General features: G+C 39.3%; 55 protein-coding genes and 1 other RNA gene. 27 read left to right on the top strand and 29 right to left on the bottom strand.

Annotated features, from left to right (window positions below):
* From N7931_RS13345 to N7931_RS13360, 4 genes are all read right to left on the bottom strand, one after another.
* A partial coding sequence (locus N7931_RS13345; protein WP_262794741.1) for a hypothetical protein occupies nucleotides 1–519 on the bottom strand: 519 nt, incomplete at its 3' end.
* A gap of 159 nt (nucleotides 520–678) precedes the next feature.
* Entirely contained in the window at nucleotides 679–1,581 is a 903-nt protein-coding gene (locus N7931_RS13350; RefSeq protein WP_262794742.1) for an SMP-30/gluconolactonase/LRE family protein, read from the bottom strand.
* Between the two features lie 16 nt (nucleotides 1,582–1,597).
* Nucleotides 1,598–3,241 carry a diacylglycerol kinase family protein gene (locus N7931_RS13355; RefSeq protein WP_262794812.1) on the bottom strand — a complete coding sequence of 548 codons (1,644 nt, stop codon included), beginning with the start codon at nucleotides 3,239–3,241 and terminating at the stop codon, nucleotides 1,598–1,600.
* A 174-nt stretch (nucleotides 3,242–3,415) separates the two neighbouring features.
* Nucleotides 3,416–4,702 carry a glycerophosphodiester phosphodiesterase family protein gene (locus N7931_RS13360; RefSeq protein ID WP_262794743.1) on the bottom strand — a complete coding sequence of 429 codons (1,287 nt, stop codon included), beginning with the start codon at nucleotides 4,700–4,702 and terminating at the stop codon, nucleotides 3,416–3,418.
* A gap of 301 nt (nucleotides 4,703–5,003) precedes the next feature.
* Here N7931_RS13360 and N7931_RS13365 point away from each other — a divergent pair, with 301 nt between their 5' ends.
* The 6 genes from N7931_RS13365 (at nucleotide 5,004) to ahpF (ending at nucleotide 11,074) form a co-directional block, all read left to right on the top strand.
* Complete coding sequence (locus N7931_RS13365; RefSeq protein ID WP_410369356.1) at nucleotides 5,004–5,549, top strand: GbsR/MarR family transcriptional regulator; 546 nt, start codon at nucleotides 5,004–5,006, stop codon at nucleotides 5,547–5,549.
* A gap of 114 nt (nucleotides 5,550–5,663) precedes the next feature.
* Nucleotides 5,664–7,037 (top strand): cytochrome ubiquinol oxidase subunit I, encoded by a 1,374-nt coding sequence (locus N7931_RS13370; protein ID WP_262794745.1) that lies wholly within the window; start codon nucleotides 5,664–5,666, stop codon nucleotides 7,035–7,037.
* Nucleotides 7,030–8,028 carry a cytochrome d ubiquinol oxidase subunit II gene (locus N7931_RS13375; RefSeq protein ID WP_262794746.1) on the top strand — a complete coding sequence of 333 codons (999 nt, stop codon included), beginning with the start codon at nucleotides 7,030–7,032 and terminating at the stop codon, nucleotides 8,026–8,028. Before N7931_RS13370 ends, N7931_RS13375 begins: the two co-directional genes overlap by 8 nt.
* 18 nt (nucleotides 8,029–8,046) lie before the next feature.
* Nucleotides 8,047–8,565 (top strand): RNA 2',3'-cyclic phosphodiesterase, encoded by a 519-nt coding sequence (gene thpR, locus N7931_RS13380; RefSeq protein WP_262794748.1) that lies wholly within the window; start codon nucleotides 8,047–8,049, stop codon nucleotides 8,563–8,565.
* A gap of 245 nt (nucleotides 8,566–8,810) precedes the next feature.
* Nucleotides 8,811–9,380 (top strand): alkyl hydroperoxide reductase subunit C, encoded by a 570-nt coding sequence (ahpC, locus tag N7931_RS13385; RefSeq protein WP_262794749.1) that lies wholly within the window; start codon nucleotides 8,811–8,813, stop codon nucleotides 9,378–9,380.
* 110 nt (nucleotides 9,381–9,490) lie between these two features.
* Nucleotides 9,491–11,074, top strand: coding sequence for an alkyl hydroperoxide reductase subunit F (gene ahpF / locus N7931_RS13390; protein WP_262794751.1), 1,584 nt, complete (start codon nucleotides 9,491–9,493; stop codon nucleotides 11,072–11,074).
* A gap of 18 nt (nucleotides 11,075–11,092) precedes the next feature.
* Here ahpF and mutM read toward each other — a convergent pair whose 3' ends face one another.
* A complete protein-coding gene (gene mutM / locus N7931_RS13395; protein ID WP_262794753.1) occupies nucleotides 11,093–11,905 on the bottom strand; it encodes a bifunctional DNA-formamidopyrimidine glycosylase/DNA-(apurinic or apyrimidinic site) lyase in 813 nt (270 codons plus the stop codon).
* A gap of 329 nt (nucleotides 11,906–12,234) precedes the next feature.
* Between mutM and glnK the strand changes: the two genes are divergently transcribed.
* Nucleotides 12,235–12,573 carry a P-II family nitrogen regulator gene (gene glnK, locus N7931_RS13400; RefSeq protein ID WP_143870893.1) on the top strand — a complete coding sequence of 113 codons (339 nt, stop codon included), beginning with the start codon at nucleotides 12,235–12,237 and terminating at the stop codon, nucleotides 12,571–12,573.
* A gap of 38 nt (nucleotides 12,574–12,611) precedes the next feature.
* Nucleotides 12,612–13,877 (top strand): ammonium transporter, encoded by a 1,266-nt coding sequence (locus N7931_RS13405; RefSeq protein WP_262794754.1) that lies wholly within the window; start codon nucleotides 12,612–12,614, stop codon nucleotides 13,875–13,877.
* 97 nt (nucleotides 13,878–13,974) lie between these two features.
* On the opposite strand, the gene N7931_RS13410 is transcribed toward N7931_RS13405, so the two are convergent.
* Nucleotides 13,975–14,619 (bottom strand): TetR family transcriptional regulator, encoded by a 645-nt coding sequence (locus tag N7931_RS13410; protein WP_262794755.1) that lies wholly within the window; start codon nucleotides 14,617–14,619, stop codon nucleotides 13,975–13,977.
* A gap of 547 nt (nucleotides 14,620–15,166) precedes the next feature.
* Here N7931_RS13410 and N7931_RS13415 point away from each other — a divergent pair.
* From N7931_RS13415 to N7931_RS13460, 10 genes are all read left to right on the top strand, one after another.
* Nucleotides 15,167–16,306: an efflux RND transporter periplasmic adaptor subunit gene (locus N7931_RS13415; RefSeq protein WP_262794756.1), complete on the top strand. Its 1,140-nt coding sequence runs from the start codon at nucleotides 15,167–15,169 to the stop codon at nucleotides 16,304–16,306.
* 3 nt (nucleotides 16,307–16,309) lie between these two features.
* The gene (locus N7931_RS13420) at nucleotides 16,310–19,435 is read left to right on the top strand and encodes an efflux RND transporter permease subunit (protein WP_262794758.1); all 3,126 of its coding nucleotides are present in this window, start codon (nucleotides 16,310–16,312) and stop codon (nucleotides 19,433–19,435) included.
* Nucleotides 19,432–20,850, top strand: coding sequence for an efflux transporter outer membrane subunit (locus N7931_RS13425; RefSeq protein WP_262794760.1), 1,419 nt, complete (start codon nucleotides 19,432–19,434; stop codon nucleotides 20,848–20,850). The genes N7931_RS13420 and N7931_RS13425 overlap by 4 nt, the downstream gene beginning before the upstream one ends.
* A 101-nt stretch (nucleotides 20,851–20,951) precedes the next feature.
* Nucleotides 20,952–21,329: a hypothetical protein gene (locus N7931_RS13430; protein ID WP_262794762.1), complete on the top strand. Its 378-nt coding sequence runs from the start codon at nucleotides 20,952–20,954 to the stop codon at nucleotides 21,327–21,329.
* Between the two features lie 123 nt (nucleotides 21,330–21,452).
* Entirely contained in the window at nucleotides 21,453–21,950 is a 498-nt protein-coding gene (locus tag N7931_RS13435; protein ID WP_262794764.1) for a DUF3016 domain-containing protein, read from the top strand.
* A 232-nt stretch (nucleotides 21,951–22,182) separates the two neighbouring features.
* Nucleotides 22,183–22,506 (top strand): metalloregulator ArsR/SmtB family transcription factor, encoded by a 324-nt coding sequence (locus tag N7931_RS13440; protein WP_262794765.1) that lies wholly within the window; start codon nucleotides 22,183–22,185, stop codon nucleotides 22,504–22,506.
* A gap of 37 nt (nucleotides 22,507–22,543) precedes the next feature.
* Nucleotides 22,544–23,014 carry an arsenate reductase ArsC gene (locus tag N7931_RS13445; protein ID WP_262794767.1) on the top strand — a complete coding sequence of 157 codons (471 nt, stop codon included), beginning with the start codon at nucleotides 22,544–22,546 and terminating at the stop codon, nucleotides 23,012–23,014.
* Between the two features lie 31 nt (nucleotides 23,015–23,045).
* Nucleotides 23,046–23,765 (top strand): arsenical resistance protein ArsH, encoded by a 720-nt coding sequence (arsH, locus tag N7931_RS13450; protein ID WP_262794768.1) that lies wholly within the window; start codon nucleotides 23,046–23,048, stop codon nucleotides 23,763–23,765.
* Between the two features lie 9 nt (nucleotides 23,766–23,774).
* On the top strand, nucleotides 23,775–24,791 hold the full coding sequence (arsB, locus tag N7931_RS13455) for an ACR3 family arsenite efflux transporter (RefSeq protein ID WP_262794769.1): 1,017 nt from the start codon (nucleotides 23,775–23,777) through the stop codon (nucleotides 24,789–24,791).
* 123 nt (nucleotides 24,792–24,914) lie between these two features.
* Complete coding sequence (locus N7931_RS13460) at nucleotides 24,915–25,652, top strand: complement resistance protein TraT (protein ID WP_262794770.1); 738 nt, start codon at nucleotides 24,915–24,917, stop codon at nucleotides 25,650–25,652.
* Between the two features lie 22 nt (nucleotides 25,653–25,674).
* Here the strand turns inward: N7931_RS13460 and N7931_RS13465 are convergent, their stop codons facing one another.
* The gene (locus N7931_RS13465; protein ID WP_262794771.1) at nucleotides 25,675–26,244 is read right to left on the bottom strand and encodes a TetR/AcrR family transcriptional regulator; all 570 of its coding nucleotides are present in this window, start codon (nucleotides 26,242–26,244) and stop codon (nucleotides 25,675–25,677) included.
* 141 nt (nucleotides 26,245–26,385) lie between these two features.
* Here N7931_RS13465 and N7931_RS13470 point away from each other — a divergent pair, with 141 nt between their 5' ends.
* Nucleotides 26,386–26,994: a glutathione S-transferase family protein gene (locus N7931_RS13470; RefSeq protein WP_262794773.1), complete on the top strand. Its 609-nt coding sequence runs from the start codon at nucleotides 26,386–26,388 to the stop codon at nucleotides 26,992–26,994.
* Between the two features lie 11 nt (nucleotides 26,995–27,005).
* Here the strand turns inward: N7931_RS13470 and rnpB are convergent.
* An RNA gene (rnpB, locus tag N7931_RS13475) (RNase P RNA component class A) lies at nucleotides 27,006–27,380 on the bottom strand.
* Nucleotides 27,381–27,598: 218 nt separating this feature from the next.
* Between rnpB and N7931_RS13480 the strand changes: the two genes are divergently transcribed.
* Complete coding sequence (locus tag N7931_RS13480; protein ID WP_262794774.1) at nucleotides 27,599–28,036, top strand: excinuclease; 438 nt, start codon at nucleotides 27,599–27,601, stop codon at nucleotides 28,034–28,036.
* Nucleotides 28,037–28,187: 151 nt separating this feature from the next.
* Nucleotides 28,188–29,561, top strand: a complete 1,374-nt coding sequence (locus tag N7931_RS13485; RefSeq protein WP_262794775.1) for an alpha/beta fold hydrolase — start codon at nucleotides 28,188–28,190, stop codon at nucleotides 29,559–29,561.
* On the opposite strand, the gene N7931_RS13490 is transcribed toward N7931_RS13485, so the two are convergent.
* The 21 genes from N7931_RS13490 to rsmI form a co-directional block, all read right to left on the bottom strand.
* The gene (locus N7931_RS13490; RefSeq protein ID WP_262794776.1) at nucleotides 29,558–30,400 is read right to left on the bottom strand and encodes a MipA/OmpV family protein; all 843 of its coding nucleotides are present in this window, start codon (nucleotides 30,398–30,400) and stop codon (nucleotides 29,558–29,560) included. The genes N7931_RS13485 and N7931_RS13490 overlap by 4 nt on opposite strands.
* Nucleotides 30,401–31,630 carry a beta-ketoacyl-ACP synthase gene (locus N7931_RS13495; protein WP_262794777.1) on the bottom strand — a complete coding sequence of 410 codons (1,230 nt, stop codon included), beginning with the start codon at nucleotides 31,628–31,630 and terminating at the stop codon, nucleotides 30,401–30,403.
* Nucleotides 31,630–32,355, bottom strand: a complete 726-nt coding sequence (gene fabG / locus N7931_RS13500) for a 3-oxoacyl-ACP reductase FabG (RefSeq protein WP_262794778.1) — start codon at nucleotides 32,353–32,355, stop codon at nucleotides 31,630–31,632. Before fabG ends, N7931_RS13495 begins: the two co-directional genes overlap by 1 nt.
* Nucleotides 32,352–32,810 carry a 3-hydroxylacyl-ACP dehydratase gene (locus N7931_RS13505; protein ID WP_262794779.1) on the bottom strand — a complete coding sequence of 153 codons (459 nt, stop codon included), beginning with the start codon at nucleotides 32,808–32,810 and terminating at the stop codon, nucleotides 32,352–32,354. Before N7931_RS13505 ends, fabG begins: the two co-directional genes overlap by 4 nt.
* Nucleotides 32,803–34,005: a beta-ketoacyl-[acyl-carrier-protein] synthase family protein gene (locus N7931_RS13510; RefSeq protein WP_262794780.1), complete on the bottom strand. Its 1,203-nt coding sequence runs from the start codon at nucleotides 34,003–34,005 to the stop codon at nucleotides 32,803–32,805. The genes N7931_RS13505 and N7931_RS13510 overlap by 8 nt, the downstream gene beginning before the upstream one ends.
* 4 nt (nucleotides 34,006–34,009) lie before the next feature.
* Nucleotides 34,010–34,555, bottom strand: coding sequence for a DUF3261 domain-containing protein (locus tag N7931_RS13515; RefSeq protein WP_262794781.1), 546 nt, complete (start codon nucleotides 34,553–34,555; stop codon nucleotides 34,010–34,012).
* Nucleotides 34,552–35,796, bottom strand: a complete 1,245-nt coding sequence (locus tag N7931_RS13520) for an NAD(P)/FAD-dependent oxidoreductase (RefSeq protein ID WP_262794783.1) — start codon at nucleotides 35,794–35,796, stop codon at nucleotides 34,552–34,554. The genes N7931_RS13515 and N7931_RS13520 overlap by 4 nt, the downstream gene beginning before the upstream one ends.
* Before the next feature lie 8 nt (nucleotides 35,797–35,804).
* Complete coding sequence (locus N7931_RS13525; protein WP_262794784.1) at nucleotides 35,805–38,165, bottom strand: MMPL family transporter; 2,361 nt, start codon at nucleotides 38,163–38,165, stop codon at nucleotides 35,805–35,807.
* A 17-nt stretch (nucleotides 38,166–38,182) separates the two neighbouring features.
* Complete coding sequence (locus tag N7931_RS13530; protein ID WP_262794785.1) at nucleotides 38,183–38,740, bottom strand: hypothetical protein; 558 nt, start codon at nucleotides 38,738–38,740, stop codon at nucleotides 38,183–38,185.
* Nucleotide 38,741: 1 nt separating this feature from the next.
* A complete protein-coding gene (locus tag N7931_RS13535) occupies nucleotides 38,742–39,164 on the bottom strand; it encodes an acyl-CoA thioesterase (RefSeq protein WP_262794787.1) in 423 nt (140 codons plus the stop codon).
* Entirely contained in the window at nucleotides 39,154–40,704 is a 1,551-nt protein-coding gene (hutH, locus tag N7931_RS13540; protein WP_262794789.1) for a histidine ammonia-lyase, read from the bottom strand. Before hutH ends, N7931_RS13535 begins: the two co-directional genes overlap by 11 nt.
* Nucleotides 40,705–40,721: 17 nt before the next feature.
* Nucleotides 40,722–41,687 (bottom strand): family 2 glycosyl transferase, encoded by a 966-nt coding sequence (locus tag N7931_RS13545; RefSeq protein ID WP_262794790.1) that lies wholly within the window; start codon nucleotides 41,685–41,687, stop codon nucleotides 40,722–40,724.
* Nucleotides 41,688–41,691: 4 nt separating this feature from the next.
* Nucleotides 41,692–42,441, bottom strand: coding sequence for a glycosyltransferase family 2 protein (locus N7931_RS13550; protein WP_262794792.1), 750 nt, complete (start codon nucleotides 42,439–42,441; stop codon nucleotides 41,692–41,694).
* Nucleotides 42,438–42,788, bottom strand: a complete 351-nt coding sequence (locus tag N7931_RS13555; RefSeq protein ID WP_262794793.1) for an acyl-CoA synthetase — start codon at nucleotides 42,786–42,788, stop codon at nucleotides 42,438–42,440. Before N7931_RS13555 ends, N7931_RS13550 begins: the two co-directional genes overlap by 4 nt.
* A complete protein-coding gene (locus N7931_RS13560) occupies nucleotides 42,781–44,172 on the bottom strand; it encodes an AMP-binding protein (protein WP_262794794.1) in 1,392 nt (463 codons plus the stop codon). The genes N7931_RS13555 and N7931_RS13560 overlap by 8 nt, the downstream gene beginning before the upstream one ends.
* A complete protein-coding gene (locus tag N7931_RS13565; RefSeq protein ID WP_262794796.1) occupies nucleotides 44,169–44,720 on the bottom strand; it encodes a hypothetical protein in 552 nt (183 codons plus the stop codon). The genes N7931_RS13560 and N7931_RS13565 overlap by 4 nt, the downstream gene beginning before the upstream one ends.
* Nucleotides 44,721–44,722: 2 nt before the next feature.
* Nucleotides 44,723–44,968, bottom strand: coding sequence for an acyl carrier protein (locus N7931_RS13570; protein ID WP_262794797.1), 246 nt, complete (start codon nucleotides 44,966–44,968; stop codon nucleotides 44,723–44,725).
* Nucleotides 44,969–44,984: 16 nt separating this feature from the next.
* Nucleotides 44,985–45,242, bottom strand: coding sequence for a phosphopantetheine-binding protein (locus tag N7931_RS13575; RefSeq protein WP_262794798.1), 258 nt, complete (start codon nucleotides 45,240–45,242; stop codon nucleotides 44,985–44,987).
* On the bottom strand, nucleotides 45,235–46,011 hold the full coding sequence (locus N7931_RS13580; RefSeq protein WP_262794800.1) for a lysophospholipid acyltransferase family protein: 777 nt from the start codon (nucleotides 46,009–46,011) through the stop codon (nucleotides 45,235–45,237). Before N7931_RS13580 ends, N7931_RS13575 begins: the two co-directional genes overlap by 8 nt.
* Complete coding sequence (locus tag N7931_RS13585; RefSeq protein WP_262794801.1) at nucleotides 46,004–46,735, bottom strand: beta-ketoacyl synthase chain length factor; 732 nt, start codon at nucleotides 46,733–46,735, stop codon at nucleotides 46,004–46,006. The genes N7931_RS13580 and N7931_RS13585 overlap by 8 nt, the downstream gene beginning before the upstream one ends.
* Before the next feature lie 62 nt (nucleotides 46,736–46,797).
* The gene (gene rsmI / locus N7931_RS13590) at nucleotides 46,798–47,631 is read right to left on the bottom strand and encodes a 16S rRNA (cytidine(1402)-2'-O)-methyltransferase (RefSeq protein ID WP_262794802.1); all 834 of its coding nucleotides are present in this window, start codon (nucleotides 47,629–47,631) and stop codon (nucleotides 46,798–46,800) included.
* Nucleotides 47,632–47,732: 101 nt separating this feature from the next.
* On the opposite strand from rsmI, the gene N7931_RS13595 reads away from it, so the two are divergent.
* The 6 genes from N7931_RS13595 (at nucleotide 47,733) to nagB-II (ending at nucleotide 53,284) form a co-directional block, all read left to right on the top strand.
* Nucleotides 47,733–49,721: a penicillin-binding protein activator gene (locus N7931_RS13595; protein WP_262794803.1), complete on the top strand. Its 1,989-nt coding sequence runs from the start codon at nucleotides 47,733–47,735 to the stop codon at nucleotides 49,719–49,721.
* Nucleotides 49,678–50,064, top strand: a complete 387-nt coding sequence (locus tag N7931_RS13600; protein ID WP_262794804.1) for a YraN family protein — start codon at nucleotides 49,678–49,680, stop codon at nucleotides 50,062–50,064. Before N7931_RS13595 ends, N7931_RS13600 begins: the two co-directional genes overlap by 44 nt.
* A gap of 29 nt (nucleotides 50,065–50,093) precedes the next feature.
* Nucleotides 50,094–50,678: an SIS domain-containing protein gene (locus N7931_RS13605; protein WP_262794805.1), complete on the top strand. Its 585-nt coding sequence runs from the start codon at nucleotides 50,094–50,096 to the stop codon at nucleotides 50,676–50,678.
* A gap of 1 nt (nucleotide 50,679) precedes the next feature.
* On the top strand, nucleotides 50,680–51,273 hold the full coding sequence (locus tag N7931_RS13610) for a BON domain-containing protein (RefSeq protein ID WP_262794807.1): 594 nt from the start codon (nucleotides 50,680–50,682) through the stop codon (nucleotides 51,271–51,273).
* Nucleotides 51,239–52,159 (top strand): BadF/BadG/BcrA/BcrD ATPase family protein, encoded by a 921-nt coding sequence (locus N7931_RS13615; RefSeq protein ID WP_262794809.1) that lies wholly within the window; start codon nucleotides 51,239–51,241, stop codon nucleotides 52,157–52,159. Before N7931_RS13610 ends, N7931_RS13615 begins: the two co-directional genes overlap by 35 nt.
* Before the next feature lie 126 nt (nucleotides 52,160–52,285).
* Complete coding sequence (nagB-II, locus tag N7931_RS13620) at nucleotides 52,286–53,284, top strand: glucosamine-6-phosphate deaminase NagB-II (RefSeq protein WP_262794811.1); 999 nt, start codon at nucleotides 52,286–52,288, stop codon at nucleotides 53,282–53,284.
* Nucleotides 53,285–53,385 lie beyond the last annotated feature (101 nt).

A 53,385-nucleotide genomic window follows, 5' to 3' on the forward strand; every position in this document is an offset into this window, starting at 1 on the left:
ACAGTGGTACTGAGACTCTATAATATAAGAAATTTTATCGTCGGTATAAGCATAAGATTCGTAACAAATATACCTATTCCCTTTTATAATGTCTGTAAGTGTATGCCTACACTTTACTGATTCTGACTTATCAGTATACTTTGTTTCATCAATTATAACATCTGATACAGTGCTTGATAATTTCGACTGAAAACAAGATTTACTTCTTATACAATCAACATCCGTTTTATTCACATTATCGAATCCCAAAAAAAATTTTTCACTCCTGGTATATAACCTGTAATTAAAAGGAAGCTCTCTTTCCATAAATTGCTGGGATATAAAATTCAAATCATTTATAGGTGTTGGTATCTCCAAATATATGTCTTCTGTTACTTTTACTTTCAAAGGAGCAACTATCAGCATATTGGCCGATAGCTTAAAGCAGAGGCTAAAATAAACAATCCACAACATCATAAAAAAGTTAATATATTTCAAGCTATTATGATGTTTGGTTTTTGGTGTTCTGCAACGGTTCATTGGTTTTCATCCTGAGTTTTAAACAACAGCGTGATTTGTGTAAATGAAAACGTGACTAACGGCATTAACTATGGCTAGTTTCCCGTTTTTTGCAAACTAAAAAACAAAGCAAAACCATTTTGACTGGCTTTGCTTTTTAACTTTATTGAGTTTAATACCTTATCTAACCCCGGCTACTTTCATTTTTAATGTGTAAATAGAATCCATTGCGGTAATAAATAAAGTTTTTCTGTCTTTCCCGGCAAATGTGATATTGGCTGTCCAGTCTTCATTAACTGGAATGTGCGCTATTTTTTCGCCTTGGCTATTAAATACGGTTACCCCTTTACCGGTTAAATATAAATTACCTTGTAAATCGATTGTCATACCGTCTGAGCCTAGTTCGGCAAATAATTGTTTGTCAGATAAGTTGCCATCTTTATTTATTTGATAAACATAAGTTTTATTAGCGCCAATGTCTGCAACATATAACTTATTTTGGTAACCGACAATGCCGTTTGGTTTGGCAAAATCTGCATCTAATAAGGTGAGTGTGCCGTTTTTATCTAAGCGGTATAAACCTTGTTGATCTATATCTGGTTTAGTTCGGCTCCAATAATCACGCTGATAATATGGATCGGTAAAATAAATATCGCCAGAATCTGCAACCCAAACATCATTTGGACCGTTAAACACTTTACCATTAACATTATCCACTTTAATGGTTTTGATTTTATTTGGGGTAAGTTGCCAAAGCTGATTTACGCCATCGGCGCAGGCTAAAATGTTGCCTTTATCGTCAACAAATAAACCATTGGCGCGGCCAGCGTTGTCCATAAATAACTCAACTGAGTTATCGGTTTTCCATAAATAAATTTTATTATTTGGCTGATCCGTAAAATACACATTACCGGCTGCATCTACTGCTGGCCCTTCGGTAAATTTAAATTGCTCAGATACTAAAGTTAATTTGGCATTATCGGCAATAATATGACTTTGCTCGGCAATTGCACCAGAACTAAACGTGCTAAGCGGTGCTAATAACCCAATTAAGATCAGTTTTTTTAAATTGTTTTTATTCATTTTTATCTCTTAATCTCTACTCTTCGGTTGATATTTTTTCTGGCACTAATACATTGAGGGAAAGTGGATTGACTTTTACGACTAGTTTTTCAGTTTGGCTTTCTTCGCCATCAATCACATACTTTAATGACGAACCAGCATTGGCTAACCGGATTTCAACTTTGCTGGCATAAGTGTGTTTAATATCTTCATTAAATCGCTCGTTGGTTAAGCCGGATAACGCCAGTTCAAACAGGTTAATAATCGGCTCGCTGCTTGAGTTAGTATGCGGAATCCAAGTAATATCGAGTTTTCCGTCCTGAATATTGGGCGCGCCTTTGCCTTGCGCTAATAAAGTGGTAACTGGCGAAGCATTGGCGATGGTTATGCTGTTAATCACAATTTCCTGCTCTGGTTCATCGTCTATTTTTATATTTAAATGCACAGCTTCATTTTGGCTGATGGCTCGCCACAGCCCTTGTAAATAAGCAAATTGTCCATGAGCATTTTTAGCTTCTCGGCTGGCTTCTTCAATCATTTTTTGTTCAAAACCAACGCCAGCTAACAGCAACATTAATTCGCCGTTGCAATCGGCTGTGTCGATTTTTTCGCTGTAGCCTTCAATAATATTTAAGCAGGCTGATTCTATTGGAATGATTTTAGAGCTTATCCCCCATAAAACATGGCTTAACGCATTGGTTGTGCCGAGCGGAATAATCCCAAGTTGAGTATCGGTATTAATTAAAGCGCTGGCGACCTGAGTAACCGTGCCGTCACCACCGCAGGCAATTACAGTTTGCACGCCTTGCTCAACTGCTTGTTTGGCAAACTCTGTACCACTGACTTCTTTCGAGGTTTCTTTAATTGTTAATTCAAAATAATCAGATAGTTGCGCTAAAATATCGTCTTTATTTTTTTGCCATTTTTGACCACCAGAGACCGGGTTGGCGATCAGCCAAGCTGCATTTTTAATAATTAGCTGTTTAGATCTGTGATAGCGGGTTAAGCGCTTGAATTGTTTTTTATTTAAGCGGGCGGTTTGGCGAATGGTTTGAATTTTTTCAAGTGTTTCGGTTACCGACATTTGTGGATTACGGCTTAATAAATAAGCTGCCATCATAAATACTGAGCGGCCTCGCCCTAACGCGCAATGAATCACAACGGCATTGTCTGCTTTTTGGTGGGTTTGTAACCAGTGCAGCGCTTTAGTGACTTGCGATAAACTTGGTACCGAATGATCTAAAATCGGTAAGTTTAAATAATCAATGCCTTCGCCTAATAAGCTAATATCCAAAGCGTTAAATTCGGCTGTTACATCAAGTACCGCTGTGATGTTATGGTGTTTTAAATCTTCAACGTCTGATGGAAATAAGCGCCGCGCTAAATATAAATTATCATCAATTTTTTGCAGTGCCGGAACCGGATCATTTTTTCGGGCAAATGAGTTATAAAGCTGGGTGGCTAATAAAAAAGGAATAAATAACCAGCGAATATAAATTGGAATTAAGCCGCTTTGGCGTTTTCTAAAAATATTCGGGTTATTTAATAAGTAGGCAATGCTGACCGCTAAAAACGATAACGCACACCAGATAAAAAATAACTTAAAATAAAACTGCTCACTTAAAACTACTAAAAACAAAAATATTCCTGACACCAGTAAATAAAATTGCGGATGAAACATCACGATAAAAACTCCTGTAATTTATTGTTTTTGAAGTATTTCGATTTACTTTAAAGCAAACTAGCAGGTATTTTAAGCTAAAAAAAGAAAAACGGCTAAAAATCGAGAGCTATTCGAGATTATTTTTTAGCCGTTTATATTGTAAATCAGGATTGGATAAAGTTAAGGCTGGCGTTACATTTCCATGCAGTTAGCATAATAAGTAACTGTGGCTGGCCAGTCGGAAAATACACCAATTACACCAATATCTTTTGCTAATACATCTAACAATTGATAAACCACGCCTTCGTTTTGAATGGCTGGCGCTATGCTTTGATAATACCAGTCTGCGCCTTCACTTAATTTGCCTGAGCGTTCAAGTGACCAAGTGATAATTTTTAAACCTGCTGCATTTGCTGCTTTAGCATATTCAGACGGTATAATTTTATTATCTGCATCCACAGTCACTAACACCCATAAAGGCGGAGCTATAATTTCAACCCCACGGCTTTTTAGCTCAGCCATTGAGGGGGAAAAAGAATCGGTATTTTGTGGATTAAATCCATCTTGAGTATCGTATCTGTCATCTAAATAAACCGCTTGTTTGCCAAAATCGCTGGCGCTGTTAACCCAGTATTCAACATCAGCTAAATTAAATGATTGTGCAAACACTTGCTCTGGTGAAACACCAGCTTCAATATATTCATCAATCATTTTTTGAGCATAATCCTGCTGGCTCATGCCGTCATAAGGCATAGTAACAGCTGGTGCTTTAAGCTCAGGAGTCATTTTTACACCAGCTTGTTTAAACATTTCTATGCTTTCTTTATGTGTCATTAACGTTGCGCAAGTTGAATGCAAATCGGTTCGCCACTTGGCTGTGCCGTCCATATAAGCTTCGGCTGTGGTTGCCTGATTATTTGCGCCATCCATTTTGCCACATAATGTTTTAAATTCGGCCAAGCTGATATCGCTGGTACAGCATTGTGCGCTGGCGTTAACCCCGTTTTGAGGATCTGCTGGTGTAAATGGGGTTGAACATTTAGCCGCTAATTCTGGCACTGCAAGAATATTGGTTGTGGTGTGTAAATCACATTGTGCATGGCGACAAACCAGTTGTTTATCTTTAGTGAAAGTCACATCACATTCCACAATGCCTGCGCCAGAATCTATTGCCGCTTGGTAAGCCTCTTTTGTATGTTCCGGAAACATCATAGACGCACCGCGGTGGCCTATGCTCCAGTCGGTTTTGTAAAAGTGATTATCTTTACACTGCGCCAGTTTGTTTTTTAATTCACCGTCTGACATTTGATCAACCAAAAACAAAGGGCGAGCACCAATGTGAGCTGGTTTGTTATTGGTTTCTACCGGGAGTGAAGTGCCTGTATCATTTTCTGAGTCTATTTCCAGCGAACATCCTGATAGTGCTGCAAGCAGAGCCAAAATGCTAACTGATTTAAATTTGAGTTTAACTGTGTTCATATTTTCTTTCCTGAAGTTGTAGATACTGAGCGTGACTACCTTGCTACGCAATTTTTTAGCAGAAATGACAGACTAAGTTTAAAAAATGAACGCAATAAAACGCTTTGATGAAATTCAAATGACGAAAAAATGAATTGGGCGCATTTTCAATAAATTTAAATTAAGCAATTAATTTAACTTAACTTTATTTTATTTTTAATATTAACTGCTATTTTATTATTTGAATAAATTGCTTGCAAAATGCACAATTAAATTCTAAAGTTTCAATAGTTTCTGAAAGTTTATAAGAAAAAATATTATGATGTCTCCAAAAATAGAATCTTTTGTTATGCACTGTGGCGAAATGGGGAGCCGCTGGGGATTTAACCGCACAATTGGTCAAATGTGTGGTTTATTGGTTATTTCTAAGCAGCCGCTAACCGCTAATGAGATCTCAGATATGCTTAATATTTCACGCGGCAATGTCAGTATGGGTATTAAAGAGTTGCAATCGTGGCGTTTAATTCAAGTACAGCACAAGCCGGGTGATCGTAAAGAGTATTACACGCCTGCGGGCAGTATTTGGGAAATGGCGATTCGGGTGTTTGAAGAGCGCCGTAAACGAGAAGTTGATCCAACTTTAAGTTTGTTACGCGACAATATGCTGGAAGAGCCTGCAGATGAAAGCGAAGCTTATGCGCAGGATAAAATGCGCGAAATCCACGATTTATTAGATTCTTTAACCCATTTTGCTTCCGAATTACCGCAAATGGGCCCAGAAAGATTACACAGTTTAATGAAGCTCGGTGCCGGTGTTGGCAAAGTGCTAGACATGAAAGATAAGTTTTTAAAACAGTCAAACAAATAATTTATCCCAGTGCATCTTTAGGTTGCACGAGGATACGCCGACTTGAGTAATCAAGCGCGGAATTTGATGACAACACTCGGTTATTTTCTCATCTGACTTGTATAGGAGCAGGTTATGCTGGACACCCTAATGCTGTCGCGGATGCAGTTTGCCGCCAATATTAGTTTTCATATACTTTTTCCAACTATTACTATCGCTTTAGGCTGGTTTCTCTTTTATTTTAAACTCAGATTTAACCTCAGCGAAGATCCTATTTGGATGCGCGCTTATCGTTTTTGGGTCAAAATTTTTGCGTTAACTTTTGCTTTAGGTGTGGTAACTGGCATAACTATGTCATTCCAGTTTGGTACCAACTGGCCGGGATTTATGGAAACTGTCGGCAATATTGCCGGGCCATTATTAGGTTACGAAGTATTAACGGCTTTCTTTTTAGAAGCGACTTTTTTAGGCATTATGTTATTTGGGATTAACCGAGTTCCGCCTAAAGTACATACCTTTGCCACTTTTGTCGTCGCTTTTGGGACAACGGTTTCCGCATTTTGGATTTTGTCGCTTAACTCATGGATGCAAACGCCTGCCGGTTTTGAAATGCGTGATGGTGTTGCGCATGTGACAGATTGGTTTGAAGTGATTTTTAATCCGTCTTTTCCTTATCGTTTTACCCACATGCTATTAGCGTCGGGCTTAACGGCTTCATTTTTAGTCGCTGGGGTGAGTGCCTACCGGATAATGCGTGGCGACTCTAAACGAGCGCCTAGATTAACTCTAAAATCGGCCTTAACTGTTGCTTGTATTTTGGCGCCAATGCAGTTGTTTGTGGGCGATATGCATGGTTTAAATACGCTTGAGCATCAGCCACAAAAAGTTGCCGCGATGGAGGGGGTTTGGCACACCGAAAAAAATGTGCCTTTGTTATTGTTTGCAATCCCAGATGAAGAAGCCAAAACCAATCATTTTGAGATAAAAATACCAAACATGGCGAGTTTAATTTTAACTCACAAAATGGATGGTGAAATTAAAGGATTAAACGAGTTTGAGGGAAAACATCCACCTGTTGTACCGGTATTTTGGGGATTCAGAGTTATGGTTGGCATGGGCATGCTGATGATTTTTATTGCTTGGTTTAGCCGAATTCAATTATGGAAAAATAAATCTTTATCGCCTTGGTTATTAAAAGTTTTATTTGCGATGAGCTTTTCGGGATGGGTCGCGACGTTAGCCGGTTGGTATGTCACTGAAATTGGCCGCCAGCCTTATTTAGTTTCCGGTATTTTAACCGTAAAAGATGCAGCAACGGATATAGCGCCGGCTAATGTTGGTTTATCACTGAGCTTATATTTAATGTTGTATGCGGTATTAATGGTCGCTTATTTACACACTGTATTTTTAATGGCTCGTAAAGCGGTTGAAATAGAAGATATCAGTTACGAAGAAATGCAAAAATCTAACTTACAGCACCAGAATAAAGCGGAGGTGAATCATGTTTAGTGCTGAAACTTTAGCTGTTATTTTTGTTGGTTTAATGGGGCTGTCGATTTTATTGTATGCAATTTTAGATGGATACGATTTAGGCGTTGGTATTTTATTGCCTTTAGGCAACCAAAAAGACAGTGACGATATGATCGCTTCTATTGGTCCGTTTTGGGATGCCAATGAGACTTGGCTGGTAATGGCCGTTGGGGTGTTATTGATCGCGTTTCCAAGTGCACATAGTTTTATTTTAAAAGAGTTGTATTTACCGGTGGCGGTATTATTAATCGCACTGATATTACGTGGTGTTGCATTTGATTTTAGGGTTAAAGCGGCATTTAGCCATAGGCCAACTTGGGATAAAGCGTTTAAAGCTGGTTCGGTATTAGCTGCATTGAGTCAGGGGTATATGCTGGGCATGTATATTATGGGCTTTGAGCATAGCTGGCAAAGTTTTGTATTTAGTGGGTTAAGTGCTTTAGGGGTGGTGGCTGCCTACAGTTATATTGGCGCTTGCTGGTTAGTGATGAAATCAGAAGGGAGCTTACAAAAACGAGCCGCTAAATGGGCAAGAAAAGCCGGACGTTTTAGTTTTATTGGGGTGTTAGCAGTTTCAATTGTTAATCCAATTATTAACCCTGATGTATTTGAACGCTGGTTTAGTTTGCCGAATATGATTTTGTTATTGCCTATGCCTGCTTTTTGTTTTGTTTTATTTTTAATTGTCGATAGATTATTAAAACGTATGCCATTTAAAGATGATGCCAGTTGTTGGATCCCGTTTGTGGGGGCAATTATGATATTTTTCTTATGTTTTAATGGACTGGCGTTTAGCTTTTTCCCAGATATAGTGCCCGGTAAAATTAATATTTGGCAGGCCGCCGCTGCACCAGAATCTCTCAGTTTTATTTTATGGGGAGCGATGATAGTTATTCCTTGTATTCTGGCTTATACGGTTTATTCGTATCGGGTATTTTGGGGTAAAACCAAAGAGTTAAGATATTATTAAGCGGTTGGTTTTTATTAAATGAGATGCTTTTTTGCAGTAGAGCCTAGCGCTCAAACCAAACTGGCAATTGAACATTGGCGGCAAAAATATCTGCCGCCATTTACAGCGCCTGTATCGGCTGCTAATTTTCATCTGACATTGGCTTTTTTAGGCGAAATATCTGCCGCGCAGTTTGAATCGTTAAGTCAATTAATCCTCAACAATCATTCAGCTCAGCTAACATCATTTAATTTAACGCTCAATACTCAAGGCTATTGGCCCAAGCCAAAAGCATTTTGGTTGGGTTGTGATAATGTGCCTGCACAATTATTAGCGTTGGTGAAAATAACCGAACAAGCAGCCCGAAGCGCTCACCTAAACTTTGTTGAACGCAATTATATTCCTCATCTCACTTTGGCTCGAAAATGCAAAACCGAGCCGCCCTTGGCGTTGCTCCCACCTAACTTTACAACTCAAATTAGTGAGTTTGGATTGTATGAATCGGTTTCAACAGCAAATGGTGTACGTTATTTTAAGCGGTTAAGCTGGCCTTTGTGATTTTTTATCTCAGGTAAAAATAAAATCGCTATCAAAAATTCGATGCAAGTTTTTAATGGCAATTATTCTTACCTTTCAAATTGAACTAATTAGTTGAAATTAAATGTTTTTATTTATATCGGAAAAACCGAATATGGTTATCGGATCTAACCGTTATACTCTTTAAGTTCAAGCGCTTAATATTCTCCTTGTCGAAACGAAAAACGTTTCATCAACTACTTAAATCAATGTAAAGGAGAAGTCAGATGACTCAATCAATTATCAACACTAAAATCAAAGAATTTAACGCAACAGCTTATCACAATGGCGATTTCATTGACGTATCAGATAAAGACCTTGCTGGTAAATGGTCTGTTGTTTTCTTCTACCCTGCTGACTTCACTTTTGTTTGTCCTACTGAGTTAGGCGATGTTGCAGATTATTATGAGCAACTTCAAGGTATGGGCGTAGAAGTATATTCAGTTTCAACTGACACTCATTTCACTCACAAAGCATGGCATGATTCTTCTGAAACTATCGGTAAAATCAAGTTCCCTATGATTGGCGACCCAACTGGCCGTATCTCTCGTAACTTTGGTGTAATGATTGAAGAAGACGGTTTAGCACTTCGTGGTACTTTTGTTATCAACCCTGAAGGCGAAATTAAAGTTGCTGAAGTTCATGACCTTGGTATTGGCCGTAGCGCTAAAGAGCTAGTTCGTAAAATTCAGGCTGCTCAATACGTTGCAGAGCATGATGGTGAAGTTTGTCCTGCTGCATGGCAACCAGGTGAAGCTACATTAGCACCTTCATTAGACCTAGTAGGTAAAATTTAATAAAGCAGCCGCTTTTAGTTAAATTTTATTAAGTGTACGAAGCCGCTCAGGCGGCTTCATCTCTCTTAAATTTCCGTATCCATTATTAGTTTTTTTATCTTGGAGTTGTTATGTTAGACAATAATATCAAGCAACAATTAACCAGTCACTTCGCCGGTCTTAAACACAAAGTAGAATTGCAATTGTCGCTCGATGACAGCAACAAGGCAAAGGAGTTAAAAGGTTTGGCTGACGATTTAGCCTCAGTTAGTGCCAATATTGAGGTAACTGACTCAACCAATCCGGCTGATCGTAAACCTATGATGTGGGTGAAAGATACAGTTAATCAAACTCAGGCAGGTTTTGCCGGTGTGCCAATGGGGCATGAGTTTACCTCTCTTATTTTAGCGGTTTTGCAAGCGGGTGGTCATCCGGTTAAACAAAGCGCAGAAGTGATTGAGCAAATTAAAAACATTAAAGGCGAGTTTAAATTTGAAAGCTATATTTCACTGAGTTGCCAAAACTGCCCTGAAGTTGTGCAAGCCCTAAATTTATTAGCTTTGCTTAACCCGAATATTAGCCATGTGATGATTGATGGTGGCGTATTTGGTGATGAAGTTAAAGAACGTAATATTATGGCTGTGCCGTCAGTATATTTAAATGGCGAGTCTTTTGCTCAAGGCCGAATTGCGCTGGGTGAAATTATTAAGCGTATTGATTCTGGCGCGGCAGAAAAAGAAGTTGAAAAAATTAATCAAAAAGCACCTTACGATGTTTTAGTTGTTGGTGGTGGTCCATCTGGGGCTGCGGCGGCGATTTATGCGGCACGTAAAGGTTTGCGTACAGGTATTGTTGCTGAACGTTTTGGCGGTCAGGTGATGGATACCGTTGGCATTGAGAACTTTATTTCGGTTAAAAAAACCGAAGGTCCAAAATTAGTTGCTGGTTTAGAAGAACACGTTAAAGATTATGATGTGGATATTATTCAGCAGCAAAGAGCAAGTTCAATTAGCCGTAACGAGTTAGTGGAAGTGGCACTTGAAAGTGGCGCGCAGGTGTCGAGTAAATCTGTGATTATTGCAACAGGTGCTCGCTGGCGCAAAATGAATGTGCCGGGTGAAGTTGAATACAGCGGTAAAGGTGTTGCTTATTGTCCGCACTGCGATGGCCCATTATTTAAAGGCAAAAAAGTTGCAGTGATTGGTGGTGGTAACTCAGGTATTGAAGCAGCAATTGATTTGGCTGGCATTGTTGAGCATGTCACTGTGCTTGAGTTTGATACTAAGTTACGTGCCGATGAAGTTTTGCAAAATAAAGCTCGCTCAATGGGCAATATCGACATTATTACTCAGGCTATGACTACCGAAGTTATTGGTGATGGCAGTAAAGTAACTGGGTTAACTTATACCGACAGAGCAACTGATGAATCTAAATCGATTGAACTAGCAGGTATTTTTGTGCAAATCGGGTTAGTGCCAAACAGTGAGTTTATTGACGGTGATATTGATTTAACCAATCGTGGTGAAGTCATTATTAATGAAAAAGGTGAAACTTCAATGCCTGGCGTATTTGCCGCTGGTGATGTTACCACTGTACCTTATAAGCAAATTATTATTGCAATGGGCGCAGGGGCTACCGCTTCACTAAGTGCATTTGATTACCTTATCCGCCAAACTCCGGCTGATACTAAAAGCAAAACAGATAAAGCGGCTTAATTGCCGCTTTGCGTTTATTTATTTTTGGCACTTTTTACAAAATACAGTTGCCCGCTGGGCAATAACCAAACCGGTTAATTCGGTTTGGCATATTTTGCACTTTTCACCAGCTCTTCCATATACCATTAGCTCTTGGGCAAAATAACCCGGCTTGCCATCTGCCTGAGTAAAATCTTTTAACGTTGTGCCACCTTGAGTAATGGCTTTAGCCAATACTTGTTTTATGTTTTCAACCAATAATTGATACTGCTTAAAGCTGATTTTTCCGGCTGCTTTTTTAGGATGAATGCCGCTCATAAATAAAGATTCATTGGCATAAATGTTTCCAACTCCAACGACAACTTTGTTATCCATTAAAAAAGTTTTAATCGCAGTTTGTCGTTTTTGTGCTTTTTGGTGCAAATATTCAGCGGTGAATTCATCTGTTAAAGGTTCTGGCCCTAAGTGCGCTAAGACTAAACTGGCATCTTCGAGTGTTTTAAACCAAAGTACAGCGCCAAATCGTCTTGGATCATTTAACCTTAAACTTTTGCCTGAACCTAAAAATAACTCAAAATGATCATGCTTTTTTTTAGGCATGGTGCTGTCTACAACACATAATTTGCCAGACATACCTAAATGTAAAAGGGCAATGCCAGCTTGGCAATAAAGTAGTAAGTATTTGGCACGGCGGTCTATTTTTTCAATGACTTGATCGGTTAGTTGGTTGATTTCAAGCGGAATAGGCCAACGCATTTTGGCGTTATAAACAGCCACTTTATTAATTTTTTGACCTATTAAATGAGGGCTAATCCCCATTCGTGTCACTTCTACTTCTGGTAATTCCGGCATTTGTCTATTCCTGAAAACATAATTGAAGCATTGTATAAAAAAGCCGGATAAGGTGCACGGCTAAAGCCGATTTGGATTGATTTTTATCGATATTAAGTTTGGCAATGCACTAAAACTACACATCAAAAAATAATTTTTGTTAATTCATTCACAACACCGCCCTATTTTTGTGCTTGCTTCTTTTTTAATCGCACTATTTTGTAGCATTTGATGTAATTAAAGTTTCATTAAAACCTTAACTTATTGTTTTTTAATTAAAAATAAACTTTGGCACAAGAGTTGTAAGTAAGACTTGGACATTTACTTACAACACTTAGGAGCATATCGCTATGAAACTGGTTAGTGCGATCATCAAACCATTTAAATTAGATGACGTTCGTGAAGCCATTTCTGAAATCGGTATTGAAGGTTTGACCGTAACAGAAGTTAAAGGTTTTGGACGTCAAAAAGGCCACACTGAATTATATCGCGGTGCGGAATATCAAGTCGACTTTTTACCAAAAGTTAAATTGGAAATTGCCACTCAGGATGAAAATGTTGAGCGCTTAATCGAAGCGATTAGCGGTGCAGCAAAAACCGGCAAAATCGGTGACGGTAAAATTTTCGTTTACGATTTAGAGCAGTGCATCCGTATTCGTACAGGTGAAACTGGCGATTCAGCAATTTAAACAATAACAATATTTTCAACGAGTTTTAGGAGACGATAATGGAAAATAATGTATTTCACTTGCAGTATGCAATGGATACCTTCTATTTTCTGGTTTGTGGCGCCCTAGTAATGTGGATGGCTGCAGGCTTTGCGATGTTAGAAGCTGGCCTTGTAAGAGCAAAAAACACAACTGAAATTTTAACTAAAAATATCGCGCTTTTTGCGATTGCAAGCATCATGTACTTAGTATCTGGTTATGCAATTATGTACGGCGGCGAATATTTCTTAACCGGTATTCAAGATGTAGACGTAACTGCAACTTTAGCTGATTTCGCTGCGCGTGAAGATGGCTTTGAAGGTGGTTCTATCTATTCTGGTGCGTCAGATTTCTTCTTCCAGGTGGTTTTCGTAGCAACAGCTATGTCAATTGTATCTGGTGCGGTTGCTGAGCGTATGAAACTTTGGGCTTTCTTAGCGTTTGCTGTTGTTATGACTGGTTTTATCTATCCTATGGAAGGTAGCTGGACTTGGGGCGGTAACGAAGTATTTGGTATGTTTAGCCTAGGTGATTTCTCTGACTTTGCTGGTTCTGGTATTGTTCACATGGCGGGCGCTGCTGCTGCTTTAGCTGGTGTGTTATTACTAGGTGCTCGTAAAGGTAAATACACAGCAGACGGTCGTGCTCATGCGATTCCTGGTTGTAACATGCCTTTAGCAACTTTAGGTACATTCATTTTATGGATGGGTTGGTTCGGCTTTAACGGTGGTTCAGTCTTAAAATTAGGTGACATCGCTAACGCTAACTCTGTTGCAATGGTTTTCTTAAACACTAACGCAGCTGCTGCTGGTGGTGTAGTTGCCGCTTTAATCACAGCTCGTATTTTATTCAAGAAAGCTGACTTAACCATGGCATTAAACGGTGCATTAGCAGGTTTAGTTGCTATCACTGCTGAACCGTCAACACCAAGTGCATTTGAAGCAACTATCTTTGGTGCTTTAGGTGGTGTGTTAGTGGTATTCTCAATCATTACTTTAGACAAGTTAAAAATCGATGATCCGGTTGGTGCTATCTCTGTTCACGGTGTGGTTGGTTTATTAGGTTTATTATTAGTTCCGGTAACAAACGATGGTACAAACTTTGGTGACCAGTTATTCGGTGCATTAGTTATCTTTGTTTGGGTATTCGTAACTAGCTTAATCGTTTGGAGCATTATTAAAGCGGTTATCGGTTTACGTGTAACCGAAGAAGAAGAGTATGAAGGTGTGGATATTTCTGAGTGTGGTATTGAAGCTTACCCAGAATTCACAAAGTCTGCTAAATAATTACAATTATTCCTTAACCAAAGCCGCGCCCTAAAAAGTGCGGCTTTTTTGTTTGTCTTTATTAAATTTAAATTGCGGGCTAAAGAATTAGCTCAATTTAACTCGCTGTGGCTTTACGCAAAAACGGGCTGTTTTTAAGCATAAATATATAGTTATCAACTATGCTCTCGGCCATAGAGTCTAAATCGAATAAATCCGGCATAAATAACCAGTTAGTCATTAGCCCACCAAAATAACCATGTTTAATGAGCGCTGCTTTTTTGGTGTCTAAATCTTGCGGAAGCTGGCCTTTATTAACCGCATTTTTTAACCCTCTTTCAATTCGGTCGGTGCATTCACAAAACGCAGTTTGTTGCCTTTGATCTAGTTCGGATACTTCGCCATTGGTTTCAAAACGGTGAAATAGAATGGTAAAAACACGGCGTCTTTGCTCATCATGGCAAACATCTTTTAAAAACTGAATTGAAAACTCACGCATTTTTTTGAGTGGGTCAGCTTCGTTTTCATCTGCCGGTTCTTCAGCCAGTGCATCCAGTGGGGTACGAACTCTGTCAACCATAGCTTCAAACAAATCCACTTTGTTTTTAAAGTGCCAATAAATTGCGCCACGGGTCATGCCGCAGTGGTTGGCAACATCCATTAAAGTTGTTTGAGCATATCCTTTTGTATAAAAAACTTCTTCTGCCGCATCCAGTAGCTGATTACGCGTTTCCAGAGTTTCTTCTTTCGTTTTTCTGACCATGTTTAGATACACCAATAATTTGCTGTTTGCTAGGGGCTGTTGCGTTTGATGTACAAATTTTGTTCTAACTAAATGCTTTTTAATCGAGGCGTAGCGTTGAAGGCCTAATGAATTAAGTCAAAACGCTGCAACAAAGAGTAAAAAGCATTTAGGACGAACCTAAAGGCAGCGTTTGTTTGGCATTTCTTCTGCGTTATAGCTCATTTATGTAGCTCACTACACGTCAATCGCTATGCCTTGGATAAATACCAAACAAACTGCTGCAAAATTGTACTCAAAAGATCAACAGACCCTAGCAATTCAAGCTAAAAGTCAACCGAACAAAGTGACTTTATTTCGATAAATATTGGTTGAAATTCTAACCAATATTATTCTAAAATACAAACATACATGCATGAATGTTTAATTTAAGTTCTTACTAGCGCTAATTAATTGATTAAATTTTCAACATGCATCTGTGAAAGATCTTTAGTATGGTACAAATAACTAACACAACGCACGATGTGAGTACCATTCTATTCCGCTATTTATTTACCAAGAGGTTATTATGAAATTGAAATTCAGTGCCTTAATGCTGGCATCCGGCTTAACATTGGCTTTAGCTGCATGTCAGTCTGGTGATGCAGAAGAAAAAGCTCAAGCTTCAGCTGCTCGCCCTGCTTTGCAAGTCGATGCGCTTGAGTTAGTTGCTCAAACTGTCGAAATTAAAGAAGAATTACCAGCCCGCGCTGTGGCTTTTAAAGTGGCTGAAGTTCGCCCTCAGGTTACTGGGATTATTCAAAAACGTAACTTTACCGAAGGTGGTTATGTTGAAGCGGGTCAAACTTTGTATCAAATCGAAGATGCGCTTTATCAGGCAAATTACCAAAGTGCAAAAGCAGATTTAGCCCGTACTGAAGCAAATTTAACAACGGCTAAAACTGAGTTAAACCGTTATAAAGCGTTAATTAAAGATAAAGCGGTTAGCCAACAAACTTTAGATCAGGCTCAGGCTAACTATCAGGCGTTAGATGCTCAGTTAGCGATGAATAAAGCCGCATTACATAAAGCTAAAGTTGATTTATCTTATACTAAAGTATTAGCGCCTATTTCTGGTCAAATTAGTAAATCAAATATTACTGAAGGTGCTTTAGTTAGTGCTGGTCAAGCTGATAGCCTTGCGAGTATCACTCAGTTAGATCCAATTTATTTTGATATGGTGCAAGCTAGCAGTGAGCTTCGCAAAATCAAAGATAAAATTAAAAGTGGTGAGTTAAATGTGTCGACTGCTAAAGCAATTTTGCAGTTAGACAATAAAGAATACACTGGTAAATTTTTATTTAACGAAGTTCAAGTTAACCCATCTACCGATACAGTTACGATTCGTACCGAATTTGATAATGCTGATAAAGCGTTAATGCCGGGTATGTTTGCGAGCGTTAAGTTAGTACAGGCGACTCGTCCTAACTCTGTTTTAGTACCGCAAAAAGCGATTGCATTTGGCCGTAAAGGTGATGCCAGTGCTTATGTTGTAACCGCTGATAATACAGTTGAGGTAAAACCTGTCACAATTAGCCGCTCAATCGGCAATAACTGGTTGGTTACTTCTGGTTTAAATGCTGGCGATAAAGTTATTTTAAATGGTTTACAAAAAATCGGCCCGGGTGCTCCTGTAAACCCAACAATCACTAAGCAAAAAGCGGAGTAACGAATGGCCAAAACATTTATCGAACGCCCGATTCTGGCATGGGTAATTGCAATCTTGATTATGCTCGCAGGGGTATTATCAATATTTCAATTACCGGTTGCACAGTATCCAGATGTAGCGCCGCCAGCGGTTTCCATTTCGGCTTCTTATCCAGGTGCATCTAGTGAGGTTGTGCAGGATACAGTTGTACAGGTTATAGAGCAGAGCTTAACCGGTATTGATAATGTTCAGTACATTAGTGCCAGCTCTGATTCATCAGGTAACGCTAGTATTACCTTAACCTTTACTGCTGGAACTGATCCTGATATTGCTCAGGTTCAGGTGCAAAATAAACTGCAACGAGCCATGCCTTTATTACCTCAAGTAGTGCAACAAAATGGTATTGCGGTTAGTAAATCTAGCTCTGGCTTTTTATTAGTTATCGGTTTTTATTCCTCTGATGGCACAATGAACCGTAACGATATTTCGGACTTTGTTGCTGCTAATATCCAGGATCAAATTAGCCGGGTAAGTGGTGTTGGCCAGGTTAACTTTTTTGGTTCTCAGTATGCGATGCGTATCTGGATTAACCCTGAAAAAATGACTCAATTCTCGCTGACTACTGCTGATGTGGTTGCTGCTATTCAAGCGCAAAATGCGCAAATTGCAGCCGGTGAAATTGGTGGTGCGCCAGCGGTTAAAGGTCAACAAATTAACGCTAGTATTATTGTTGAAACTGGTTTAGAAACGCCCGAAGAGTTCGGCAATATATTTGTTAAAGTTGCAGAAGATGGCTCTACCATTCGGATTAAAGATATTGCCCGAGTTGAGTTAGGTGGTGAAAATTACCAATATTTAACAGAGTACAATAACCAAGCCGCGAGTGGTATGGGGATTAGTTTAGCGTCGGGTGCTAACGCATTAGACACAGCTGCTGCAATTCGCGCTCGTATGGATGATCTACATGAATTATTCCCAGATGGTCTAGAAGTTGTTTATCCGTACGATACAACGCCGTTTGTTCGTTTATCTATCATGGGCGTAGTACAAACACTAGCAGAAGCTATTTTGTTAGTATTTGTTGTTATGTATTTGTTTTTACAAAACTTCCGTGCAACTTTAATTCCGACCATTGCGGTACCAGTTGTATTGTGTGGTACGTTCGCAATTATTTGGGCATTTGGTTATTCAATTAATACCTTAACTATGTTTGGTATGGTGCTCGCTATCGGCCTGCTGGTAGATGATGCCATTGTTGTGGTGGAAAACGTTGAGCGGGTAATGCATGAAGAAGGCTTATCGCCAAAAGAAGCGACCAAAAAATCTATGCGTCAGATTACTGGTGCGTTAATTGGTATCGGTCTTGTATTATCTGCTGTATTTGTCCCTATGGCATTTTTTGGCGGTTCTACCGGGGTTATTTATCGTCAGTTCTCAATCACAATTGTATCGTCAATGGTATTGTCGGTTATTGTTGCGTTAATCCTAACACCTGCACTGTGTGCAACTATGTTAAAGCCAATTGAGCATACCAAAAAACCGGAAAAAGGCTTTTTTGCATGGTTTAACCGTAAAGTAGATAGTTCAACTGAGCGCTACAAAAATAGCTTACACAATATTTTAGGTAAAACTGGCCGTTACATGGTGGTTTATGTGGTATTAGTGGGCGGTTTAGCCTTTTTATTCACGCGTATGCCAACCTCATTTTTACCAGACGAAGACCAAGGCATTATGTTTACCCAAATGACATTGCCGCAAGGGGCGAGTCAGGAACGAAGTGCAGAAGTTATGAACTCGGTTGAGCAATATTATTTAGAAAATGAAGCCGATAATGTTGCTTCGGTTTTCTCAGTAATTGGGTTTAGCTTTAGTGGTCGTGGTCAAAATAACGGTATTGCATTTGTGCGTTTAAAAGACTGGGATGAAAGAACCCGTGGTGAACAACACGTTCAGGCTGTTGCTGGCCGTGCTATGGGGTATTTTTCACAGTTAAAAGATGCGTTTGTATTTGCATTTGTGCCACCGGCAATCACTCAGCTTGGTACGGCATCTGGTTTTGATTTCCAATTGCAGGACTTAAGTGGTTTGGGTCATGACGCATTAATTAATGCTCGTAACCAGTTATTAGGTATGGCTGCGCAAGATCCAAGATTGGCGGGTGTACGTCCGAATGGGCAGGAAGATACGGCACAATTTAAAATCGATATTGATCAGCAAAAAGCATTAGCTTTAGGTGTATCACTGAGTGATATTAACCAAACATTTACCACCGCTTGGGCATCTAATTATGTTAATGACTTTGTAGACAATGGCCGGGTTAAACGGGTTTATGTTCAGGCTGATGCGCCTTACCGTATGATGCCGGAAGATATTAAACACTGGTATGTACGTAATAATCAGGGCGAAATGGTGCCGTTTACCGCATTTAGTGAAGCGCGCTGGATTCATGGTCCAACCAAACTTGAACGTTATAATGGTGTATCTTCGGTTCAAATTTTAGGTCAGGCTGCTCCGGGTTTGAGCACAGGTGATGCAATGCAGGCGATGGAAGAAATCGTCGCTAAATTACCTAAAGGTATTGGCTTTGAATGGTCTGGTATGTCATTACAGGAAAAACAATCTGGTGCACAAGCGCCTATGCTATATGCGCTGTCAATTTTGATTGTATTTTTATGTTTGGCTGCATTATATGAAAGCTGGAGTGTTCCGTTTTCAGTTATGTTAGTTGTACCACTGGGTGTTTTAGGTGCGGTATGTTTTGCATTAGCGCGTGGTTTATCTAACGACGTTTATTTTCAGGTTGGCTTGTTAACCACAATTGGTCTTGCCTCTAAAAACGCGATCTTAATTGTAGAGTTCGCAAGAGCCTTGTACGAAGAAAAAGGCTTAAGTTTAGTTGATGCGACAATTGAAGCAGCTCGTTTACGTTTACGTCCTATTTTAATGACTTCATTGGCATTTATGTTAGGTGTAACACCGCTTGTATTAAGCTCTGGCGCGGGTTCGGGTAGTCAGAATGCAATTGGTACTGGTGTATTTGGTGGTATGTTCTCTGCAACTGTGCTGGCCATTTTCTTTGTACCTGTATTCTTTGTGGTTGTATTTAAGTTATCGCACAAACTAACCAATAAAGAAGGTGGCAAAGTATGAAATCAATCCAAACATTAGTTTTGGCTATGAGTGCGGCAGCTTTGTCTGCCTGCTCGTTAGCACCGGATTACCAGCAGCCGGAATTAACTGTGCTGCCAAAACACCAAACTGCAATTGCTGTTGCGCCATTAAACTGGCAGCGTTTTTATCAGGATGAACAATTAAAACAATTGATCGCTCTGGCACTTAAAAACAATAAATCATTACAAATTAATGATTTACAACTACAACAATTGCAAGCTAATTATCAAATTGAAAGCAGCCAATATTGGCCAGATATTAATTTATCGGCTAGTGGTACACGTCAGCGTAATTCGCAATCGTCTACCACTTCTGCTTTTATGCCTAAATACAGCAGCAGCTACTCTGCCAGCGTTGGTTTTACTGCATACGAGTTAGACTTTTTTGATCGCATTGGTAGCTTAAAGCAAAATGCGTTAGCTCAATTTAGAGCGGGTCAATTTGCCCAACAAACCTTGGAGCAAAGTTTAGCTGCACAAGTGGCTGGTTTGTATTTTGATTATCAGGCTGGGCTGTTAAAAACCGAATTGCAAAAACAAGCGGTTGAAAGTGCCAAACAAAAATTCAATATTGCTCAAAAGCAATATGATCAAGGGGTAATTGACAATGTTGATTATCGTCAGGCGCAATCTAACCAGCAATTATCTGCGATTTTATTAAGCCAGTTAGAGCAAACTAATGTCTCTAATCTTAATCAATTAAAGCAATTAGTTGGTTATAAAGAAACAAACCATCTTGGTGAGTTAAGTGCTAATTTTTCGCTTGAGCAATTACAGGCTTTACCGGCTAAATTACCGGCATCAGCTTTATTAGATCGTCCGGATATTGCACAAGCAGAGCAAAATATTAGAGCAGCTAATGCAAATTTAGGGGTTGCTCGCGCAGCATTTTTCCCAAGTATTAGCTTAACCTCAAGCATAGGTTATGCGAGTCAGGATTTATCTGATTTATTTAAATCAGACTCGCATACATGGAGTTTCTCGCCGCAAATTAATTTGCCTATTTTTAACAAAGGTAGATTAGATGCGCAGCAAACGATTGCAGAGTTACAGCAAAAAGCTGAGATTATTCAGTATCAGGATACAGTTGAAACTGCATTCACTGAATTAAATAACCGCTTAACGGCACAGCAATCTTTAGCTGAGCAGGTTGAGTTGCAAAAACAAGTGGTTGCTAACTATCAGCATCAGGTTGAATTAAGTGAACTACGCCTTGAGCAAGGTTTAGAAGATCCGCTTAACTATGAAGAGTTTAAGTTATTGTTAGTATCTCAAAAACAAAACTTAGCTGATTTACAGTTAGCTTTCTTAAAAAATCAGGTTGGTTTATTTAAAACCTTTGGTGGTAAATACGACCAGCTTGATAACCAGCTAGCCTTTGCATTTCAAGACTAACTCATCACAAGTATGCACTTAAATTCCACTTTAAGTGCATACAATTCCCAACTTCATAGTATAATTATCTCAACTCTGTTGTTTAATCAGGTGTACCTCGTTTGAGAGCATATAAATATTTGCATAGAGCGCCTGTTCGTGTGATCAGAATCAACCGGAAAGCGCAAAAATTAAAGTTAAGACGACTTATGCTGTCGCTCAAGCTGGCTTTGCATCAAGAAAAAGTTGAAACGCGCGAAATGTTGGATATTTATAAACGCCACACCAGAGGAAAAGCGAGCAAAGAAGAACTCGCTGTTGCTCATGCGCAGTTTTTTGATGTGCTTAGAGGTATCGGCTTAGGCGTATTTGCGATTTTACCTTTTGCGCCAATTACCATTCCTGTCATTGTAAAACTAGGCCGTTTAGTTGGCGTTGAAGTGATTCCAAGTGCATTTATTGCCAAAAAGCCATTAAAAGGCGACAGCAGAGAACTTTAAGTCTCTTTTGCTTGTCTATACCCGTATACAAACACTCAAACTGTTTTTAATTGTTACCCTAGTTTGTTTTTCAAAACAAAAGCCCTTATGTTTAAACTAGAGCATAAGCTAGGAGAAATCACTATGTTTAAATCTATATTATCTAAAATAATCGTTTTGCTGGTAACAGTAGGTATTGGTAGTCAGGCAGCGGCCGCTGAGCTTAAAGTAACTTGGCAAGAACCTGATGAGTATACCGATATCCGTGAAGGATTTGCCTATACACGCTCTGGCTTTCGTGAGCATGTATTTACCAGTTTTGAAAAGTTTTTAACCCATCGAGCTGAAAAGTTACCGGAAGGGACATTAAAAATGACTGTCACCAATTTAGATTTAGCCGGTGAAACTCGTTTTAACTTAGATGAAATTAGAATTATTAAGCGCCAATATATCCCGCGCATTAAGTTTAGTTACCAACTGCTTGATAAATCTGGTAAAGAATTAGCTTCTGGTGAAGAAAGCTTAAAAAATATGGGGATGTCGACAACTTATTTAACTAAACCGTCAGAAGAGCAGTTTAAATACGAGTTTGATATGCTCAATACTTGGTTTAGAAAAACATTTCCTGATGCTGAATTTTAAATGCCAATCTTAATTAAAGCAGGGTAAAAAACTCTGCTTTAAAATTCCTTTTATAAGTAAGTCTTAAATTATTTGTCTATACCTGTATATCTTGAAGCCGCTTGTTTTATCACTCGTCACCACTTTTTACCCTGCTAACTTTTAAATAAATTAATTGTCATCAAGGTTTAACTTTACATCTGAAATTTCATATATATAATTTTCCATATATATGAAATTTCAGATTTGTTTTATGAGCCCAATCGATTTTTATAAATGTTTAGCTGACGATACCAGACTTAAATCTTTATTACTGATTTCAAAATTTAATGAGTTATGTGTCTGCGATTTAATTTCAGCGCTTGATTTAAGCCAACCAAAGGTATCGCGCCATTTAGCTGAGTTACGTAAATGCGAAATATTAGTCGATGAAAGACGAGGTAAATGGGTTTATTACAAACTTAATACCAAGCTGCCAGATTGGGCTAAACAAGTTATTAAAACAACCGCTGAGCAAAACCCTGAGTATTTAAAACTGAATATAGAGCAGTTTAAAAATAGTCAGGATTGCTGCTAATTCGCTAAAAATAATCACTCAATACAGAGAGTTAACTATGAAAGTTTTATACATTTGCACTCACAACCGTTGCCGCAGCATTTTGTCTGAGGCGATTACCAATCATTATGCTAACGGTAAAATCACTGCTAAAAGTGCCGGCAGCCAACCTGTTGGTGAAGTTCATCCACTTTCAATTAAATACTTGCAGGAAGCTGGCATTAGCACAGAAGGTTTAATCAGTCAGTCATGGGATGAATTTGAAGATTTTGATGCTGACGTTGTTGTCACCGTATGTGACTCAGCTGCTGGAGAATCTTGCCCAGTGTGGTTTGGTAATAGTGTAAAAGTGCATTGGGGGTTAGCAGACCCTTCTAAATTAACTGGCAGTGATGAAGAAATTGTGGATGCGTTTAGAGCGACTATTGCTGAAATTAAAAGTCGGGTTGAAAAATTAGCCGCGATTAGCGTAGATGTAAATGATAAAGCCGCATTAAAAGCCGAGCTAGCAGCAATAGGCGCAAAATAAATAGCGCGCAAAAATAAATAGAGGCTAATGTATGTCAGTTGAAGATTTAACTTTACCGAATATTGAGCAAGCTGAATTTAAAGTGCCGCAACCGGCTGACTTTAAGCCAATGCAATCCGCTCATAAACCACGTATTTTATTGTTGTACGGATCTTTGAGAAAACGCTCATTCTCACGCTTAGCAGTTGAAGAAGCCGCTAGAATTTTAACTCAAATGGGCGCTGAAACTAAAATCTTTAATCCGCAAGGTTTGCCATTGCCAGATGCTGAAGAACCGGATCATCCAAAAGTGGCAGAGTTAAGAGAGTTAATGATGTGGTCTGAAGGTCAGGTTTGGTGCTCGCCTGAACGTCATGGTGCGATGACTGGTATTTTCAAAAGCCAGATAGATTGGGTGCCACTCAATTTAGGTGGTGTGCGTCCAACACAGGGTAAAACCTTGGCAGTTATGCAAGTTTGTGGTGGTTCGCAATCTTTTAATGCGGTTAATCAAATGCGGGTATTAGGCCGTTGGATGCGGATGATTACTATCCCAAATCAATCATCGGTTGCTAAAGCGTTTGCCGAGTTTGATGATAACGACCGCATGAAACCATCGCCTTATTACAACCGGATTGTTGATGTGATGGAAGAGTTGATGCGTTTTACCTTATTAACCCGAGATAATGCAGACTATTTAGTTGATCGTTATTCTGAGCGGGTTGAAAGCGCAGAGCAAGTCAGCCAACGGGTTAACCAAAGATCAATCTAAGAGGTTTTTATGGGATTTTTTGAACGCTATTTATCGGTTTGGGTTGGGCTTTGCATTATCACCGGCGTGGCTTTAGGTTTAGCTGTACCTCAGGTTTTTTCGGTGATCGCCACTTACGAATATGCGCACGTTAATTTAGTCATTGCCGTATTAATCTGGCTAATGATTTACCCTATGATGATTCAGGTAGATTTTGGTGCGATTAAAGATATTGGTAAAAAACCAAAGGGGCTATTTTTAACTTTAATTATCAACTGGTTAATTAAACCTTTTTCAATGGCTGTATTGGGCTGGTTATTTTTTAAAGGCTTTTTTGCAGACTGGGTTGATCCGCAAACCGCTAATGAATACATCGCCGGTATGATTTTATTAGGGGTTGCCCCTTGTACCGCTATGGTATTTGTTTGGAGCCAGTTAACTAAAGGTGATGCGAATTATACTTTGGTACAGGTTTCAGTGAACGATGTGATTATGATTTTTGCCTTTGCGCCTATTGCTGCTTTTTTATTAGGCGTAAGTGATATTCAAGTGCCGTGGGAAACCTTGTTATTATCTGTGGTTTTGTACGTTTTATTGCCGTTAATTGCAGGTGCGCTTACCCGTAAAAAGCTTGATAAAAACAATGATCATACCCGTTTAAACCAATTTGTTAACCGCTTAAAACCTTGGTCGATTATTGGTTTATTAGCGACTGTGACTCTGCTATTTGGCTTTCAGGCGCAAACTATTATCGACAAACCTCAAGCAATTGTTTTAATTGCCATTCCGCTTTTAATTCAAACTTACGGCATTTTTGCTATTGCTTACTTTATCGCTAAAAAATTAAAGCTTCCGCATAATGTCGCAGCGCCAGCTTGTATGATTGGTACATCTAACTTTTTTGAGTTAGCGGTTGCCGTTGCAATTTCATTATTTGGCTTACACTCAGGCGCGGCATTAGCCACTGTGGTTGGTGTATTGGTAGAAGTACCAGTGATGTTATCTTTGGTTTATTTTGCCAATAAAACCCGTCATTGGTTTGAGTAACCTTATTTTTTACTGAAATTTTAAAGCGAATACCTTAACGTATTCGCTTTTCATTCATTTTCTATTCAGCAAATTTGTTTATACTAGCTATTTATTATTCGCTTTTTTTGCAATGGAAATACCATGACCAAGTTAATTCGTAGCGCACTAATTTTATTCTCCGGTTTACTTATTTTATCCGGTTGTTCTTCCATCACCACTGCCAGCAAAAAGCAGGATTTATCCATTAATAGCCGGTTAACTCAAACCATATTTTTAGATCCGGTTGCCCCTGAGTTAATGACTATTTATTTGCAAGTTCGCAATAATTCAGACAGTGAAAATTTTTACCTCTCTCCCGGCATAAAACAAAGGCTTGAAAATAACGGCTATCAAATAGTTAATGACCCAACCAAAGCAACTTATTGGCTACAAGCTAATGTGCGTTATGTTGGCCGCCCAGAAGGTAACGAGTTTGAAGATGCGATCGGCAATTATAAAGGCGCAGCTGAAGGTGCTGTAACCGCTGTGACCATTTCTGAACTAGGCGGCGGCTCTGGCAGCGATAACGTAAAAGCAGCCGCAATAGGCGCATTAATCGGTTATATTGCAGACGCAGCCGTGAGCGATGATTATTATACTGCTATTACCGACGTACAAATCGCTAAAAAAGTGGACGAAGGCATGGTGATAAGCGATGAAGAACACAGACTCAACCAAGGCGAAAGTGGCCAAGCTGTTCAAAGCAGCCAAACCACATCCGACCGTCAAAAGTATCAAACTAAAGTTTTAATCACCGCCAATCAAGCCAATATGGATGTGGTTAAAGCAGAAGCTGAAATTGCAGAAAAACTGACAAGAGTATTAGCTGGATTATTTTAAAAGCAGACTAAACCAATTCGGATTAGTCTGCTTTGGCAGATGCTTCAATAAAATCCAGTAAATCATTAACCGCTTGCAAGTTGTTTGCTCTTAGTTCAGCAGAGCGGGTTAGAGTCGCTATTCCCAACATTATAGTGAGTAAACTTCGGGCAAAACTTTTTGCTCGATCTGTTTTTAATAAAGGGGATAAATTATCCAACAAACCAGCTTCAAGCCCTTTCATTGATTGATTGATCATCTCAAGAGACTGCCCTGAAATACAAGCTGATTCATTTAAACTCAGCGTTAACAAACAGCCTTTATCTGCAAAGCTTGTATCTAAGTAACTAAAAAAATTACGAATGTTTGTTATACCGAGCGGCTGCTGAGTAAATATAGTTTGAATGCTGGCTCGCTGGCCTGCAATAAAGTTGGTCAGTATCGTTTCAAACATAGCTTCTTTATTGCCGAACTCATTGTATAAGCTTTTTTTATTGAGACCGGTTTTATCCATCAAATCAGCCATAGAGGTTGATTCGTAACCCTTTTCAATAAACACCTGAGTTAACTGCTCAATTACATCAGCTCGATTGTAGTTTTTGTTTCGTGCCATTTTACTCTTCTGTTTAAATGTATTTTACACCAAACGGTAAAAAACGCTTGTATTAGCCAAGTTTTCAAACTAATCTTTTTTTACCAATTGGTTACTTATTGTTGGTTACTTATTAATGTTAGACAATAAAAGGAGATTAGAATGAAACTATACCACTTATTAACTTTTGATCGCTCATTAAAAGTCCGTTGGCTAGCTAACGAGCTGGATGTAGCATTTGAGCAAATCACACTTGATATATCAAAAATGGCACATCTTACCCCGCCTTTTTCCGATATGAACCCGTATGGACTTATCCCCACGATTGAAAAAGATAACGGACAGGTTTTATTTGAAGCGGCTGCCATTTGCCTAGATATGTGTCGATCGAAAGGTAAGAGCTTGATTAATGAAGAAGATATTGAATTTATGCAGTGGTTATTTTTCTTCGCCAGTTCGCTCGATGCGCTGAGTGGAGCGATTGTTTCATTAAAAGTATTTGGTGAAAATCAGGGCGTTAGAACACTCGCTGAACGCCGCTTACCGCCAAGATTAGCAGCAATGGAAAAACATTTGGCCGGTCAGTCTTACTGGTATAAAAATCAATTTAGTTTATTAGATATATTTGCGTGGCAGAATTTGGCATTTTTGTATGTTGATGGCCAATTGCATAATTACCCGAATCTAGCAGCTTATGTTGAAAAAATGGCAAATCGCCCAGCATTAGCGCAATTAAACCCTAACGGGTTATTGTATGGAAACAACGGGTAGAAAAAAGAAAAGTGAAAAGACGGCCGGTAAGCCGGGTTCTGTTGCTCTGCATTTATTACTAAATACAAAGTGGCAATCATTCGTCTAGGCCTTGGTTCGCACCAAGGCTCAAGCAATCTACCCGGTTCCAACGCGGGCCACGCCAAAGGAACCCTATTTGATCTTGCTCCGAGTGGAGTTTACCCAGCCACAAACTGTTACCAGTTGCGCGGTGCGCTCTTACCGCACCCTTTCACCCTTACCTGTGCTAAAAAGCCATCGGCGGTTTGCTCTCTGCTGCACTTGTCGTCGGCTTTCGCCGCCCAGACGTTATCTGGCACTCTGCCCTGTGGAGCCCGGACTTTCCTCCCCTTCATAAATGAAGCAGCGATTGCCCAGCCATCTTTTCGCGGAGGATTGTAAACGGATTAGCAAATTAGTCAATTTTACTTCAGATTATTTCTGTATAAATAACTTGAATCACGCATTGGTTGAATTAAAGTAGTAGCGATCTGCGCGTTTATCGTGCTGCACTTTAAACTCAAGCAAGTGGTCAGTTTGAGATAATAATAAATTTTGTACACAAATACGTGGTGGTTGCAATTCAAGGTTAAGGAATAAAAAAATGAAATCGATCAAAGCAATTTTATTAGTAGGTATCACATTATTATCAAGCAGTGCATTTGCCCGTGATGATGTCGGGAGTTATTCGGTCGCTGATGCCCTCAGCACTGAAGATGCCAAAGCTAAACTGGGTAGTGACATTCAGTTTTATTTTGGTGAACAGAGCTATGGCGCAATTGATAAAAATTTTGGTGAATTTTCAACTAACAAAAAAACCAATGCGTTTAATAAAAGCGATAAAGAAGCCTGCGAATGGGTATTTTTATCTGCAATGATTGAGCTTAAAAATCGTGCGCAAAGAGAAGGTGGTAACGCGGTCGTTGAAATTAAATCTAATTACAAAGGCAATCTAACTTCAAGTAATGATTCATTTCAATGTGGTGCCGGTACATTTTTAGCTGGGGTTGCGTTAACCGGCAAAGTGGTGACATTAAAATAACGTTGTAACAACGAGCGGTTTTTTGGGTTTATTCGAGTCGAAGAGCCGCTTTTTTGATTTGTTTTTAGATTAATTTTAACAGGGAATTGTTTATAACTATCTGGCTAATTGATTTAGGTTAGTCAGAAAAGATAAATAATAACAATAAAATATGTTTAAGTTTTACCGTTACGTACTGCTGGGTTTGATTTGGATAATTAATTTACCGGCCACAGCTAACCCTTATCAATGGGCTGAATCGCTTAATTTAACTCATCAGCGGGTATTGGCTCCGGTATTTAATTCTGAGATTCAACTTTATTTTGCCAATCAGGATAAAACCGATTTACCCTCTTTAACTTTAATTCATGGTGTGGGCGGTAGCGCTCAAGACTTTACCGAAATTATTCCAAGGTTAGCTAAAAAATATAAGCTGGTTATTGTTGATTTACCCGGCTATGGGCTGTCGGAGCGCACTGACTCTTTATATTCTGCGGCAAACTATGCTGCCAGTTTAGCGGCATTATTACCGGATTATATTAATCGGCATAATATTGTGATTGGTCATTCAATGGGCGGCAATATTAGTTTGCAACTGGTTAATATTGCTCCGGCTTTGGCTGATAAATTAATCTTAATTGATGCGGCCGGACTATTACATAAATACAGCTACAGTAAATATGCCGCTTTACATCAAACCAATAAAATCCCTTACATTGGCGAGAAGTTACAAAAAAAGCTCAGTAACACCATAGATAAAATTAATAGTTGGCTGCCTAATAATATTGTTGATCTTGTCCTGTCTCAACCTAGCCGAGAACTTATTTTACAGCAGAATACCAGCTATATTTCGGCGCTGTCGGTGATGAATGAAGACCTGACTGGTATTTTTGACAATATTACCACGCCAACCTTAATTATTTGGGGGATAGACGATCCGGTTATGCCTTATCAGGTGGGATTTATGCTGAATAGTTTATTACCTCAAAGCCAGCTTGAATTTATCGATAAAGCAGGTCATTCACCACAAAAAACACGTACAGCTAAGGTAAACGAGTTAGTCGAAAAGTTTATTAAAAAAAGTAAGCAAAAAGATCAACCAGAACAGCTTAGTCTTAAAAACGAAGACTATTTGCTGGATTGCAAAAAAAATAATAAAACTAAATTAGAGCAATTAGCCTACCGAACAATTCGTATTGAAAACTGTAGCGAGTTAACCTTGCATCATGTCTTTGCTGAAAAACTTCAATTATTAAACTCAAGCGTGAGTGTGCAGTATTTAACGCTGCAAAATCATCAGGATTATGCGTTGGAAGCCAAACGTTCTCAGTTGATGGTGTGGGGCGGTAAAATTAGCAGTGATAAAGGTATGTTATTAACCCGCAGTCAGGCCGATTTTAACGGCGTTATTATAACAACCGGTTCATCGTTAATTAAGTCTGACCAGTTTAGCCATATTTTAGCTTCTGTTTCACAAGCTCAAGAAGCTGATAAGCAGCACTTGTGGCATGGTTTTGTATTACGCTCCGGCAGGCTAGTGGATTAATAAATTGGGAAAATTCGGGTAACTGCAATGCCAATTAAGTTATTTTGCTGCTGGCGAACCAGTGGGCTGTCCTCAATGCTTGAACCGGCTAAATTATAGTGCCTGACAAATCCGCCAAACCACCAGTTATTATGGCGATAACTCAGGCCTAGGCTAAGTTGGCTGGCATAAAAACCGCTATTTGCCTGATATGCTGCGCGATTTTCAGTTGCATAGCTTTGCGCCACCCCATAATAATAATCTAGGTAATTTTGCTCAGCAAAAACAAGCTGAGCTTGCAAACTTAATATAATTTGGCTGCTATTTAGTGGAAATGCTTTTTGATAAGCCAAGCCCGGTTCAAAAATAAACCCGACATGATCTAGTCCATTTTCATCAATCCCAACAGCATGGCGAGCCGCTAAAATACCGGTGAGCGCTCCTTTTTCAAGGTCTCTTTCAAAATGGTATTTAAGCGCAGGGCCAGCAGCTAATACCCAAGCTAAATCCGGCATATTGGCTCTGGCTTGATTCTCGTCACTATCCAGTGCAAACGCGGCCGACAAACTATAATCCAATTCCCAGTTTTGATTTTTCCATAAATCGGCACGAACCGACTGGCGATCAACGGTTAAATGCTCACTGCGGTAATACACATAAGGAAACGGAATTGTATAATGATGACTTTGCTCAGAGCCTAAATAATGTGGAATTTGGCTATAACCTAAGCCAATGCCTAAATCGAGCTGAGCTTTTTGTTTAGTTTGAACATCCGGTTTGGCCGGTTCCTCTATTGGGGTATTGGCTAATGCGTTAAAACTGATAAAAACTGCAATGGCAGACATAAACCAGCGGCGCATTTAATTGGCCACTCGTTTAAAAATCAGTGAGGTATTAATACCGCCAAATGCAAAATTATTCGACATCACAAACTCGGTTTCAAAGTTTTTACCGTCACCGGTTATATAATCGAGTTCTCCACAGGCGGGATCTAACGCAGTTAAATTAATGGTTGGTGCAAACCAGTTTGAATTCATCATGGCAATAGATGCCCAAGCTTCAATGGCTCCACAAGCGCCTAAGGTATGGCCCAAATAGCTTTTTAAAGAGCTAATGGGTTTATTTTTGCCTAACGCGCGCTCTGTAGCTAATGACTCGGCTAAATCCCCTTTATCTGTTGCTGTACCGTGGGCATTAACATAACCTATATCGCTGGCATTTATTTGAGCATCCTGCAATGCTTGTTGCATTGCAACTGTCATCGTTAAGTCGGTTGGCTGGGTAACATGCACGCCATCTGAGTTAGTACCAAAACCGACAACTTCGGCCAAAATATTTGCCCCTCTGGCAAGGGCATGTTCGTATTCTTCTAAAATGAGTGTGCAAGCACCTTCACCAATTACCAAACCATCGCGGTTTTTATCAAATGGTCTTGGGGTTAATTCGGGCGTATTATTTTTAGAGCTGGTTGCAAATAAGGTATCAAATACTGCCACTTCAGATAAACATAGCTCTTCGGCGCCACCGGCAACCATTACTTTTTGGCGACCAAATTTAATTGCTTCATAAGCATAACCAATTGCCTGAGAGCCTGAGGTGCAAGCCGAGCTTGTGGTGTGAACCCGCCCTTTGATGCCAAAAAATACCCCGACATTAACCGCAGTTGTATGATTCATCATTTGGATATAGCTGGTTGCCGTAATGCCGGACATATCTTTATTTTTAAGCAGTTCACCAAAACCGATAATTGGATCGGTTGAACCGATTGATGAACCATAGGCAATACCCGTATCACCATTTGCAATAACCGCATCACCTAATAAATGACTTTGCTCTAGTGCTATTTCGGTTGCTCGGGTTGCCATTAAAGACACCCGACCCATTGAGCGGGTTTGTTTGCGGCTGTAGTGTTTAGGTTTGCTAAAATGGGTAACAGGTGCGGCTAAACTGGTGTGTAAACCTTCAATATCCTGCCACTGCGGCATACTGGCGACCGCATTTTTTTTCAGTTTTAAATTACGCTCAAAAGTTTGCCAGTCATCCCCTAAAGCCGTAATGGCACCAACGCCGGTTACAACAACTCGTTTCATTACGCTATTCCACCATTTACACTAATCACTTGTCGGGTAATATAACCTGCATCTTCCGACATTAAAAATGCGACAGCGGCTGCCACTTCTTTAGCCTGACCTGCGCGGCGAAGTGGGATCATTTTTAACATTTCATCGAGCGGTAAATCATCTGTCATGCCGGTATCAATCAACCCAGGGGCGACACAATTTACCGTGATTTTGCGTTTGGCTAACTCTAATGATAAAGCTTTGGTTGCGCCTATTATTCCCGCTTTAGATGCACTGTAATTCACCTGGCCACGATTACCTACTACACCGGAAACGGATGATAAAGTGACAATTCGTCCGCCTTTTCTGGCGCTCACCATTGGCATTACTAACGGATGTAACACATTATAAAAACCATCTAAATTGGTGTGAATAACACTATCCCACTCGTTTTCTGTCATTGCAGGAAAAGCCGTATCCTGCGTAATTCCGGCATTACAAACTACACCGTAATAACATCCGTTTTCAGCCACATCCTGCTCTAAAACTTGTTTAGTCTGAGCGCGGTTGGCGACATCAAATTGCAGCATATAACTGTTTTGACCAAGCGTTTTAATTTGCTCAACTGTCGCTAATGCTTGTTCAACTCCACTGCGGCAATGCACTGTAACATCAAAACCATCTTTAGCCAGTTTAAGCGCAATGGCCTGACCTATGCCTTTGCTTGAGCCTGTGACTAATACTCTTTTATTCATAAACCACTCTCCGCTAAAAATGCACTTGGTTCATCTGGCTGAAATACGTTAATTTGAGCTTCAACTAACTTATTGTGTTGTTCTGAAATTGAACACTCAAATACGCTTAAGCCATTGTCTTCTTTATATAAACGGGTGACTGAAACTTCTAAAACTGAATTTTCGGTAAATATACTGGTGTGTGTTGTATATTTACGGCTACTCACTAAAAAGCCAATTTCAACTTTTTTGCCAATATCCAACTGATTTGCATTAGCAAAAGCGGCGATAGTTTGTGCCATGTACTCAATACCAATATAAGTCGGTACACCTTTTAGTTCTGCACGATAAAAGTTAGATTCAGGTTTAATTTTAACAGTGCAACAAGCCCCTGTTTGATCATAACTGAGTAAATTATCCAATAAAATCATTGGGGCTTTATGGGGTAATACTTGTTCAATTGAATATTTATTCATTGCATAGCCCTAAAATTAAAGCAACATTATTGCCGCCAAATGCAAATGAATTGGTTAAACAATATTGAATCGCTTGGGGGTTAGTTTCGCCGGCTTTAACCCAGTTGAGCGCCGGTAAATCTGGATCTGGCTGATTATCCCAAATATGCGGTGCTAACTTTTGTTGTTGCAAAACCAAATAACATAAACCCACTTCGGTTGCGCCGGCTGCGCCTAGAGTATGGCCAATCATAGCTTTACTTGAGCTCACATAAGGCTTATTGGCAAATACTCGGTTAATCGCCAATGTTTCCATTTGATCATTTTTAACCGTTGCTGTGCCATGCAAATTAATATAATCAATTTGAGCCGGAGATAAACCAGCCTGTTGCAGCGCTTGTATCATAGCTGCCTCTGCACCTTTTCCATCGGGCTCAGGTGCTGACATATGATAAGCATCACTGGATTCACCTGCGCCTAATAATGCAATATGTGGTTGTGCCTGATTATTCGATTTTTGTTTCGCTACGATAGCTAAAGCAGCAGCTTCACCAATATTAATTCCATCCCGATTTTTACTGCCGGGCAAGCAAATATGTGCAGCGGTTGATTCAAGTGCGCTAAAACCGTTAACTGTCATTCCACATAAAGAGTCTACGCCACCGACAATTGCCGCATCAATCACACCGGCTTCAATTAATTCGCGCGCAGTCACAAATGATTTTGCACTGGACGAGCAGGCCGTTGATATACTTAAACAAAAACCAGTTAAACCGGCCACTTCGGCAATAAATCCAGCAATGTTGGAGACTTCTTGCTGGCGATAATGATAATGCTCAGGAAACTGCCCCTGCTCCAATAATTGCAGCATTGCCGCTTCACCTTGAGCAATGCCTGAGGTGCTGGTGCCAACAATTACACCTATGCGCTCACTGCCATATTGCTGTTTCAGTTGGTTAATTTGCTCAGCGATTTGCACATAAGCAGCCATTGCCAATTGATTATTACGGGATTGAAAATGAACAGGCTGAGCGCTTAAATCAGGTAAATCTGCTTGCACTTGTGCAACCATAATTTGGCCGTTTGCAAGCAAAGTATCTGATTGAATTAATCCAGCCTGCGAACCTGCAAATAAATTGTCGCTAATTTGTTGGTTGCTGCAACCTAATGCATTGATTAAAGCAATTTGATGGATATAAAGTGGCGCGCTCATCATTTGATTAATTTAATTGTTTTATGAATAGCCGATAGTTAAGTGTTAAGTCATTAAATTCAATGTTTTGATTAAAATAACGAATATCAATTAACTTATCTGTTTCGGTTTCTATTGAGCGGCTGATGATAACATTTTCAGCAACAATTTGTCGCACGCTTATTGATGCAGGCAAACCGCTTTGCACTGCCAAAACTGGCCAGTGAGTTAACTGAATATCACGAATAATTAATTGTGGATTTAACTCAAAAGGTGGTGGCTGAATTAAATTAACGCCACTTTGCGCCGACCAAGTTAGCTGCATTAAAGGTAAACCCGCCGCGGATAAGGCCACCAGATTCATTTGTTGATCAACAAATTCAATTTGACAAATAAAGCTACCTTGTCCCTCAAACTCTAATACCTGCTGCCAGCTTTGTAGATTAAATTGCTCAGGTACAGGTTGTAACTGATAGTTGAGCGAAGCATTAATAAAATATTGTTTAATACTGGCACAACCTAACAAATAACAGATTAAGCATACCGGCAATATTAAACGCAGTGATTTGATCATGCTTCACTCTTGGTATAGTTGGCTAAAAAGCGAATTCCTTTTTTAGTATTTTTAACAAATGGGTTATCCAGATCCCACGCATACCCAGCTAAAATTGACGAAATCATCGCTTTAGCGTCAGATTTTTCACCTTGGAAAAAAATGACATCCTGCAAACTGGCATCGTACCAAGACATCACAAAATATTTAAATACTTCAACGCCTTGACGCAGCGCTTGCTCATATTCTTCGGCCCAGTTTATTGTTTGTCCCTGTAATTCCCGATCAACCAAATTCGCTGCCATAGCCGCAGAGCGCATTGCAATCGTGACACCGGATGAAAATACCGGATCTAAAAATTCCCCGGCATTGCCTAATAAGGCAAAACGTTCGCCATGTAATGCTTTTACATCAGCCGAGTAGCCACCTATTTTACGGCAAGGCTGGATAACTTCTGCATTCGCTAATAACCGAGATAAATTATCATCCTGATGAATATAACGCATTAGCTGCACTTCCAGAGCTTCTTCGGTATAACATTCTGGTCTTGCCACCACGCCAATGCTGGCTGTGCCATCAGCAAATGGAATTAACCAATACCAGACATCTTCAATTTGAGGATGAACTGTAATTAATATTTTATTGCGATCAAAATTTGGATCTGAGATCTTGTCTTTTACATGGGTAAAAACGGCTTGGCGGCTAGATAAAGTGCTGGGTAATTCTAAATCCAATAATTTAGGTAAAACCCGACCAAAGCCACTTGCATCTAAAATAAACTTAGCCTCAAGCTGATACTCACCAGCTTCGCAATCTACGCTAACCGTTACCTTATGAGGATCGATACAAACATTTTTAACTGTATGCTGATAACGAATATCCGCGCCTTTATTTGCGGTTTCATCCGCTAATAATTTATCAAATAGTGCACGTTTTACCTGATAAGTTGTCCCTGGACCTGAACTAAATTTATCTTCAAAATCAAAATGACAATGTACACCTGAACGATAAAATGCGGCGCCGTTTTTAAACTGAAAACCTAGTTCATCAGCATGTTGCGTTAATACATCCAATAATCCTGCTTGCTCAATAAATTGCATTGAATGTGGCAATAGGCTTTCGCCAATCGAAAATCTAGGGAATGTTTCGCGCTCAATTACCACCACTTTATAGCCTTGATTGACCAAGATGCTGGCAGCAATCGCACCCGATGGACCTGCACCAATAATAACAACATCACAAAGCTGATTTTTATTATTCATTTTATGTTTTATCCTGAAACTTTTTGAAAACGCGCAGTTTGATTTAACGCCGCAAAAGGTGCCAATAAATAAGTAATAACTATGCCGATAAATACAGTTAAACCAAAATTATAAATGGCAGGTGTGCCACTGAGTGCCAGCATAGCAAATACTAAAATAGAACTTAATGCAGAAACAAAAGTCGCAAAGCTGATTTTTAAAGCTATACCGTGATCGGCATAAAACACTGCATAATCTAACCCTAGTGCGATAATTAAAACACAGGCCAATGCATTAAATACAGTGAGCTCCGGTTGAATTAAAGCGCTGGCAGAAAGTGCAAATAAAACTGAGATTAGTGGAATCGCAACAATAAATAACGCTTTTTTAAGGCCATATACCCCAGCCAATAATAAAGCTGCAGCTAACAATGAAAAGCCCAGTAACTTAAATAGATTTATTCTAAAATGGCTGAGTTGTTCTGAAACTGAACCAGCTTTGTCTACAAATAAAACCGAGCTTTGCCCTTCAAGCGCTTTTTTCACTTTGTTTTTATCGGTTATTCCCTGCAATTTTATAACGGAAAAATATTGGCCGTTAATATCAAACCATTGAGGCTGATACGCTTTACCAAGCGGGCTTTGCAACCAAGTTGTTAAATTGAGCGGTTGTTGATTGGGGTTAAGTTCAAACGCTTGTCCGGTCACGGCTAAAAAAGGATCGAGTTGTCCGGCCTGATAAGCTTTAGCTAACGCGGCTTTGTTATTTTGCTGGCTTTGCTCGGTTGGTAACCACTGGCTAATTGCATTAAAACTGGTTAATACATTGTCAGCTTTTAATTGAGTGAGACTTAATACTGCTTGTCGCTCATCTTGCATTACCGTTTGTGGAGAATCGCCGCGTACTAAGACAAATTGAAAATCATCGGTTAGCCCAATTATATTTTGAATGCTTTGCTGTGATTCTGCTAGCTCTGGAGAAACTTTATAAAACCGACGAACATCATCATTAAATTGAGCGCTAAAAGCTAAATAAAAGCTTGCGGCCACTGCGAGCATGCATACGATTAAAAAGCCGCCGGTTTGGCAATAACCAAGTTGCAACCTATTCAACGCAGACAAGCGTGTCAGTGTATTGCGCCGATCAGCCAACTTAAAACGCACAGCTAAACTTGGGTACAATACTAATACACTGATTAATGCGCCGCTTAGCCCAGCCAAGATAAACACCCCAACCTGAGCAAAAATAGCAAAAGGTGCAAACATTAATACCAGATAACCTACCGCCGTACTGATAAACCCCATCACTAACGGCAGTTTTATTTTACTTAAATGACCCTTTTGAGTCGCAAGCTCAGTTAACGCATGAAAACTATAATCAGCGGCGATGCCAACTAACATAACGGCAAATACAAAAGTTAAAATATGCACCTGAGTAAAACAAAGATTTAAACCTAAATAGCCATAAAACAGGCTGATACCAACCAAACTTAAAGTTGAAATTAGCGAAACTAAATTGCGGTAAGCCAAGATAATTAGCAAGATCAAACCGACAACTGAAAGTGTGCTAAATAACCACATTTCGCGTTGAGCACTCTGGCTGGCAAAATCGGCAAAAAATACTTGGCCGCTGGTTAATACATCACTCTCAAGCTGGGCTGTTAGTTGGTTAATTTGGCTAACAAGCTGGTGGCTGTCGTTAAGCGATAATCCCGATGTTTTGGTGCTGAATCTTAGTAATACATAAAAATTTTGCTGGTATTCAAAATACAGATAATCTTGATATTGATTAAATTTTTGCTCCGGCAAAGGCAGGTTTGCCAAATAATCGGCCAGCGATAAACTTGGGTCTATTTGCAAACTGCTCACAACAAATGGATTTGCAAGTTGGTTTAACAGCGCAAATTGTTTTTCAAATAAAGCATTATTCGGGCTGGTTTGAGCAGCGTTATTATCTTGGGCGTTATCCAGCGTTTTAAATAAAATGTCGCGGTAATCGTCGGATAATAAAAAATGACGGTAATCTTGATAAAAACCAACTATCGAATTGATTTCAGGAATAAAATTAAACTGAGTTTGCACCTGTTGTAACTGACTATTTTGCTTTAGTTGATTGGCTATATTTGCGGTATCGGCAATTGCATTGGTTAAATTGGGGTGGCCGATTAGCAAAATATTTTGATTTTCTACCTGAGCTGAAAATCTATCTAAGGCGAGTTGAGCCATTTTATCTGGCTGCATAGTGTTAAACAGGCGGGATAAATCTGTATTAAACTGAATCGGTTTATAAATTTGCAACCCAACTAATAAAAAACAGGCCAGAATAAACTGAATAAGCCAGATTTTAGGATTGATTTTAACCAAACTCTTCGATTTTGAATTCCCTTGCATAATCGGCCTTAGTTAGCTCATTTATCCGCAATCAACTTAATCAAAGTTTCGGTTTGTGAATTGTCAAAAAAGCGAATTTGAGTATTGTTTGAGCTGAGTTTGCATAACTGAATTTGACTGACAAATTGTGCCAGTTGAGTGTTGTCCATTTTTGCCTGAATACAATGATCTGTCTCGCTTTGCCAAACAATGCCCGGATAATCAGTTAGCCTGCCACTAAATACACTATATAACAGTTGGGTAAAAGCTGGTTGCTGAGTTAAGAGTTTTAGCTCGCTGTCGGGTTTATTTTGTTCTTTTACGGCATCAGCTGTAATCACTAAACGGTTAAATACCGGTTGATTGGTCTGCCAGATAATTTGCTGCTGTTGATTATCAATCCAGTATTCGCCATTGGATTCAATGGCTCTGGTTAATAGCTTAAACTTTTTTTGCTGAATAAAAGTACCGTGTCCATCATTCAGAGCAAATGCATTTAACTGATTTTGAATTTGTGGATCAGTTTCTGCGCTAAATACATTAGCTGACAGCAAACTCAATATAACCAAAATAACAGCATTCAACCGGCTTAACATTTTATAGAACCGCCTTTATTTTATCGGTTAATACCGCCGGGCTTTGATATAGCATTTCATTATTTTGCATATCAACTGCAACTTGAATGGTATACGCTTTAGTGAGTACCTGTTTGCTGGTTGCATCACGAATAATATATTCGATTTTTAAGCGGCTTTCGTATTCTATCAGGTTAGCTTCTACCTCAATGATTTGCCCAAGTTTTGCTGACGAGACATATTTTAAACGCATATCAACAATCGGCCAGAGATAACCGGACGCTTCCATTTTCAAATAGTTATAATCAAATTTTTTCAGTAATTCGCAGCGGGCGATTTCTAAAAATTTAACATAGCTGCCATGCCAGACAACTCGCATTGAATCCACATCATAAAACTGAACTTCAAATTCTGTGCTGGCAGTTAATACCGGATTATTTTTCATAAAGCGCCCAGCGTTTCTCCTGAATATAAGTTATGGTTTGACGTAATAGCTGATCTGTTGGCCTATCTTCATTTAACATTTCAAAAAATGTTGAGATATCATTAATCATTTCAGCAACTTCTGCGGTAAATGAATTTAGCTCAAGTTCATGTTTTTCAACTCTTAACCGAATCGCCTGTACGCTAGCTAATAAAGTGGCGGCAACCACTTGCTCAGTTAGTTGCAGTACCCGCAGACAATCGCGCGCCGCAATGGTACCCATGCTCACTTTATCTTGATTGTGGCATTCTGTTGAGCGAGAAAATACACTGGCAGGCATAGTCAGTTTTAGTGCTTCGGCTGTCCAAGCTGAGCAGCCAATTTGAATTGCTTTAAAGCCATGATTGATAAATTGACGTTCGCCTTTTGCGCCGGACAAATTAGATGGTAAGCCATTATTCATTTTAACATCAACCAAGGTGGCTATTTGGCGATCGGCTAAGTCGGCTAAATTAGCGACGCAATTTTTCATTGAGTCCATCGCCATTGCGATATGTCCGCCATAAAAATGGCCGCCGTGTAAAACGTGTTCACCAATCCCATCAATAATTGGGTTGTCGTTGGCGCTGTTTAATTCATTTTCAATAAAGCTGCGCAGCCACGGCAAGCTGTCTTGTAGAACGCCGATTACATGAGGTGCACAGCGGATTGAATATCTGTCTTGCAAACGATCTGAATTTCTTGGATGGGTATGATGATTTAAATCGCCTTGAATCCATGCTGCAATTTGCTGTTGACCGCTGTGAGGTTTGACTGAAAATAAAATATCATCAAAGTGGTTACTGTTACCTTTTAACGCAAGACTAGCAAGCGCGGTGACTCTGGTCATTAATTTAGCTAAATAAGCCGCTCTGTCGTAGGCTAAACAGGCAATTGCGGTCATGACAGCGGTGCCGTTCATGATCGCTAAACCTTCTTTTGGCCGAAGTTTTATTGGCTTTAAACCTGCTAGCTCAAATGCTTTTTCCGAGCGCATTACCTCACCCTGATAATAAACATCCCGCTCACCAATTAATGCGCCTGCAATGTAAGATAGTGGCGTTAAGTCGCCACTGGCACCAACAGAGCCTTCTTGCGGAATAACCGGGACAATATTGTGATTAAGCATTTCAACTAGCAAATTTAATAAATCCCAGCTCACCCCAGAGTAACCCTGAGATAAAGAGACTAAACGCGCAGCTAAAATGGCGCGCCCTTGGGCATTTGAAAATAATTCACCTAAACCACAACCATGAAAGCGAGTTAAATGCACAGGTAACTCATGCACCAAATTAAGCGGTACTTCAACAGTGCAGGAGTCGCCATAACCTGTGGTTACCCCATAAATATGACCTTCTTCTTTTAATAGTTGGTCTAAAAAGGCAACCCCTTTATCAATACGTTGACAAAACAGCGCGTTATCTGATAATGCAACCGGGTTTTGGGTTTGGGCAATATTAATAATGTCTTCAATTTGAATACGGTTAGAACCAAATTGGATGGTTTTTTGTTTCGAGTCCACTTTTATTTATACTCCGGTTATTTGTTCTGCTCAGACTCTGTTAAGTCACTCTGCTGCCAAAAGTTAAAAAAGTTATACCACTGATAGGGTGACTTTTGACAATAATAAGATAAACGTTGGGCATATTGCTCAATCATTGACTGCAAATGCGCCTGCCGCATTTTTCGGCTTATTTTAACCTGTTGTGTAAACAGCTCAACATGAGCTTGATATCGGCCATTGGTTTCGCTTTTTGTGCAAAGCATTAAATAAACCGGACATTCCATCACACTGGCCAAGGCAAAAGGGCCGATAGCAAAAGGTGCTGGTTTATTTAAAAACGGAGCTAATTTTACACTGGCTGGATTATTCACCGATGTTCTGTCGGCAAATATCACAACTACTTCGCCATTATCTATTTTTTGTTTAATTAAAATCGTATCTGCCGGACCAAATTGATCAACATGAATAAAATTAATTCCTGAATTGGGATCCAGTTTATTTAATACCTGATTAAAGGCTTGTGCATGTGCATTATAGGTAATAATGTTCAGCTTTTTATCGGTTTTACGGTTACGAAATAACGCTCGGCAAACTTCCATATTGCCTAAATGTGAGCTTAAAACAACACAGCCTTTTTCGCTCATCAACCCATCGTAAGCCGCTTGGTTAACTATCTCTAAATCTGATAAGTTAATTTTTCCTGTCCACGCGCCAAATTTATCAACTATCGCCAATCCAAAGCTGTAAAAGGTTTTAAAGCTTTTGTAATGTGTTTGCCAAAAATTAAGCCGGGGCTGAGCCTGGCTTAGGGTTAATTGTTGCCAGTATTGATTAATGGCACTGCGCGCGGCTCCGCCGGTTAAATAAAAATAAAGCATGACCGGAAAAAACAGAACTTGGAAAACGCGTTTTCCCAATATCCGGTAACAAACCAGTAAGGTTTGAATGCCAAATACACTGCCTCTTTCTTTAATGGATGACCAATGTTTATCCTGACTCATAACCTTATTTTTGCCACTTTTTACTTTTACGGTAGAGTAGTTTAGGCAGGCGAATTAACATGCCAAAAAAGAGTTTTGTATGCATTTTAGAAATCAATACATTATCACGCCAAACATTAAAATGAGAGACACCGTTTTGTGGGTAACATACTTTGGTTTTAATAAAATGAACCGGCACATTTTGCCAATATAAACGCACCATAACTTCGGTATCAAAATCCATGCGTTTACCTATGTTCACTTTATCCGCCAATTTGACATAAGATTCAACCGGATATACCCGAAACCCACACATAGAATCAATTAGCTTAAATGACAGCGTTTCTATATATACCCAAACATGAGTGACATAACGGCCATAAAAACGGCTTTTGGAAATTGAATCGTCATAAATTGGTGCGCCGCTGATTAAGGCAGTTGGGCAAGCTTGAGATTTGGCAATTAATTTATCTATATCATTTAAATCGTGTTGGCCGTCGGCATCAACCTGAATCGCGTGACTTAGCCCTAATTTTTGGGCAGTGCGAATGCCGGTATCAACCGCAGCCCCTTTGCCACCATTTTGGCTATGGCGAACTAAAGTCACTAACTCAAATTGCTGATCTATTTGTGACAATACTTGTTGAGTTGATAGATCGCTACCGTCATCTACTAAAATAATCGGTAAGTTAAAGCGGGTTAATGCTTGTATCGTTTGCTCTATAACCAACTCATGGTTGTAATTTGGGATCACAAAACAAAAACGGTTACTCATTTAAATATTACCTTACCGGAGGCATGTTGACCTTTATCTGAAAGGTATTTAAACAAAAATTGTTTGTCTGATTTTTGTTTAATTTCGAGCGTTAGTTGATAGTTTGGCGCAACAATAAGCTGAAATTTTAAATTAGAAAATGCACTAAACTGAGTTAAATCCTGCTGAAAATATTTGGCTAAAAACTGCATTACCCACTCGGTTTGTACAACACCGGGTAAAACCGGAGCAAGCTCAAAATGCCCTTGAAAATAATATAAATTAGCTGGGACAAATAGCTCTAAAGTCAGGCTTTCAGCATTATGCTCAAGCAGGTTAACTTCAGGTTGATAAACAAACTCAGACAAACAATAACTCCAATTCTTTTTTTATTAATTTCCCTTGGGCATTATAAGGCAAGCGTTCTGTATATCTAAATTTTTTAGGTAAAACGACTGGCTCAAACCAATCGGCTAAATATTGGCGAAAAAACCTGTCTTGTTTAAATTTTTTGGTTTGATTAAATTCTGTTTTGCCACCAGCAGATAACTGAATAATGGCGGCTAATTGTTTTTTATGCTCACCAACAACCAATACATACGCATCTTCAATATATTCGTGTTGAGTTAACTTTTGTTGAACCTCGTCTAAAGACACCCGTTTTTCTTCAATTTTGACAATGCGATCGGCACGACCTAATAATCTAAATTGATTAATACTGATATGCTTAACTCTGTCATCAGTTAAATAAACCTGATTATCCGCAAGATAAGGTGAAGTTATAGCTAATAATTGGTCGTCTCTTGCAGGCTGAATGCTGACATCATCAAAACTTGTCCATATGTCATCCGTTTTATGCTGTTTGCTACGCCAACCTATACCACCGGTTTCGGTGCTGCCAAAAACTTCGATAATTCGGCAGGATAGTTCAGTTTGCAACTGGATATTTTTAGCCGAATCCAATGGTCCACCGGATGAAAAAATAACCGCCAGTTTAGCCGCGATTTGTATTAATACATTATCAGCTGCAATTCGGTGTAAATGAGCAGGGCTGGCGATAAGTGAAATGTTATCGGCTGAAAACGCTTTTGCAAACTGACAAATTTGCTCAGGAAATTCAAATGCCTGACTAACAAATTTATGGCCACAACATAACGGCCATAATAATTTAAATAACATGCCATAAATATGCTGGTGTGACACAGTTGAACATAAAATACTGTGTTTTATTTGGCTACCAAACTGACGCTCCAATACGTTCACTTCGGTGATGAGTTGAGCAAATGATTTGCTGATTTTTTTGGCCTGACCAGTAGAGCCAGAGGTAAAAAATTCAAGTTTACTCGCTTGATTTAAAAGCCAAGGGTGATTGTTAGTTGTCGTTGTCGGTAAATCTGGTGGGGTTTGCTTATATTCAATACAGGATTTAATACTCGGTTTAATTTTGCTGACAACCGATATACATCCAATCGCCGCATCTGCAAAACGGTGTATTTGTTCAATTTGTTTAGGTTGTGCGCTTGGCGGCAAAATAATGGTTTTATCTGCCCGCAGTAATGCAAAGAGCAATACTGAAAACGCATACGAATCATCATGAAAGAGCAACCAAGATTGTGCCGGATGCTGGCTAATCTGTTGATAATAATATTCAACCAGTCTGACCCAATTTGAATTAGCGTTTGGATCTGAATCAACAAATTTGATTTGAGTCGGTGAAAATAAATAGGTATCGGCCATTTTATTATTTGTCATTGCTTATTATGTTTTTTAACCTGTATCCGTACTAAATATTCTGTACCTAACAAAATACCCATCAATAAATATGAGATGAATCCGTTATAAATCAGCCAATATTGGCCTTGATTCAGATAAATGCTGAGGCTAGCTATAATGCAGTTAAACAGAAAAAAAATACACCATACCAGTGTTACTTTTTGGGTATAACGAATGCCGGCTTGATCAAGCTTTTCGGTTAACGAAGCAATCAGCGTGATGACTGCTGGTGGTTTAAACAAAGAGTAAGCAAATACAACCAGAAAACAGGCGCTGACTACGACAGGGTATAACTTTAAAGCGAGCTCAGATTGAGTAAAGCTACCATAAAGTAATAACACGGTTGTTGCGGCTGTGACTAAAGGTAACGCAGGGAATTTATTGAGAAGCGAGCGAAATGACCAGAACCTCAACAAGATAATGGTCAATAAAAACAAACTGATATAAGTTACTGAAACCAGCTTAATCCCAAAATAAACAATAAAGGGGTAAGCCAGCAATAAGGCAACTACTATCACTTTGAGCATAATTAATGATTTAGCGTTTGCTCTAACGTAGTAACCAGATCTTGAATTGTTCTGACTTGTTTAAAGTTATCCGGCTCAATTGAACGACCGGTTTGTGCTCTTAACTTAACCATTAAATCAACCGCATCTATGCTGTCGATATCCAGATCCTGATAAATATTGGTTTCAAGCGAAATATCGCTTTCGTCAATTTCAAACTCTTCAACCAGAATTGACTTAACCATATTAAAAATTTGTTCTTGGTTCATTGGGTGTTACTCAATTTTAATTACGATTTGCCTGTATAAACTCACACAAGGTTGTTACTGAATAAAAATGTTTTTTACTTTCTTCAGAGTTGCCTTCCAGTTTTATGTTATAAGCTTTTTTTATGGCAACACCTAACTCTAATGCATCAATAGAGTCTAATCCTAAACCATCATTAAATAGCGGCGCATCGGCATCTATATCTTGTGGTTCAATATCTTCTAACTCTAAAGCATCTATGATTAATTGTTTTACTTCGGCAATTAAATCATTCATAAGCTTTTATTTCCTTTCTGATATAACTTTCTAAATCACGGGTTAACGAACGAACCGATTTAGCGGCAATATCCGGATTATCACAATAAGGTTTAACCGAATAGTCCGGTAATACTTTTAACCTGACAACCACCCGCTTTTTTGCAACCTGATACCATTTTTCACCTTTAGTTAATGTAGTTGGTTTAACATCAATTAATAAAGGCAATAAATCAGTTTGAGTTCTAACCGCTATATTACTCGCCCCTCTTTTAAACACAGGCTCACAACCGGGTTCTGTTCGGGTTCCTTCAGGAAAAATAATTAAATTATTTCCGTTATTTAAGCTGGTTTTACAGTTTTTAAGAAAAACTTCCGGCTCTGCATCATTATTTATATAACCAGTGCTTTTAACCACACCTTTAATAAATGGCTTACGCCACAAACCGGACTTTACAACACAGTCAGCATTTTTAATTAAAGAAATTAAAACGACGACATCAATTAACGATGGGTGATTCGCAATAATCACTTTGCCTTGAGCTTGACTCAGCGCTGCTTTATTCTCGATTTGGACGCGAATAATACCAGCCAATTTCATATAAGCAACAAAACCTTTAAATGTGTAATGTACAACTTTTTTGGCTGCGGCCTGACGTTTTAGCTGATTGCAATAAAACAGGTTAATCGACGGAAAAACAATAATAGATAAAACCAAGCCACCTAGATTGAATAAAGAGAATGCGCCGCCGGTTACTATTACCCGGTAAATAAGGTTGAGCTTATCCATTTGCCCTGTTAAATACCCATGTTTGCTGTTGAATGGCTTGTATTAAAGCTGGTTGGTTTGAACATAAAAACTGAATAAAACTAAATGCCTGAGGGCCATTTAACTCTAGTGTATGCTCAGATTGTGACAATTTAGTTTGTGCCAAACTAAATTGTGCTTGTTCCATGGGGGAAGCTTCTAACAATAAAGCAATCGCGATGTTCTTTTCATTTTCGGCTACATAGTTTTGATAGCAGGTGGGTACTTTTAAATCTGAATAGACATATAAAATTTTAGCGTATTGATTTATTTGCATTTTGACCAAGCTGTCAACTAAACCTGCAATAAAGGTACTTTCACCAGCCGCAACCGCACTGATTGGCGCGGTGTTTTGCGTAAAAATACTAAATAAACCGGCCAGAGCATTATGTACAGATAAACCAAACTGAGTTGGGGATAAGTCTTCTTTTTTTGCTACTGCTTCAATTAGCGCTGTCGTTTTATGTAAATCACCATGACGGGATGCAAATACCGAAGGTACATGACTAGCATCATCGCCAGCTGCTTCAAGCGCACAATGTAAAGTGACTTTTGCAAATGGACTCAACCGGCGTCTTTGCATTGGCGGAACCGATTTTAATGCGGGTAAATTAAGCTCATCCGCTAATTGTTTTTCACCTGCCTGCCATTGTTGCCAGTCGGCTTGTGTTTCTAATCCATCGGCCCATGCTGACCAATTTGCCACATTAAAATAAAACACCATTGTTTTGCCCGTAATTTCTTATTCCATATTCATGTTAGTTCGGTTTAATCCAGCTCTATTCCTGCCTGATAAAGTGCTTTTTTGTTAACACCGTATGTTTCGGCAACAATGCCAGCGGCGGCTTTTAGCGGCATATAGGCTTTTAACTTAACTAATAAATCTATACTTTTCTGATCTATTTCTTGTGTTTTTTCAGCGCCTTCAATAATTAAAACAAATTCCCCTTTTTGTTGGTTATGGTCTGCTTGAATCCAGTCTAATGTATCTGCAACTGTGCCAGCATAAAAAGTTTCAAATGTTTTGGTTAGCTCGCGGCCAATGACAATGGTTTGCTCGGCTCCCATGCTGGTTTGTAAATCTTGCAAACTGGCGATGATTCTGTGTGTCGATTCGTAAAACACTGAGGTGTAAGTTTGTTCGGTTAATTTTTTAAATAAAGCTTGTCTGGCTTGCTGTTTTGGGGGAACAAATCCACCAAAATAAAATTGATCTGTGGCGACACCTGCGGCGCATAGTGCGGTAATCACAGCACATGCCCCCGGAATCGGAACAACTTGAATATTTTGTGCTCGGCATTGTTTTACTAAATGGTAACCGGGGTCGTTAATTAAAGGTGTTCCGGCATCTGAAATTAATGCGATATTCTGACCGTCTTTTAATAATTCAATTAACTTGCTGCTTTGGCTATTTTCGTTATGGTCATGATAAGCAATGCATTTTTGTTTTATTGAGAAATGGTTCAATAAACGTAAAGCATTTCGGGTATCTTCTGCTGCAATTAAATTTACTTGCTGTAAAGTAGCGAGAGCGCGTTGTGTAATATCATCTAAATTACCAATTGGCGTGGCGACCACGTAAAGTTTGCCCGCTGGCGTCATAACAGTTACCCTTAGCTTTATATTAATAAATTCACTGATTTTGCATCCAGAGCGTAATATACTAGGCTCGCCTTGCAGTTAACATAGTTATTCAGGAAAGAATGATTAAACGTACAAAATTTTACCAGATAAGTTTGTTGCTAAGCTGTTTTTATTTATTAACCAGTTGTGGCTCTGCGCCAAATAAACCTGCGGTTAATGTGAGCAAACCCGAAAAAACTGAGCAGCCAAGCATTCCCAAAACTCAAACCGTACCAGCATCGGATTTTCTGGATAAAGCCAATCAGGCTGATTCATTAGAGCAATCTATTATTTGGTATGTGCGGGCGGCCGATGCCTATTTGCAGCAGCAAGAACCCAAAAAAGCTTATGCGATTTTATCGCAATTACAACCAGAGTTAATCAGTGCAGCTATAAAGCCGCAGTATCATTTGTTTTTTGCAGAAACGTATCTCAGTTTTGAGCAATATCCAAGTGCTTATCAACAACTGGAACAAATTGATAATGTACAAGGGTTTGAAGCTCGTTTTTTATCAGCTAAAAGTATTGCCGCCAGCCAAACCCGACATTATTTAATCGCAGCTAAAAATCGGATTGAATTAAAATCTTATTTAACTGATGAAGCTCAAATCCAAGCGCAAAATAACTTACTCTGGCAAGATTTAATTAACCTGCATCCATCAGCCTACAAAAACTTTCAGCAGCCAAGCCAAATTGAATTATCCGGCTGGTTAGAGTTATTACAAATTACTCAGGCTAATGCTGATTCTCCGGCTAATATGTTACTGAAAATAAAAAACTGGCAAGCACAGTTTGCAAGTCATCCTGCGGCTAAACAGTTGCCGGACGGTTTGCAGCAAGCTTTAAAAACTAAGCCTTATAAACCAGAGCATATCGCGGTTATTTTGCCATTAAGCGGTCGCTTTATTAAACAAGGCCAAGCTATTCAACAAGGGATTAGCGCCAGCTTTTTTGAACAAAAATTATCACACTCACCCAAAGTTACTTTTATTGATAGCGAAACGATTAATTGGGATGAATTTGCACTGGCTGAATATGATTTTATTATTGGCCCTTTATTAAAAGAAAATATTCAAAAGCTAATCTCATTAAAACTAAATAAGCCGATTTTATTTTTAAATGATATTAGTGATTTATCTGGCGAAGAGTTAGTGGTAACCGATAAATCTGCTGCGCAGCAATTGGCACAAACATCTGCGGATACGCCTGTTGAGAGCAATGAGCCAGTGTTAGATGCGGCGAGCAATATATTAACTCAAGACGAGCCTGAGCAAGTTGCTGCCCAATATAGCTTTACATTAAGCCCTGAAATGGAAGCCAGACAAGCCGCGATAAAAATGCATCAGCTTGGTCACCAAAAACCAATTGTATTTGCCGCTAATAATAGTTTTGGTAAACGAATGAGCGATGCGTTTGTTAAAGCGTTTAGCGAGTTCAGCAACAAACATATTAGTGTTGCTTTTTATAGCAATACTAAAGAAATGGAAACCAGCGTAACCAGTTTAATGGAAACTGAGCAGTCCGAATCCAGAATTAAAACGATTCGCTCTTTAGTTGGGCGTGGCGTTCAGTTTGAATCTGAGCCTCGCAACCGCCGCGATATAGACGCAATTTATATTATTGGCGATCCAACTCAAACTCGAATTTTAAAACCTTATATAGATGTTAATACATCGCCTTTTGCGCCAATTATTCCAATTTATGCAAGCTCGTTAAGTTATAGCAGTAATTTAAATAATGCGGATATGCGGGATTTAAATCAGATTATTTTCAGTGACATGCCGTGGATTTTACCGGGGCGGGCGAATCATAATCAATTGGCTCACCAAATGCAGCTTGCTTGGAAAAATACCAATGACCAGTTATCCCGTTTATTTGCTTTTGGGTTTGACGCTTACCAGCTTGTTCCTCATTTAGCGCAAATGCAGGTTTTTCCTAATTACCGAATTGCAGGGCTAAGTGGTGAGTTAAGTTTGCAAGACTCATTGCAAATAGAGCGGGCTATGAGCTGGGCAAAATATGATCATGGCAGAGTCACCAACCTTGCACTTAAAAACGTTACTCAATAAGCGTCTGCTTGGGCAGGATTATGAAAAAGCGGCTGCCCGTTATTTAACCAAGCAGGGGCTAACGACGCTGGAGTATAACTTTAACTGCAAATTAGGCGAGATAGACTTAATTTGTCGTGAAAATGACACGTTAGTTTTTGTTGAGGTCAGGTTCAGAAAAAACAGCCAGTATGGTGGCGCCAGCGCTAGTATTAGTGTGCAAAAACAAAATAAAGTTAAAAAAGCGGCGCAGTTTTATTTACAGCAGCACAATATTAACTTAAATCATTGTGCCATTCGCTTTGATGTCGTTACAATAGAAGGCCAAATCAGCAATCTCAACTGGATAAAAAACGCGTTTTAGTCAATTAAAACCCATAACACAGTTAAATCATGCAAGAATTAATCAAACAAAGTTTTACCGAAAGTATTCATACTAAAATCGCAGCGCTTGATGTGCTGGCGCCAATTGTTGAAAATGCAGCTCAAATTATGTTGAACGCATTACTTGCCGAGAAAAAGATTCTTTGCTGCGGCGACGGTTTTTCTCACTCAGTTGCCAGCATTTTAGCTAATGCCTTAAATTACCGGTTAGAGCATGAACGCCCAAGTTTACCTGCTTTGGCTTTATCTGCTGATCCGGTTTTAATGTCTATGCTGAGTGACGAAAATCAGGCAACGCAACAATTTTCAACTCAATTAAGAGCCATTGCGCAAGCTGGTGATGTACTGGTGATTGCCAGTGCTTATCCAAATTCACCAACCTCGTTAAGAACCATTGAAGCTGCTTTATCTAAAGATATGTTGGTTGTGGCTTTAACCGGTAGTGATGGCGGTGAAATATCCGGCTTGTTAGGGCCAAATGATGTTGAAATTCGTGTGCCATCTGACAAAGCAATTCGTATTAATGAAGTACATCAGTTAGTTGCTCACAGTATTTGTGATGCAATTGAGCAAACTTTATTTCCGGGAATGTAAGATGAAATTTTTCAAGCTATTACTGATAGGTTTTGCATTAACACAATTAACCGCTTGTGCTGTGGCCGTTTTTGCCGGAGCCGCCGGAACAACAGCGGTTGTAGCCAGTGATCGGCGCGATGTAGACACCCAAGTTGCCGATCATGAGCTTGAAAAAGGCATTCAGCACAAACTTAATCACGATCCGGCCATTGCTAAGCAATCGCATGTGACTGTGGTGAGTTATAACAAAAATGTATTGTTAGTGGGTCAAGCACCAACCGATTTTTTGCTTGATAAAATTGTTAAAATGGCGACTGAAGATCCTAACTTAGCTGATTTATACAACGAGGTTAGAATTGCCGAAAATTCAAGTACCGCTCAGCGTACCCAAGATACTTGGCTAACCACTAAATTAAAAACCCGAATGCTGGCCGATAAAGAGCTGGATGGTCATCAGGTAAAAATAATTACTGAAAATGGCGAAGTGTTTTTAATGGGTAAGTTAACAGAACATGAGCAAAAAATTGCAGTCACAATTGCGCGTAATATGAGTGGTGTTAAGCGGGTAATTGATATATTTGAGCCTTATACTAAACCAGCTAATGACAACTAACTCATACTTTATTGCGGTTGATGCCGGTGGCTCAAAATGCCATGCCGTGCTATTTGAACAACTGAGTTTAAAACCTGTAGCCCAATGTACAACTGGGCCTGCTAATTTAGCATCCGATTATAAATTGGCACTTAAAAATATTCAGCAAGCAATTAAATCACTGCTATCTGAACACAACTTGGCTGAGTTAGAGTTAAAAAATATTCCGGTTTATGCGGGGATTGCTGGGGTTAATTATCCCAAAGTGGCGAGTAAGCTTAGCCAGTGGCAACATCCTTACGCTGATTTTTATTTTACAACTGATTTGCATCTGGCTTGTTACGCGGCGCATCAGCAAGCCCAAGGCAATGTTATTATTGTTGGCACAGGTAGCTGCGCGATTGCGATTAATCAGGGTAAAACGACGGTGTTAGGTGGTTATGGGCATAAGCTTGGCGATCAAGCTTCTGCTGCTTGGTTTGGTTTACAAGCTTTGCAACATACACTGCTAGTATTGGATAACGTAGAGTCTGGCAGTTTATTGGCAAATAAAGTCTGTCAATTTAGTGAGTTAGATTCGGCAATAGAATTAAGCCAATATTGGCACAATGCTAGTCCGAGTCAAATTGGCCAGTTAGCTCGTTGTGTATTTGAAAGTGCTGATGAAGGTGATGCCAGCGCCCTTGAGATTATTGAGCAGGCAATAAATTACCTAAGCCGTTTAGCGACTCAACTTAACTATCAACAAAATTCCCCAATTTGTTTAATGGGTGGATTAAGCGATATTATTCAAGCGTATTTGCCGCCAGCGCTTAAACAACAAATTATTTCAGCTAAATACACCCAACCTGTGTTTGGCGGTTTAATTTTGTTTCAAACACCTGAGCTGGCATTAAATTACGCCTAAGCCAAATATGATTCTTTTATATGTTTGAATCTAAATCGTCTATAAAATCAGTTTTATGATTTTTATAACCTGCTAGAGTTAGGCAAATTAAAGTCAACTGACCAAAAGCCAATAGTTTTCATTAATATGACAGAATCCTTGTTATCACTAGAAGCAAAAGAAACTCCGGCTCGAATCGCAGAGCAAATCGAAGAAAACGAACATACCATTGCCAAGCTTGGTTCTCATTTAAAAATTATGCAGCCCAGATTTATTTATATGGTTGGCCGTGGGTCGTCTGATCATGCTAGCGGGTTTGCTAAATATTTATTTGAAACTGAAACCGGTGTTCCTGTTGTTGGCGCAGCACCGTCTGTAACCAGTATTTATCAGCGTAAAATGCTTCTAGAAAAGTCTCTGGTGCTGGTTGTTTCTCAATCTGGACGTAGCCCGGATGTGATTCAGCAAGCTCAAATGGCGCGCGAAGCAGGTGCATTTGTGGTCGCTATTGTAAATGATGAAGATTCGCCGCTGGCTGATATTATTGATGTTATTTTGCCCTTAAAAGCCGGAGAGCAAAAAGCCGTTGGCGCAACCAAAACCCATTTAACCGCTTTAGCTGCATTACTCCAATTAGCGGCAACTTGGTCGCATAATAAAGAATTGAAAAAGTCGATTGCTCAATTGCCAGAATATTTAAATCAAGCAATTGAAAGTCCGCCAGTTTTAAACCCCGAAAGTTTTGCTGATACAGAGCACTGCGCTATTTTAGGTCGTGGTTTTGGTTATTCAGTTGCTAAAGAAATATCAATGAAACTCAAAGGTTTGTGCGGGATTCACGCCGAGCCATTTAGTACGGCTGAGTTTTTACATGGTGGTGTGGGTTTGCTTGAACATCAACTCAAAATATTTAATACCATTGTCGAAGATGAATCTTATGCATCACACATGTCGTACATTAAACAGTTTGAGCAAAGCGAAATAGCGATTACGCATATTCATCAAGCCCTTAAAAATATTCCACCGAGATTACAGCCACTTACCTTGTTACAAAGATTTTATTTAGATCTCACTCCAATCGCGTTATCTCGTGGTATTGATGTTAATAATCCACCGGGTCTGCAAAAAATAACCCGAACAGTTTAAGGTTAATATACCCGTGCTACCTCAAGATGCATGTTTCAGAGCTATCACAGCGCTTTCAATACAAAACAGATTGGTGAAGGAATGTAGGCACCTTTCAAACC

Origin of the sequence: Catenovulum sp. 2E275 (genome assembly GCF_025515275.1) — a bacterium.
Lineage (GTDB): Bacteria > Pseudomonadota > Gammaproteobacteria > Enterobacterales > Alteromonadaceae > Catenovulum.

Coding starts and splice junctions, on each gene's coding strand:
- N7931_RS13525 (WP_262794784.1), bottom strand. CDS start 38,165: ATGCAAGGGAATTCAAAATCGAAGAGTTTGGTTAAAATCAATCCTAAA.
- N7931_RS13480 (WP_262794774.1), top strand. CDS start 27,599: ATGAAATCGATCAAAGCAATTTTATTAGTAGGTATCACATTATTATCA.
- N7931_RS13545 (WP_262794790.1), bottom strand. CDS start 41,687: ATGAGTCAGGATAAACATTGGTCATCCATTAAAGAAAGAGGCAGTGTA.
- N7931_RS13610 (WP_262794807.1), top strand. CDS start 50,680: ATGAAATTTTTCAAGCTATTACTGATAGGTTTTGCATTAACACAATTA.
- N7931_RS13360 (WP_262794743.1), bottom strand. CDS start 4,702: ATGAACACAGTTAAACTCAAATTTAAATCAGTTAGCATTTTGGCTCTG.
- N7931_RS13565 (WP_262794796.1), bottom strand. CDS start 44,720: ATGCTCAAAGTGATAGTAGTTGCCTTATTGCTGGCTTACCCCTTTATT.
- N7931_RS13445 (WP_262794767.1), top strand. CDS start 22,544: ATGAAAGTTTTATACATTTGCACTCACAACCGTTGCCGCAGCATTTTG.
- glnK (WP_143870893.1), top strand. CDS start 12,235: ATGAAACTGGTTAGTGCGATCATCAAACCATTTAAATTAGATGACGTT.
- N7931_RS13470 (WP_262794773.1), top strand. CDS start 26,386: ATGAAACTATACCACTTATTAACTTTTGATCGCTCATTAAAAGTCCGT.
- N7931_RS13505 (WP_262794779.1), bottom strand. CDS start 32,810: ATGAATAAATATTCAATTGAACAAGTATTACCCCATAAAGCCCCAATG.
- N7931_RS13495 (WP_262794777.1), bottom strand. CDS start 31,630: ATGAAACGAGTTGTTGTAACCGGCGTTGGTGCCATTACGGCTTTAGGG.
- N7931_RS13600 (WP_262794804.1), top strand. CDS start 49,678: ATGGCAGAGTCACCAACCTTGCACTTAAAAACGTTACTCAATAAGCGT.
- ahpC (WP_262794749.1), top strand. CDS start 8,811: ATGACTCAATCAATTATCAACACTAAAATCAAAGAATTTAACGCAACA.
- fabG (WP_262794778.1), bottom strand. CDS start 32,355: ATGAATAAAAGAGTATTAGTCACAGGCTCAAGCAAAGGCATAGGTCAG.
- rsmI (WP_262794802.1), bottom strand. CDS start 47,631: ATGACGCCAGCGGGCAAACTTTACGTGGTCGCCACGCCAATTGGTAAT.
- N7931_RS13530 (WP_262794785.1), bottom strand. CDS start 38,740: ATGTTAAGCCGGTTGAATGCTGTTATTTTGGTTATATTGAGTTTGCTG.
- N7931_RS13570 (WP_262794797.1), bottom strand. CDS start 44,968: ATGAACCAAGAACAAATTTTTAATATGGTTAAGTCAATTCTGGTTGAA.
- N7931_RS13575 (WP_262794798.1), bottom strand. CDS start 45,242: ATGAATGATTTAATTGCCGAAGTAAAACAATTAATCATAGATGCTTTA.
- N7931_RS13370 (WP_262794745.1), top strand. CDS start 5,664: ATGCTGGACACCCTAATGCTGTCGCGGATGCAGTTTGCCGCCAATATT.
- arsB (WP_262794769.1), top strand. CDS start 23,775: ATGGGATTTTTTGAACGCTATTTATCGGTTTGGGTTGGGCTTTGCATT.
- N7931_RS13425 (WP_262794760.1), top strand. CDS start 19,432: ATGAAATCAATCCAAACATTAGTTTTGGCTATGAGTGCGGCAGCTTTG.
- N7931_RS13550 (WP_262794792.1), bottom strand. CDS start 42,441: ATGAGTAACCGTTTTTGTTTTGTGATCCCAAATTACAACCATGAGTTG.
- N7931_RS13420 (WP_262794758.1), top strand. CDS start 16,310: ATGGCCAAAACATTTATCGAACGCCCGATTCTGGCATGGGTAATTGCA.
- N7931_RS13580 (WP_262794800.1), bottom strand. CDS start 46,011: ATGGATAAGCTCAACCTTATTTACCGGGTAATAGTAACCGGCGGCGCA.
- N7931_RS13415 (WP_262794756.1), top strand. CDS start 15,167: ATGAAATTGAAATTCAGTGCCTTAATGCTGGCATCCGGCTTAACATTG.
- arsH (WP_262794768.1), top strand. CDS start 23,046: ATGTCAGTTGAAGATTTAACTTTACCGAATATTGAGCAAGCTGAATTT.
- N7931_RS13375 (WP_262794746.1), top strand. CDS start 7,030: ATGTTTAGTGCTGAAACTTTAGCTGTTATTTTTGTTGGTTTAATGGGG.
- N7931_RS13465 (WP_262794771.1), bottom strand. CDS start 26,244: ATGGCACGAAACAAAAACTACAATCGAGCTGATGTAATTGAGCAGTTA.
- N7931_RS13510 (WP_262794780.1), bottom strand. CDS start 34,005: ATGATGAGCGCGCCACTTTATATCCATCAAATTGCTTTAATCAATGCA.
- mutM (WP_262794753.1), bottom strand. CDS start 11,905: ATGCCGGAATTACCAGAAGTAGAAGTGACACGAATGGGGATTAGCCCT.
- N7931_RS13595 (WP_262794803.1), top strand. CDS start 47,733: ATGATTAAACGTACAAAATTTTACCAGATAAGTTTGTTGCTAAGCTGT.
- N7931_RS13485 (WP_262794775.1), top strand. CDS start 28,188: ATGTTTAAGTTTTACCGTTACGTACTGCTGGGTTTGATTTGGATAATT.
- ahpF (WP_262794751.1), top strand. CDS start 9,491: ATGTTAGACAATAATATCAAGCAACAATTAACCAGTCACTTCGCCGGT.
- nagB-II (WP_262794811.1), top strand. CDS start 52,286: ATGACAGAATCCTTGTTATCACTAGAAGCAAAAGAAACTCCGGCTCGA.
- N7931_RS13355 (WP_262794812.1), bottom strand. CDS start 3,241: ATGTTTCATCCGCAATTTTATTTACTGGTGTCAGGAATATTTTTGTTT.
- N7931_RS13405 (WP_262794754.1), top strand. CDS start 12,612: ATGGAAAATAATGTATTTCACTTGCAGTATGCAATGGATACCTTCTAT.
- N7931_RS13435 (WP_262794764.1), top strand. CDS start 21,453: ATGTTTAAATCTATATTATCTAAAATAATCGTTTTGCTGGTAACAGTA.
- N7931_RS13605 (WP_262794805.1), top strand. CDS start 50,094: ATGCAAGAATTAATCAAACAAAGTTTTACCGAAAGTATTCATACTAAA.
- N7931_RS13490 (WP_262794776.1), bottom strand. CDS start 30,400: ATGCGCCGCTGGTTTATGTCTGCCATTGCAGTTTTTATCAGTTTTAAC.
- N7931_RS13460 (WP_262794770.1), top strand. CDS start 24,915: ATGACCAAGTTAATTCGTAGCGCACTAATTTTATTCTCCGGTTTACTT.
- N7931_RS13520 (WP_262794783.1), bottom strand. CDS start 35,796: ATGAATAATAAAAATCAGCTTTGTGATGTTGTTATTATTGGTGCAGGT.
- N7931_RS13365 (WP_410369356.1), top strand. CDS start 5,004: ATGTCTCCAAAAATAGAATCTTTTGTTATGCACTGTGGCGAAATGGGG.
- N7931_RS13410 (WP_262794755.1), bottom strand. CDS start 14,619: ATGGTCAGAAAAACGAAAGAAGAAACTCTGGAAACGCGTAATCAGCTA.
- N7931_RS13560 (WP_262794794.1), bottom strand. CDS start 44,172: ATGACAAATAATAAAATGGCCGATACCTATTTATTTTCACCGACTCAA.
- N7931_RS13535 (WP_262794787.1), bottom strand. CDS start 39,164: ATGAAAAATAATCCGGTATTAACTGCCAGCACAGAATTTGAAGTTCAG.
- N7931_RS13440 (WP_262794765.1), top strand. CDS start 22,183: ATGAGCCCAATCGATTTTTATAAATGTTTAGCTGACGATACCAGACTT.
- N7931_RS13515 (WP_262794781.1), bottom strand. CDS start 34,555: ATGATCAAATCACTGCGTTTAATATTGCCGGTATGCTTAATCTGTTAT.
- thpR (WP_262794748.1), top strand. CDS start 8,047: ATGAGATGCTTTTTTGCAGTAGAGCCTAGCGCTCAAACCAAACTGGCA.
- N7931_RS13350 (WP_262794742.1), bottom strand. CDS start 1,581: ATGAATAAAAACAATTTAAAAAAACTGATCTTAATTGGGTTATTAGCA.